This is a genomic window from Synechococcus sp. CCAP 1479/9 (assembly GCF_019038535.1).
Classification (GTDB): domain Bacteria; phylum Cyanobacteriota; class Cyanobacteriia; order PCC-6307; family Cyanobiaceae; genus Cyanobium.
In genome coordinates, this window is record NZ_JAFKRK010000026.1 from 1 (window position 1) to 50,837 (window position 50,837).

General features: G+C 69.9%; 51 protein-coding genes and 2 pseudogenes. 30 read left to right on the top strand and 23 right to left on the bottom strand.

Annotated features, from left to right (window positions below; genetic code table 11):
- The 6 genes and pseudogenes from KUG38_RS16960 to KUG38_RS11730 form a co-directional block, all read left to right on the top strand.
- A pseudogene (locus KUG38_RS16960) lies at positions 1-131 on the top strand (DUF4912 domain-containing protein); the annotation flags it as partial.
- Positions 131-340, top strand: a complete 210-nt coding sequence (locus KUG38_RS11710) for a DUF8677 family protein (protein ID WP_094586455.1) — start codon at positions 131-133, stop codon at positions 338-340. The pseudogene KUG38_RS16960 and the gene KUG38_RS11710, both read left to right, overlap by 1 nt.
- Before the next feature lie 97 nt (positions 341-437).
- A complete protein-coding gene (locus KUG38_RS11715; protein ID WP_353617796.1) occupies positions 438-1,859 on the top strand; it encodes a phospholipase D-like domain-containing protein in 1,422 nt (473 codons plus the stop codon).
- A 17-nt stretch (positions 1,860-1,876) separates the two neighbouring features.
- Positions 1,877-2,155, top strand: a complete 279-nt coding sequence (locus tag KUG38_RS11720) for a hypothetical protein (RefSeq protein ID WP_216921812.1) — start codon at positions 1,877-1,879, stop codon at positions 2,153-2,155.
- Positions 2,156-2,193: 38 nt separating this feature from the next.
- Positions 2,194-3,414, top strand: a complete 1,221-nt coding sequence (locus KUG38_RS11725; protein WP_353617797.1) for an FAD-dependent monooxygenase — start codon at positions 2,194-2,196, stop codon at positions 3,412-3,414.
- 14 nt (positions 3,415-3,428) lie between these two features.
- On the top strand, positions 3,429-3,893 hold the full coding sequence (locus KUG38_RS11730) for a hypothetical protein (protein WP_216921814.1): 465 nt from the start codon (positions 3,429-3,431) through the stop codon (positions 3,891-3,893).
- On the opposite strand, the gene KUG38_RS11735 is transcribed toward KUG38_RS11730, so the two are convergent.
- Positions 3,874-4,116: a hypothetical protein gene (locus KUG38_RS11735; RefSeq protein WP_216921816.1), complete on the bottom strand. Its 243-nt coding sequence runs from the start codon at positions 4,114-4,116 to the stop codon at positions 3,874-3,876. The two genes, KUG38_RS11730 and KUG38_RS11735, sit on opposite strands and share 20 nt — an antisense overlap.
- A 12-nt stretch (positions 4,117-4,128) precedes the next feature.
- Entirely contained in the window at positions 4,129-4,581 is a 453-nt protein-coding gene (locus tag KUG38_RS11740) for a hypothetical protein (protein ID WP_216921818.1), read from the bottom strand.
- Positions 4,582-4,716: 135 nt separating this feature from the next.
- Between KUG38_RS11740 and KUG38_RS11745 the strand changes: the two genes are divergently transcribed.
- Both KUG38_RS11745 and KUG38_RS11750 read left to right on the top strand, forming a co-directional pair.
- Positions 4,717-6,363 carry an alpha-D-glucose phosphate-specific phosphoglucomutase gene (locus KUG38_RS11745; RefSeq protein WP_502988697.1) on the top strand — a complete coding sequence of 549 codons (1,647 nt, stop codon included), beginning with the start codon at positions 4,717-4,719 and terminating at the stop codon, positions 6,361-6,363.
- 13 nt (positions 6,364-6,376) lie between these two features.
- Positions 6,377-7,735, top strand: a complete 1,359-nt coding sequence (locus tag KUG38_RS11750) for a carbohydrate porin (RefSeq protein ID WP_216921821.1) — start codon at positions 6,377-6,379, stop codon at positions 7,733-7,735.
- A 24-nt stretch (positions 7,736-7,759) separates the two neighbouring features.
- Here KUG38_RS11750 and gltS read toward each other — a convergent pair whose 3' ends face one another.
- The 12 genes from gltS to KUG38_RS11810 all read right to left on the bottom strand — a co-directional run bounded on the left by gltS (position 7,760) and on the right by KUG38_RS11810 (position 23,748).
- Positions 7,760-8,974 (bottom strand): sodium/glutamate symporter, encoded by a 1,215-nt coding sequence (gltS, locus tag KUG38_RS11755; protein ID WP_216921823.1) that lies wholly within the window; start codon positions 8,972-8,974, stop codon positions 7,760-7,762.
- A 26-nt stretch (positions 8,975-9,000) separates the two neighbouring features.
- Entirely contained in the window at positions 9,001-9,468 is a 468-nt protein-coding gene (locus KUG38_RS11760; protein ID WP_286195962.1) for a hypothetical protein, read from the bottom strand.
- 74 nt (positions 9,469-9,542) lie between these two features.
- Entirely contained in the window at positions 9,543-10,583 is a 1,041-nt protein-coding gene (locus KUG38_RS11765) for an AI-2E family transporter (RefSeq protein WP_216921827.1), read from the bottom strand.
- Between the two features lie 74 nt (positions 10,584-10,657).
- Positions 10,658-11,644, bottom strand: coding sequence for a glutaminase A (gene glsA, locus KUG38_RS11770; protein WP_216921829.1), 987 nt, complete (start codon positions 11,642-11,644; stop codon positions 10,658-10,660).
- Between the two features lie 50 nt (positions 11,645-11,694).
- A complete protein-coding gene (locus tag KUG38_RS11775; protein ID WP_216921830.1) occupies positions 11,695-12,456 on the bottom strand; it encodes a proteasome-type protease in 762 nt (253 codons plus the stop codon).
- Positions 12,457-12,599: 143 nt separating this feature from the next.
- The gene (locus KUG38_RS11780) at positions 12,600-13,520 is read right to left on the bottom strand and encodes a LysM peptidoglycan-binding domain-containing protein (protein WP_216921832.1); all 921 of its coding nucleotides are present in this window, start codon (positions 13,518-13,520) and stop codon (positions 12,600-12,602) included.
- A gap of 192 nt (positions 13,521-13,712) precedes the next feature.
- Positions 13,713-14,255, bottom strand: coding sequence for a hypothetical protein (locus KUG38_RS11785; RefSeq protein WP_216921834.1), 543 nt, complete (start codon positions 14,253-14,255; stop codon positions 13,713-13,715).
- Between the two features lie 84 nt (positions 14,256-14,339).
- Positions 14,340-17,645, bottom strand: coding sequence for an efflux RND transporter permease subunit (locus KUG38_RS11790; protein ID WP_216921836.1), 3,306 nt, complete (start codon positions 17,643-17,645; stop codon positions 14,340-14,342).
- A 6-nt stretch (positions 17,646-17,651) separates the two neighbouring features.
- Positions 17,652-18,803: an efflux RND transporter periplasmic adaptor subunit gene (locus KUG38_RS11795; RefSeq protein ID WP_353617798.1), complete on the bottom strand. Its 1,152-nt coding sequence runs from the start codon at positions 18,801-18,803 to the stop codon at positions 17,652-17,654.
- Positions 18,804-18,879: 76 nt separating this feature from the next.
- Entirely contained in the window at positions 18,880-19,164 is a 285-nt protein-coding gene (locus tag KUG38_RS11800; protein ID WP_216921841.1) for a hypothetical protein, read from the bottom strand.
- Positions 19,164-22,574, bottom strand: coding sequence for an efflux RND transporter permease subunit (locus tag KUG38_RS11805; RefSeq protein WP_216921844.1), 3,411 nt, complete (start codon positions 22,572-22,574; stop codon positions 19,164-19,166). Before KUG38_RS11805 ends, KUG38_RS11800 begins: the two co-directional genes overlap by 1 nt.
- A gap of 10 nt (positions 22,575-22,584) precedes the next feature.
- On the bottom strand, positions 22,585-23,748 hold the full coding sequence (locus KUG38_RS11810; protein WP_286195965.1) for an efflux RND transporter periplasmic adaptor subunit: 1,164 nt from the start codon (positions 23,746-23,748) through the stop codon (positions 22,585-22,587).
- Between the two features lie 54 nt (positions 23,749-23,802).
- Here KUG38_RS11810 and KUG38_RS11815 point away from each other — a divergent pair, with 54 nt between their 5' ends.
- Positions 23,803-26,037 (top strand): AAA family ATPase, encoded by a 2,235-nt coding sequence (locus KUG38_RS11815; protein WP_216921847.1) that lies wholly within the window; start codon positions 23,803-23,805, stop codon positions 26,035-26,037.
- A 75-nt stretch (positions 26,038-26,112) separates the two neighbouring features.
- On the opposite strand, the gene KUG38_RS11820 is transcribed toward KUG38_RS11815, so the two are convergent.
- A complete protein-coding gene (locus tag KUG38_RS11820) occupies positions 26,113-26,823 on the bottom strand; it encodes an alpha/beta hydrolase (RefSeq protein WP_216921850.1) in 711 nt (236 codons plus the stop codon).
- A gap of 199 nt (positions 26,824-27,022) precedes the next feature.
- On the opposite strand from KUG38_RS11820, the gene bcp reads away from it, so the two are divergent.
- Complete coding sequence (gene bcp, locus KUG38_RS11825) at positions 27,023-27,490, top strand: thioredoxin-dependent thiol peroxidase (protein ID WP_094586497.1); 468 nt, start codon at positions 27,023-27,025, stop codon at positions 27,488-27,490.
- 8 nt (positions 27,491-27,498) lie between these two features.
- Here the strand turns inward: bcp and KUG38_RS11830 are convergent, their stop codons facing one another.
- Together KUG38_RS11830 and KUG38_RS11835 are read right to left on the bottom strand one after the other, a co-directional pair.
- Entirely contained in the window at positions 27,499-28,224 is a 726-nt protein-coding gene (locus tag KUG38_RS11830) for a type III pantothenate kinase (protein WP_216921853.1), read from the bottom strand.
- A 1-nt stretch (position 28,225) separates the two neighbouring features.
- Positions 28,226-29,059, bottom strand: coding sequence for a phosphoadenylyl-sulfate reductase (locus tag KUG38_RS11835; protein ID WP_286195966.1), 834 nt, complete (start codon positions 29,057-29,059; stop codon positions 28,226-28,228).
- A 51-nt stretch (positions 29,060-29,110) separates the two neighbouring features.
- On the opposite strand from KUG38_RS11835, the gene KUG38_RS11840 reads away from it, so the two are divergent.
- From KUG38_RS11840 to KUG38_RS11865, 7 genes and pseudogenes are all read left to right on the top strand, one after another.
- The gene (locus KUG38_RS11840) at positions 29,111-30,334 is read left to right on the top strand and encodes an NAD(P)/FAD-dependent oxidoreductase (protein ID WP_216921856.1); all 1,224 of its coding nucleotides are present in this window, start codon (positions 29,111-29,113) and stop codon (positions 30,332-30,334) included.
- Complete coding sequence (locus KUG38_RS11845) at positions 30,331-30,981, top strand: HAD-IA family hydrolase (protein WP_216921858.1); 651 nt, start codon at positions 30,331-30,333, stop codon at positions 30,979-30,981. Before KUG38_RS11840 ends, KUG38_RS11845 begins: the two co-directional genes overlap by 4 nt.
- A gap of 347 nt (positions 30,982-31,328) precedes the next feature.
- Positions 31,329-32,594 (top strand): annotated as a pseudogene (gene hflX, locus KUG38_RS16965) (GTPase HflX); the annotation flags it as partial.
- Between the two features lie 81 nt (positions 32,595-32,675).
- Positions 32,676-33,311: a peroxiredoxin gene (locus KUG38_RS16970; protein WP_254949307.1), complete on the top strand. Its 636-nt coding sequence runs from the start codon at positions 32,676-32,678 to the stop codon at positions 33,309-33,311.
- Positions 33,308-34,687 (top strand): TrkH family potassium uptake protein, encoded by a 1,380-nt coding sequence (locus tag KUG38_RS11855; protein WP_216921864.1) that lies wholly within the window; start codon positions 33,308-33,310, stop codon positions 34,685-34,687. Before KUG38_RS16970 ends, KUG38_RS11855 begins: the two co-directional genes overlap by 4 nt.
- A 66-nt stretch (positions 34,688-34,753) precedes the next feature.
- A complete protein-coding gene (locus KUG38_RS11860; RefSeq protein ID WP_216921901.1) occupies positions 34,754-35,458 on the top strand; it encodes a potassium channel family protein in 705 nt (234 codons plus the stop codon).
- Between the two features lie 20 nt (positions 35,459-35,478).
- Positions 35,479-36,624 carry an anhydro-N-acetylmuramic acid kinase gene (locus tag KUG38_RS11865; RefSeq protein ID WP_216921904.1) on the top strand — a complete coding sequence of 382 codons (1,146 nt, stop codon included), beginning with the start codon at positions 35,479-35,481 and terminating at the stop codon, positions 36,622-36,624.
- Here KUG38_RS11865 and KUG38_RS11870 read toward each other — a convergent pair.
- The gene (locus KUG38_RS11870) at positions 36,613-36,945 is read right to left on the bottom strand and encodes a ribbon-helix-helix domain-containing protein (protein ID WP_094586515.1); all 333 of its coding nucleotides are present in this window, start codon (positions 36,943-36,945) and stop codon (positions 36,613-36,615) included. The two genes, KUG38_RS11865 and KUG38_RS11870, sit on opposite strands and share 12 nt — an antisense overlap.
- Before the next feature lie 241 nt (positions 36,946-37,186).
- On the opposite strand from KUG38_RS11870, the gene KUG38_RS11875 reads away from it, so the two are divergent.
- The 5 genes from KUG38_RS11875 to KUG38_RS11895 all read left to right on the top strand — a co-directional run bounded on the left by KUG38_RS11875 (position 37,187) and on the right by KUG38_RS11895 (position 40,658).
- On the top strand, positions 37,187-37,495 hold the full coding sequence (locus KUG38_RS11875; RefSeq protein ID WP_216921868.1) for a DUF8682 family protein: 309 nt from the start codon (positions 37,187-37,189) through the stop codon (positions 37,493-37,495).
- 89 nt (positions 37,496-37,584) lie between these two features.
- Positions 37,585-37,830, top strand: coding sequence for a DUF8665 family protein (locus KUG38_RS11880; protein ID WP_094586517.1), 246 nt, complete (start codon positions 37,585-37,587; stop codon positions 37,828-37,830).
- A 240-nt stretch (positions 37,831-38,070) separates the two neighbouring features.
- Positions 38,071-39,828: an ABC-F family ATP-binding cassette domain-containing protein gene (locus tag KUG38_RS11885; protein ID WP_216921870.1), complete on the top strand. Its 1,758-nt coding sequence runs from the start codon at positions 38,071-38,073 to the stop codon at positions 39,826-39,828.
- A gap of 125 nt (positions 39,829-39,953) precedes the next feature.
- On the top strand, positions 39,954-40,118 hold the full coding sequence (locus KUG38_RS11890) for a DUF8642 family protein (protein WP_216921873.1): 165 nt from the start codon (positions 39,954-39,956) through the stop codon (positions 40,116-40,118).
- 270 nt (positions 40,119-40,388) lie between these two features.
- Positions 40,389-40,658 (top strand): hypothetical protein, encoded by a 270-nt coding sequence (locus KUG38_RS11895; RefSeq protein WP_216921875.1) that lies wholly within the window; start codon positions 40,389-40,391, stop codon positions 40,656-40,658.
- Positions 40,659-40,704: 46 nt separating this feature from the next.
- Here KUG38_RS11895 and KUG38_RS11900 read toward each other — a convergent pair whose 3' ends face one another.
- Entirely contained in the window at positions 40,705-41,862 is a 1,158-nt protein-coding gene (locus KUG38_RS11900; RefSeq protein WP_216921877.1) for a trypsin-like peptidase domain-containing protein, read from the bottom strand.
- 252 nt (positions 41,863-42,114) lie between these two features.
- On the opposite strand from KUG38_RS11900, the gene KUG38_RS11905 reads away from it, so the two are divergent.
- The 3 genes from KUG38_RS11905 to hrpB all read left to right on the top strand — a co-directional run bounded on the left by KUG38_RS11905 (position 42,115) and on the right by hrpB (position 45,426).
- On the top strand, positions 42,115-42,405 hold the full coding sequence (locus KUG38_RS11905; protein ID WP_094586525.1) for a DUF2973 domain-containing protein: 291 nt from the start codon (positions 42,115-42,117) through the stop codon (positions 42,403-42,405).
- A gap of 64 nt (positions 42,406-42,469) precedes the next feature.
- Entirely contained in the window at positions 42,470-42,853 is a 384-nt protein-coding gene (locus KUG38_RS11910) for a DUF8663 family protein (RefSeq protein ID WP_094586552.1), read from the top strand.
- A gap of 14 nt (positions 42,854-42,867) precedes the next feature.
- Positions 42,868-45,426, top strand: a complete 2,559-nt coding sequence (hrpB, locus tag KUG38_RS11915; protein WP_353617800.1) for an ATP-dependent helicase HrpB — start codon at positions 42,868-42,870, stop codon at positions 45,424-45,426.
- 7 nt (positions 45,427-45,433) lie between these two features.
- Here hrpB and KUG38_RS11920 read toward each other — a convergent pair whose 3' ends face one another.
- A complete protein-coding gene (locus tag KUG38_RS11920; RefSeq protein ID WP_353617799.1) occupies positions 45,434-46,288 on the bottom strand; it encodes an HAD family hydrolase in 855 nt (284 codons plus the stop codon).
- A 132-nt stretch (positions 46,289-46,420) separates the two neighbouring features.
- Here KUG38_RS11920 and KUG38_RS11925 point away from each other — a divergent pair, with 132 nt between their 5' ends.
- The 5 genes from KUG38_RS11925 (at position 46,421) to KUG38_RS11945 (ending at position 48,980) form a co-directional block, all read left to right on the top strand.
- Positions 46,421-46,567, top strand: coding sequence for a CAB/ELIP/HLIP family chlorophyll-binding protein (locus tag KUG38_RS11925; RefSeq protein ID WP_015109196.1), 147 nt, complete (start codon positions 46,421-46,423; stop codon positions 46,565-46,567).
- A 141-nt stretch (positions 46,568-46,708) separates the two neighbouring features.
- Positions 46,709-46,903 carry a hypothetical protein gene (locus tag KUG38_RS11930; protein WP_216921878.1) on the top strand — a complete coding sequence of 65 codons (195 nt, stop codon included), beginning with the start codon at positions 46,709-46,711 and terminating at the stop codon, positions 46,901-46,903.
- Between the two features lie 4 nt (positions 46,904-46,907).
- A complete protein-coding gene (xseA, locus tag KUG38_RS11935) occupies positions 46,908-48,098 on the top strand; it encodes an exodeoxyribonuclease VII large subunit (RefSeq protein WP_216921879.1) in 1,191 nt (396 codons plus the stop codon).
- Between the two features lie 160 nt (positions 48,099-48,258).
- The gene (xseB, locus tag KUG38_RS11940) at positions 48,259-48,576 is read left to right on the top strand and encodes an exodeoxyribonuclease VII small subunit (protein WP_216921880.1); all 318 of its coding nucleotides are present in this window, start codon (positions 48,259-48,261) and stop codon (positions 48,574-48,576) included.
- Positions 48,573-48,980: a DUF2834 domain-containing protein gene (locus KUG38_RS11945; protein ID WP_216921881.1), complete on the top strand. Its 408-nt coding sequence runs from the start codon at positions 48,573-48,575 to the stop codon at positions 48,978-48,980. The genes xseB and KUG38_RS11945 overlap by 4 nt, the downstream gene beginning before the upstream one ends.
- 66 nt (positions 48,981-49,046) lie before the next feature.
- Here KUG38_RS11945 and KUG38_RS11950 read toward each other — a convergent pair whose 3' ends face one another.
- From KUG38_RS11950 to KUG38_RS11960, 3 genes are read right to left on the bottom strand one after another with little or no spacing between them, the layout of a single operon-like run.
- The gene (locus KUG38_RS11950; RefSeq protein ID WP_216921883.1) at positions 49,047-49,469 is read right to left on the bottom strand and encodes an FYDLN acid domain-containing protein; all 423 of its coding nucleotides are present in this window, start codon (positions 49,467-49,469) and stop codon (positions 49,047-49,049) included.
- Entirely contained in the window at positions 49,469-49,705 is a 237-nt protein-coding gene (locus KUG38_RS11955; protein ID WP_015109202.1) for a hypothetical protein, read from the bottom strand. The genes KUG38_RS11950 and KUG38_RS11955 overlap by 1 nt, the downstream gene beginning before the upstream one ends.
- A gap of 49 nt (positions 49,706-49,754) precedes the next feature.
- Positions 49,755-50,660, bottom strand: coding sequence for a YihY/virulence factor BrkB family protein (locus KUG38_RS11960; protein WP_216921884.1), 906 nt, complete (start codon positions 50,658-50,660; stop codon positions 49,755-49,757).
- Between the last annotated feature and the right edge of the window lie 177 nt (positions 50,661-50,837).

Sequence of the window (50,837 nt, forward strand, 5' to 3'; positions counted from 1 at the left end):
AGCAGCTCTACCCGATCGAGGCCCTGGCGGCCGATGGCGAGCAGAAGCGCAGCATCACCATGGAGTTCCGCCGCTCCACGCCGGAAGACAACAGCAACCCCGCCAGCCAGGCCGTCGCCGAGTGGTTCTGATGGAGAACACCGCCACCGGCTCCAACCGCGGCCTGCTCAAGGCGGTCGTGGCCTTCACCCCCCTGGCCGGCTCAATCCTGTTCCCGCTGGTGGTGCCGATCCTGATGCTGCGGGTCAGCATCTCCGCCGGTGTGATCGCCGCGGTGGTGATCGGCAGCCTCTGGTTCGCCGTCATGCTGCGCACCTCGGAGATGCCCGGCCACCACTGAGGCCCACTGGGCACGCGGCGCGCCCCTGGCGAACCGTCAGAGCCCTGTCCCCCGCCGGGAAGGCTGAAGGAGCGGAACCCGCCGCCCCCTCCAGCCCGTGGACACCCTCACGCTCCTTTCCCGGCCCCTTCTCGCCCTGGCCTGCGCCGGCCTGCTCGGGGGCTGCGGCCCCGCACCGGCCGCCTTGAGCGGCGGCGGCGCCCGGGCCCTGCCCCTGCCGCCGGGCATCCGGGTGGCCTTCAACCACCGCGGCGACGGCCGCTACCGCAGCCCGGTCAGCGGCCAGTGGCGCCAGGGGGATGACCTGGAGGCCCTGCTGCTGGAGAGCATCCGCGGGGCCCGCGCGGAGATCCTGGTGGCGGTGCAGGAGCTCTCCCTGCCGGCGGTGGCCGAAGCCCTGGCGGAGCGCCACCGCCGGGGCGTGCGGGTGCGGGTGGTGCTGGAGAACCTCTACAGCACCCCCTGGAGCCAGCAGCATCCCGTGGATCTGCCACCCCACCAGCGCCACCGCCAGCAGCAGCTGGCCGCCCTCGGCCAGGGGGACGCCGTCGCCGTGCTGCAGCGGGCCGGTGTGCCCCTGCTCGATGACACCGCCGACGGCAGCCGCGGCAGCGGCCTGATGCACCACAAGTTCCTCGTGGTCGACAACCGGGTGGTGGTGACCGGCTCGGCCAACTTCAGCCCCTCCTGCATCCACGGCGATGCGGGCGCACCGAGCACCCGCGGCAACGTCAACCACCTGCTGCGCTTCGACAGCCCCGCCCTGGCCGGGGTGTTCGCCGCCGAATTCGCCCGGCTCTGGGGCGATGGCCCCGGCGGCCAGCCCGACAGCCGCTTCGGCATCGCCAAGGAGGGCGGCGGCGCCCAGGTGGTCGACGTGGCCGGCACGCCGGTGGAGGTGCTCTTCTCCCCCCACCGCCGCCGCGACCCCAACCACGGCCTGGCCTGGCTCGAAACCCAGCTGGCCGGTGCCGGCCGGCGCCTCGATCTGGCGCTGTTCGTCTTCTCGGGCCAGAACCTGGCCGACCGGCTCCAGGAGCTGCATGGGAGGGGCGTGAAGTTGCGCCTGCTGGCGGATCCGGGCTTCGCCAACCGGGCCTTCAGCGAAACCCTCGACCTGCTCGGGGTGACCCTGCCAGACCAGGACTGCCGCATCGAAGCGGACAACCGGGCCTGGAGCGCGCCCCTGGAAGGGGTGGGCACGCCGCGGCTGGCCTCCGGCGACAAGCTGCACCACAAGTTCGCCGTGATCGACGGCCGCGCCGTGATCACCGGCAGCTTCAACTGGAGCCCCTCGGCCGCGTTCCAGAACGACGAGACCCTGCTGCTGATCCGCTCCCCCCTGCTGGCGCGCCACTTCGAGGCGGAGATCGACCGCCTCTGGCGCGGGGCCGAACTGGGCGTCAGCGGCCGGCTGGCCCGCCGCATGGAGCAGCGGCGGCGCAGCTGCGGCAGCGGCCGTGAACGGCCCTCTGCCGCCGGTGGGGCGGCGATGGCGGCGCCGTCTACGATCCGATGACGCGTAGAAATCGATCCATGGACCCGGTGTCCGGCTCCGTCACCACCCCCAGCCCCGTCTCCACCGCCAGCTCCCGCGAGGTCACCCCGCGCCTGGACGCCATCAACCTGATGCTGCGGGACCTGCACACCCGCCACGACGAGATCCGTCACCGGGCCGCCTTCCGGGGCTGCACCAGTGAGCTGCTCACCCTGCAGCAGGAACTGGTCGACTACCTGCTCAGCAAGAAGAACGCCCTGCAGGGGGCGGAGAACGGCAGCCCCGAGGAAGGCCTCAACTACAACTCCTTCACCTGAGCGCCCCCTCCGGAGGCCCTGGCGCCCGGGTGCTGGTGGTGGGGGCCGGCCCCGCCGGCGCCAGCCTGGCCCTGCTCCTTGCCCGCCGCGGCCTGCCGGTCGACCTGATCGATGCCACCGGGCCCGGTGGTCGGCCGTTCCGCGGCGAAGGGCTGATGCCCAGTGGTCTGGCGGCCCTGGCGGCCATGGGCCTGGAGCCGCTGCCGGCGGCGGTGCGGCAGCGGCCCCTGACGGCCTGGAGCTTCTTCCTCAACGGTCAGGCCCTGTTCGAGGCGCCCGAGCCCATGGGCAGCGCCGCCCCCTGCACCCTGATCGACCAGGACACCCTGCTGAGCGAACTGCTCGCGCAGGCGGGCCGCCAGCCGGGCTTCCGCTTCCACCCGGGCCTGGCCGTCAGCGATCTGCTGCTGCGGGACGGCCGCGTCGCCGGCGTGCACCTGGCGGACGGCACCGCCCTGGAGGCGGCGTTGGTGGTGGCCTGCGACGGCCGGGATTCCCTGCTGCGCCGCAAGGGCGGCCTGGAGCTGGAGCGTGCCCCCAGCCCCCTCGACGTGCTCTGGTTCCGGCTGGAGTCCCCGGGGGCCGACGGGGTGCTGGAGTGGCTGGTCGGCCGCTTCGTCACGGTGGTGGGCGCCTCGGGCAGCTATGCCCTGTTCCCTTCCGCCCGCGGTGGTGTCCAGCTGGGCTGGGCGATCGCACCGGAGCCGCCGGCGGTGCCCACCCCGGCCGGCCCCGGCGCCTGGGCGGAGCTCTGGGCCGGCGATGCCCCTGAGCCCCTGGCCCGGCGGCTGCGGGAGCTGTCGGCGGCGGCTGTCCAGGGACCGGTGCGGCTGCCGGTGCGGGTGGGGTTCTGCCCCCGCTGGCAGCGGCCCGGCCTGCTGCTGCTCGGTGATGCCGCCCACCCGATGAGCCCGCTGCGGGCCCAGGGGATCAACATGGCCCTGCGCGATGCCGTGGTGGCCGCCAGGTTCCTGGGACCCGCCCTGCTGGACGGGGACCCCGGGGCCATCGATGCGGCGGCGGCGGCGGTCGTCGCCGAACGGCGACCGGAGATCCGGCGGATCCAGGCGCTGCAGGAGCAGGAGGCCCGGCGGGCCGAGCTGCTGCGGCGTCGGCACCGCCTGCGGGGCCTGCTGGCCCGCACCGCCCGCTGGAGCGGCCCGGTGCTGGCCCGCCGCTGGCTGGCCTCCCAGCGGCCGCTGCGTGACGGCACCGCGGCGATCACCAAAGACCCCGGGACGGCGGCCATGATTGGGTGACCTCCCCGCCCGCCATGGACCGGTCCCCTCGCGCCACCTCCCCGGCCCCGCGCCGCCTCGGAGCGGCCCTGCCGCACCTGGCCCTGCTGGCGAGCCTTCCCCTGGCGGGGGCGTCACCGCTGCGGGCCGCCCCGGAGCCGCCCCCCTTTCCCCCCTCCTCCGAGTTCCGCTCCCTGCAGCTGATCACCCTGGCCTGCAGCCGCGAGAACACCGCCGAACCCTGCGACCAGGCCCGCAGCCTGGCCAACCCCCTGCTCGACCATCCGCGCCTGCCCGCCAGCTGCAAGGACGTGCTCTGGACGATCCGTCAGCGGTCGGTGGTGGCGGCCAGCAACAGCTTCGAGCGGCGCGAACCGATCGACCGCGCCGCCCGCAGCCTCACGTCCGTCTGTCGCCTGCAGCTGCCGGTGGCCAAGCCGGCGGAGAATGCCGCCCCACGGCAGGGAGCCATCAACCTGATCAATCCCAATCAAAACTGAAGCGCTGACCGGGCAGCAGCCGCTGCAGCTCCTGGGCCAGCTCCCCCATCAGCTGGCGGCTCACATCGGGATGCTCGCGGAGCTCCTTCACCAGAGCCGCCACATCGTCGCTGGTGAGGCCGTGGCTGCTGATCCTCGCGTCCACGCGCTGGCGGAACTGTTCCAGCAGCAGCTCCTGCTGGGGAGACAGGGGGCCGTCATCCAAGGGGTGCTGAACGTCCATGGTGGGGCTGGGTCAGGGCTGGCTCAGGGACGGCTCCGGGCTGCCGGGGGCAGCCGCCCGGGGGGCGCCGCCGTCGATCAGGGTCAGCAGCCGGGTGGCCGTGTCCCGCATGAAGGCCAGGCTCATGGGGGTGACGACGGAGGCGCTGTCGGCCAGCTGGCAGAGGGGGTTGCGCTCACCCTTGGCCTCACAGCTGCTCGAGAGCCCCAGCAGGGCATTGGTGAGCTTGCCCCGCAGACAGGTTTCCTTACCCGCCCCGGCCAGCACCGCCTCGGCGGCGGTATGGGTGCGGCTCACCGCTTCGGGATAGGGGAGGGCCTTCGGGGCGCCCATGACCGCCCCCCGGACCGAGGTCTGGCTGACAACCACAGCCCCGGCGGTGGCGGCGACGACCGCGGAGGCGGCCACGGCGATGCGCAGGGCGTTGGCCCTGCGCAGGGCGGTGGGAAGCGACCGAAGCGCCATGGGGTGGGAGGCAGTTCCATCCACGCTAGCCAGAGCTGCCGCAGCCACCATCCAAGGCTGGAGCGCCAGCAACCGCAGGACTGCCCGAATCGGCGGAGGTAGCTTGGGGCTCCCCCGAGCACCAGGACGCCGGCCATGGCGATGACGACCGAGCTGCGTCAGGTGGCGCTGGAGCGACCCTTCGACGACCAGAAGCCCGGCACCTCCGGCCTGCGCAAGAGCACCCGCCAGTTCCAGACGCCCCACTACCTGGAAAGCTTCATCGAGGCCTCCCTGCGGGTGGTGCCCGGCATCGCCGGCGGCACCCTGGTGGTCGGCGGCGATGGCCGCTACGGCAACCTCGCGGCGATCAGCGTCATCGCCCGCATGGCCGCGGCCCATGGCGTCAGCCGCCTGATCACCACCACCGGCGGCATCCTCTCCACCCCGGCCGCCTCCCACCTGATCCGCAGCCACGGCGCCGTGGCCGGGGTCATCCTCTCGGCCAGCCACAACCCCGGCGGCCTCGACGGCGACTTCGGCGTCAAGATCAACGGCGCCAACGGCGGACCGGCACCGGAATCGGTCACCGATGCCATCCATGCCGCCACCCTCAGCCTGGAGGGCTACCGCATCCTCGACGCCGACCCCCTGAACCTGGAGGTCCCCGGGACGGCGACCATCGGCGCCATGGCGGTGGAGGTGATCGACGGCGTCGACGACTACGTGGCGCTGATGCAGAAGCTGTTCGACTTCGACCGCATCGCCGCCCTGCTGCGGGGCGACTTCCGCGTCGCCTTCGATGCCATGCATGCGGTCACCGGCCCCTATGCCAGCCGCCTGTTCGAGGGGCTGCTGGGGGCGCCGGCCGGCACGGTGCGCAACGGTGTGCCCCTGGCGGACTTCGGCGGCGGCCACCCCGACCCCAACCTCACCTACGCCCACGAGCTGGCCGACCTGCTGCTGGCCGGCAACGCCTACGACTTCGGCGCCGCCTGCGACGGCGACGGCGACCGCAACATGATCCTGGGGCGGAACTGCTTCGTGAATCCCAGCGACAGCCTGGCCGTGCTGACCGCCAACGCCACCCTGGCCCCCGGCTACGCGGACGGCCTGGCCGGCGTGGCCCGCTCGATGCCCACCAGCGCCGCCGCCGACGTGGTGGCCGCCGAGCTGGGCATCCCCTGCTTCGAGACCCCCACGGGCTGGAAGTTCTTCGGCAACCTGCTCGATGCCGGCCGGATCACCCTCTGCGGCGAGGAGAGCTTCGGCACCGGCAGCAACCACATCCGCGAGAAGGACGGCCTCTGGGCCGTGCTGTTCTGGCTGCAGATCCTGGCGGTGCGCGGCTGCTCGGTGGCGGAGGTGATGGCGGGCCACTGGGGCCGCTTCGGCCGCCACTACTACTCCCGCCACGACTATGAGGCCGTGGCCAGCGACGCCGCCCACGGCCTCTACGACCGGGTCTCGGGCATGCTCACCAGCCTGCCGGGCCAGGGTTTCGCCGGCCGCACGATCCGCGCCGCCGACGACTTCGGCTACACCGACCCGGTGGACGGCTCGATCAGCAAGGGCCAGGGCCTGCGGGTGCTGCTCGACGACGGCAGCCGGGTGGTGCTGCGGCTCTCGGGCACCGGCACCAAGGGCGCCACCCTGCGGGTGTACCTGGAGAGCTATGTGCCCTCCAGCGGCAACCTCGACCTGAACCCCCAGACGGCCCTGAAGGATCTGATCGACGCCATCGACGCCCTGGCCGAGATCCGGGTGCGCACCGGCATGGATCGCCCCACCGTGATCACCTGAACGGCCAGGCTCCATGAGGCCCCGCGGCGCCACCCTTCCCTGGCTGACGGCGGCCTGGGTCTGCGCTGCCGCCGGCCCCCTGCGGGCCCAGGCGCTGCCGGAGCCGGCGTCGCAGGCCGGCATTGAGGCGCAGGAGGCCACCCGCTTCGCCCCCACCACCACGGTCAACCTGCAGATCAACGCCGTTCTGGGCGCCCTGCAGTACGCCGGCAGTGAGGTGGACAGGGCAAGCAACAGCGCTGATGGGGCGCCGCTGCTGAACGGGGTCAGCCTCAACCATGAGGCCCGCCTCACCATCGACACCAGCTTCACCGGCCAGGACCTGTTCCGGATCCGCCTGCGCAGCGGCGACTTCGCCCCCTCCGGCTTCTTCTCCAACCCGCCCGCCCCCCTGAGCCGACTGGATGTGGCCTTCCAGGAGCCGGCCTGCGGCGCCGGGGAGGAGGGGTGCTCCGGCCGGTTGGTGAGCATCAACCGGGCCTATCTGCAGCTGCCCCTCAGCCCCGAGATCCGCGTCAGCGTCGGGCCCCGGATCATGCAGCTCGACATGCTCCCCGTCTGGCCGAGCGTCTACAACCAGTCCCCCATCCTCGATCTGTTCCAGTACGCCGGCTCACCGGGCACCTACAGCAAGCGGCTCGGGGGCGGCTTCGGGATCTGGTGGCAGCCCCGCGGCGACCTGCGGGGGCTCAGCCTGGGCTACGCCTACGTCGCCGGCCGGGCCGGGGGGTCCCCCCAGGGGGGCGGCCTGTTCGGCGGGACCTCCTCCCAGACCAGCACCGTGCAGCTGGCCCTGACCCGGCCCCAGTGGAACATCACCGGGGCCTGGACCCTCAGCGGGCCCCAGGTGCGGCTCAGGGGGACGCCCCTGGCCAGCCAGCTGGCGGGGGGCGCCGGCGAGGGCAGCCTGGGTTCCTGGTCGCTGGCGGGCTACTGGCAGCCGCGCCGCTCCGGCTGGCTGCCCTCGATCAGCGCCGGCTGGGGGCAGGACACCTTCCGCTTCGGCTCCTACCCGGTGGCTGGCCTTTCGGGGGTGCGCAGCCGCTCCTGGTACACCGGGCTGGTCTGGAGCGATGTGCTGGGGGTGGGCAACAGCCTGGGCTTTGCCGTCGGCTCGCCGGCCCACGTGAGCGCGATCCAGACACCAGCCCAGAGCGACCTCGACGACCGGGGCCTGGCCATGGAGCTCTTCTACCGGATCCAGCTCAGCGACGATCTCTCAGTGACCCCGGCGGTGTTCTGGCTGAGCCGGCCACGCGGGGCCCTCACCGGCAGCGCCACGCTCTCCGAGGCCCTGCTGTTTTCCCCGGCCACGGGGGAGGCCAGCCTGGGGGTGTGGGCCGGGCTGATCCGCACGACGCTGCGCTTCTGAGGCCAGCCCGGCTGGGTGCCCGGATCAGCCGAACCAGTTGAGGAAGCGCTGGATCACCACGGCGTTGCTGATGTCCACGAAGAAGCCCGACACCAGCGGCACGATGATGAAGGCCCGGCGGGCGGGACCATAGGTCTGGGACACCGCCGACATGTTGGCCATCGCCGTGGGCGTGGCCCCCAGGGAGATACCCCCGAAGCCGGCGCAGATCACGGCGGCCTCGTAATCGCGCCCCATCACCTTGAACACCACGAACAGGGCGAACAGGAAGGACACCACGAACTGGGCGGCGAGGATGGCCAGGATGGGGCCCGCCAGGGAGGCGATGGTCCAGAGCTGCAGGCTCATCAGGGACATCGTCAGGAAGATGCCCAGGGCGATGTCCGAGACGATGGCCAGGGAGCGGGGGGCGGCCAGGCAGCGGATCGGCAGCAGCCGCGGCACCGTGTTGGTGAGGAAGATCGCCGCGAACAGGCAGCAGACGAACAGGGGCAGGTTGCTGCCGGCCGCCTTCAGCACCTCATGCAGCACCTCGCCCAGGCCCAGGCTGACGTTGAGCCAGAAAAGGGTGCCCAGCAGGGTGAAGTAGGTCACCGGCTCCAGGCCCGCGTCCGGGGTGGCGCCCCCCACGGCAGCGGAGGAGGCCGAAGAGGAGGAGGCGGCCTGCGGCGTCTTGAGCCGGTGGCGGCGGATAAGGATCCGGGCGATCGGCCCGCCCATCAGCGAGGCCAGCACCAGCCCGAAGGTGGCGCAGGCGATGCCGATCTCGAGGGCATTGCTGATGCCGTGGCTCTCAGCGAAGCGTGGTGCCCAGGCGATGGCCGTGCCGTGGCCCCCCAGCAGGGACACCGATCCCCCCAGCAGGCCCACCAGGGGATTCAGCCCCAGCAGCGCCGCCATGCCGATCCCGGTGAGGTTCTGCAGGAGCATGTAACCCACCGTGGTCCCCACCAGGATCAGCAGGGGCCAACCACCCGAGAGCAGGGTCTTGATGTCGGCGTTGAGGCCGATGGCCGCAAAGAAATAGAGCAGCAGAAAATCCCGCGTCTGCAGATTGAAGCCGATCTCCGTGCCGTTGATGGCATGGATCAGAGCCAGCAGCAGGCAGACCAGCAGCCCGCTGGTGACCGGCTCAGGAATGTTGAAGTCCCGCAGAAAGCCAACCTTGCGATTCAGCCAGCGACCGATCGCCAGCACCACGATGGCGATGTTGAAGGTCGCGAAGCTCTCGAACTGCATGGGTTGGGGGAATCAGTGGAAGGGCTTCAGGTACAACCCTGAACGGAGATCCGATAGCTGAATCCAAGGGCCGCCGGTGTGGTGGAGGAGCCCACCCGGAAATTCATCAACCGGGTGCGCTTGCCGGGAACGGCCTGGAAGGGACCGAACATCCGGCCCGTACCGGGTTCAAACGTCGGGGTTTCGTTGACCACCTGCAGGCTGCTGCCATCGGTGAAGACCATGAAGCCCGACACCGGGAAGGTGGCGCGCTCGGTGGAGGCCGATGTGAAGAAGAAGCGATAACTGCGGAAATCGCGATCCACAACGAAGTCGGTGTTCCAGTTGGTGCGACCCACGAGCCGGTCCGGCCCGATCCGCTTCGACACTACCGGGTTGCCGCCGCCCCCCAGGGGCATCAGAAAGCGGCAGCTGGCCTGGGCGGCAGGAACGCCGGTGGCCGCCGTCGCGACCAGGGCCGTGAGGGTGGCAATGATCGCACGTTTCAAAGTCAAGGGCGTACCCAGGAGATCAGCAAAGAGCAGCATGACAGCCGGGTGGACTGGGAATAGATGGGAATTTCCCCATGTCAGCGTGCTGCGGTGGAAGGGCCCTGCTCCCCTGTGCCATCACCGACGGCCGGGGTGAGGAGACTGGATTCCCGCCGCTGACGTTCGGAATGGAACCAGAGCGCCAGCATGCCCGCCAGAGGGATCGAAAGGAACACCCCCAGCAGGCCAGCGACCCGCTGTCCGATGAAGAGGGCCAGAAAGAGGAGGACCGGATTGAGCTCCATCGCCTGGCCCATCACCTTGGGCCGGACAATATTGTCCTGAATCTGACCGAGCAGCACCGAAGCGATCAAGGCCCGCAAGCCAATGTCTCCCCCCTGGGAGGCGAAGACCATCAGAGAGATCAACATGATGCCGAGGGTGGCTCCGATCCCTGGGATCGCATCAAGAACGCCCACAATCACCGCCAGAATCAGGCTGTATTTCACACCCAGCAGCGGGAAGATCACGGCCGTTGAGACGGTCAGAAACACCATCAACAGCAGCTGTCCGCGGATGAATCCCAGCACACTCTGCAGAAAGATCACGGCGAAACGATCACGGTGATGCTCCGGAATCAGCCCCAGAAAGCCTTTCCATAGCTTCTCGCCGTCGATCAGCATATAGAGACTGATCACCGCACCGAAAATGCCCGTGAAGACCCCGGAAAAGACGGTTTGCAACAGCCCCAGTCCCGTCAGCAGACCCTCCTGAAGCAGGGTTGTGATTCTGTCGAATCCATAGGTTTTGAGGTATTGATGCAGGGGCGTGAGGTCCTGCTGTTTCAAGGTGCCTTGCAGATCCAGCAACAGACCCTGGCCCTGGTTCAGCACCTGCAGGCCAATCCCGGTGACGAATCCGATCAGCAGGATCAGGGCGCCGAAGGTCACGGCGGCAATCGACCATCCCCGCGGCAGATAGCGGCTCAGCCACTTCACCGGGACGTTCAGCAGGGCCGCGACGATGGCGGCGGCCGTGAACACCGCAATCGTACCGGAAAAGTAATTGAAGATGACCACTGTGACCCCGATGCAGGCCAGCAGCAGGAGATAGCGCACGAGGTTGGTGGTGCTGAACATTGCGGCAGAAGGCACCACGCTGAAGCTGGATCGTAGACAGGCGAGCCCCCCATCTCCCCCTGCGGGGCGATGGTTCAGCGGCTCCCCTCGGGCCTGGAGGCGAACAGGTTGAGACCCAGCCGCTCGGAGAGAAAGCGTGCCGTGAGCTGGCCGCGCACACTGTTGCCCGCCTCATCCAGGGGCGGTGAATAGGTGGCCAGCCCCCCCTTCCCGGGCGCCACCGTGATCATGCCGCCGGCCACGCCGCTCTTACCCGGCAGGCCGGTGGCGTAGAGCCAGTCGCCGGAGGTCTCGTACAAGCCCGCCGTCACCATCACCGCCAGCACGTGCTGGCAGTGGATGGCATCGATCACCTGCTCCCCGGTGACGGGCTGGCGGCCACCGTTGGCCAGGGTGGCGGCCATCACCGCCAGGTCGGCGGCGGTGACGCTCAGGGAACACTGGCGGGTGTAGAGCTCGGTGGCCTCGTCGGGATCCCACCAGATGCGGTCGTGGTCGCTGAGGAGCGTGGCCAGGCCGGCGTTGCGCCGATTGGTGGCCAGCTCCGAGGCGCAGACCTCAGCATCGATCTCCAGCCGCCGACCGGCGAAGCGGGAGAAGCCGTCCTGGATGAAGGCCCACTTCGCCTCGCTGCTGGAACCCGGCGCCAGGCTAGTGGCGGCGATCGCCCCGGCATTCACCATCGGATTGGAGAGGCCGTCGCCGCTGCGCTCCACCGCCAGCACGGAATTGAAGGGCAGGCCGGTGCTGTTGACCCCGAGTTTCTCGCGGACTTCCTCCTCACCGATGGCCTGGCAGATGAGGGCGAACAGGAACGGCTTGGAAATGCTCTGGATGCTGAAGGCCACCCGGGCCTCACCCGCCTCGAACAGGGCCCCGCCGCTGCTGGAGACGCAGAGGCCGAAATGGTCGGGAGCCGCCGCCGCCAGGGCCGGGATGTAGTCGGCCACCTGGCCCTCGCGGACCGGAGCGAAGCGGCGATGGGCCTCTGCCACCAGCTCCTGCACCACCTCGGCGGTGGGCAGGTGGCCGTTGGACACCCATTCGGAGACGGACCACATGGCGGGAGGTGGGGCTGGTGGGGCTCAGGCTGGCAGCGGTCTCGGCAAGGTCAGGCCGGCGACACCCGCTCCCAGGGGAAGCTCGGCAGGCGATGCAGCGCCTCCCGCTGGGCGTCGCTCCAGGTCTCGACCATGGCAGCCAGTTCCGGCGCGTCGGCAGCGAAGGTCAACCGGTGGGCGATCGTCAGGGCATCGGCGGGAAGGATGGCCAGCTCGAACGGGGGACCGACCGTGAGGTTGGAGCGCTGGGTCAGCACCTCCGAGATCAGGCAGAGCCGGGCCGCATCCTCCAGGGAGAGGTTGGTGTGGCCGACGTTATCGAGGGGTGGTTTGCCGTATTTCGTCTCGCCAATCTGCAGGTAAGGAGTTTCGCGGGTGGCCATGATGGCGTTGCCCTGGGGATACACCAGATACAGGCCGTGGGGCTCCCCGGCGATCTGGCCGCCCAGCAGGAACGAGGCTCCGGCACTGGCCCCGGCCTGCTGCAGGGCCGGGCCGTTTTCCTCCTGCACCGCCACGCTCACCCGGCCGATGTAGGCGGCGGCTTCGAACAGGTAATCGCAGGAGCGCAGATCCCCGGCCCCGCTGGCGGAGTCCTCGGCGGGCCGGTCCAGATCCCGCCGGATCCAGCTGACCACGGCCTGGGTGGTGGCCAGATTGCCGGCGGCAAGCAGCACGAACAGCCGGTCGGAGGCCGGCTGGAAGACGTACATCTTGCTGTAGCTCGAGATATAATCAACTCCCGCATTCGTGCGGGAATCTGAAGCCATGACCAGGCCCTTCTCCAGCCAGTAGCCGATGCAGTACGTCACCCTGTTTGGCCGCTGATGCAGGCCGCTGAGGCTAGCCCACAGGTCCTGAGTGAGGGCGGGGCAAACACCGGAACCCGGCAGCTCCCCGCCTTGCCTTCGGCACGTCCCCACCGCCGGACCCCTGGCACCGAGGGGGCCCGCGTTCAGGGGGCCAAGGGGGCGGAAGGCGGCGCCACCGTCGGGCCGGTCGGGTCGGTGACGTTGGCGCAGAGATCCAGCACGATCTGCTGACCCAGCGACCGCCCCAGCGGCACGGTCCAGGGCTCCCAGGCGCCGTTGACCAACCAGGCCTGGCGGAGGCTGCTGCAGTGCACCGCCACCGCCGTCGCCTGGGCCCGCATCGGCCCCACATCCGCCTGGGTGGGTTGCACCAGCGTCACCCGCACGCCGCCGGGATGGAGCTTCCAGCCGCCCCAGTCGACGAGGGTGTTGCCGTAGAAGCGCCAGCGCACCGCCTCACCCGGCTTCGGCGGCAGGGGCGAAGGGGGTGCGGTGGGGGCCGGAGCCGTCACGGCCGGGGGAGTGGTCGGGGCCGGGGAGGCGGTGGCCGTGGGCGTCGGCGTGGCGGGGGCGGCCGGCTTCGCGGTGGCCGAGGGCTTGGTCGTGGTGGTGGGCTTGGCGGTTGACGAGGGCTTCGCGGTGGGCTTGGCCGTGGCCGCCGCAGAGGCTGGGGGCAGCTTCAGCCAGGCGCCCAGCTTGAGCTGGTCGGGCTTGAGCCCGGGGTTGGCCTTCTGAAGGGCCGCCACGGTCGTGCCATGGCGCGCCGCCAGCAGAGCCAGGGTGTCTCCGGCGCGCACCTGCACGAGCCCCTTCGATGGCGGCAGTTTGAGCTGCTGGCCGATCTGCAGCTCCTCGGGCTTGGTGATCCTGTTGAGGCGCATCAACTCCTGCACGCTCACCCCGTACCGGGCGGCGATGGCCTCCAGCGTGTCTCCCTGGACAACCTTCACGCTGCGGGCGGGCGGAGCCCCCTGGCTGAAGGCCACGGGGCTGAAGCCGAGCCCGCTGAAGGAGAGAAAAAGGGCGGCAAGAACAGCCCCGGACGCCGATGCATGTCGACCCATGATTCCCTCACTTCCTGCACAAGAAAGCTACCAGAACCGGACACCATCCCAGAATCAGCACATTCCAGACCCTGCAGATCGTGGCCCTGACCGTTGAACGCAACGTCGCAACATGTCATCAAACAGGCATAGAAATGCCCGACGACGACCCTCTGATCGGCCTCTGATCGTCAGCCCCTCAGCCGCAGGGCTTCAAGGCGCCGACGCCGCCATCAGGAAGGGCGGCGCCGCCGACGGCGGGGTGTCCGCCGCGCCCGCCTGCGGGCCCCCTTGCCGGCCAGCGGCGCCATCGATCAGGGAGGCCAGGGCCAGGGCACCATCGATCACCACCAGCACGGCCCAGACCAGCACCAACAACAGCTCCGCCAAACCTGTCCGCTCCGGGACCTTGAAGGGTGGGACTGGCACCGAGGGCACCACAGACACGGCCGGCTCCGGGGGAAGCGTTGCCGCCAGCGCAGGCTCCGTGAGCTCCGGCAACGCGATCTGAGGCTCCGAGACCTCCGGCTCCAGGGGCTCCGGCGTGGCGATCTCCGTGATGACGACCGCACTCAACCGGGGCAACGGCTCGGGTGGGGACCCGGCAGGCACGGCGGGGCTGGCCAGCTCAGGACGGGCCTGAAACAGCAGGGCCGTGGGCGGCTCGCCCGGCACCGGCCAGGGCGGGCGGGCGGGGCGCCGGCCCCTGGTCTTGGCGTGCTGCTCCCGCAGCCGTTCGGCAAGCGTGGGCAGCATGGGATCGATCCTCCATCTCCTGTAACGATCCTCACGGCCTGGCCCGGCCGCCGCAATGGAGCCGGCGGGGCACTCCATGTTTCGTCACAACGAACCGCTGGGCTGGTCCGGGGCGGCGGCCAGATCCTCCCCCTCTGGGTCGGACTCGCCGAACCAGCGGGCCTCCAGGGCCTTGACCACCACATAGAAGGGGGGCACCACCCCCAGCGACAGCACGGTGGCCACCAGCAGGCCGCCGAAGATCACCGTGCCCAGGGACTGCTGGCTGTTGGCCCCGGCCGTGGTGGCCACCACCAGGGGCAGGAAGCCGGCCAGGGCGGCGATGGCCGTCATCAGGATCGGCCGCAGCCGGGACTCGGCCGAGGCGATGGCGGCCTCGGCGGCGGTCATGCCCTCCTTCATGTGCTGCTCGGCCACCTCGACGATCAGGATGCCGTTCTTGGCCGCCAGCCCGATCAGGGTCACCAGACCCACCTGGGCATAGATGTTGAGGTCGATCGAGCGCAGCGCCAGAAACACCAGGGCGCCGAGCATGGCCAGGGGCACGGTCATCAGGATGATCACCGGCGTCACGTAGCTCTCGTACTGGGCCGAGAGCACCAGATAGACCACCAGGATCCCCAGGCCGAACACCAGGACACTGGCGTTGCCCGCCGACAGCTGCAGGGCGGCCAGACCGGTGAAGGCGTAGCCGATGTTGTTGAAGTCCTGGGCGTGGAACAGGTCCTGGATCAGCGTCAGGGCCTGCCCGGAACTCTTGCCGACCGCCTCAGCCCCCTGGATCAGGATGGTGCGATAGAGGTTGAAGTGGCTGATCACCGGCGGCGCGCTGGTGAGCTCGGCGGTGGCGAACTCCGACACCTGGACCAGCTTGTCATCCCTGCTGCGCACGTAGAAACTGAGAACATCCTCCAGGGATTTGCGGTTGGCGGCCGCCGCCTGCACATAGATATTCCTCACCTGGCCGCTCTCGTAGGTGAGGCCCGAGTAGTTGCTGCCCGCCAGCACGGCGATGGTCTGCATCGCCTGCTGGAAGTCGATGTTGAGGGCCCCCACGATCGAACGGTCGATCTTCAGCCCGAAGGCCGGCGCACTCGGGATGAACTGGGTGTAGAGGGTGGAGAAGCCGCCGCTGGCCGTGCCGGCCTGGATCAGCTGCTTGGCCTGGTCATCGAGCTGGTTGAAGGTGAAGGCCCCGTTGCTGAGGTCGTTGAACTGGAAGTAGAAGCCCCCCTGGGCCGAGAAGCCAGGAATCGCCGGAGGCTGGGCCGCCACCGCCATGCCGGAGCTGATCTGGCTGAGTTTGGCGTTGAGCCGGTTGATGATCGCCGGGGCCTTCTGGTCGGTGCCGCTGCGCTCCTCGAGGGGCTTGAAGCCGAAGAAGAACACCCCCTGATCGGGGCTGGCGCCGTTGAAGCCATAGCCGCTGACCACCGAGCCGGCGATGATCTCCTCCTCGGCATTGAGCACCTTGGCCACCTCCAGGGCGGTGCCCTGGGTCTGGCTGAGGGAGGCACCGTTCTGGAGCTGGAAGATGCCCATGCCGTAGCCCTGGTCCTCCTCGGGGATGAAGGCGGAGGGGAGGGCGGTGAAGGCGAAAAGGGTGAGGGCGATGCCGGCGCCCAGTCCCACCAGAATCCAGCGGCGCCGGGCGATCAGGCCCCCCACCATTGCGGCGTAGCCACGCTCCAGGCGCGTGAAGAAGGCGTTGAAGCGGCTGAAGATCCAGACCAGATTGGCGCCGGCGAGCACACCGCCAACCACGCCGATCACGTAGGTGATGCTGCCGAAGGAGGCGGCACTGAAGCGGCCGAAGGCCAGACCCACCACCACCCCGCCGATGATCCCCACCACCCGACCGGGAGGTGCTGATTTCTGGCTCCTCAGCAGCAGGGCCGAGAGCATGGGAGAGAAGGTGAGGGCGTTGAAGGCGGAGATCGCGATCGAGAAGGCGATGGTGAGGGCGAACTGGCGGTAGATGATGCCGATGCCGCCGGGATAGAACGCCACCGGCACGAACACCGCCATCAGCACCAGGGCGGTGGCCACCAGGGCGCCGAACAGCTCGCCCATGCATTCCATGGCGGCCTGACGGGGACGCATCCCCTTCTCCAGGTTCTTCTCCACCGCCTCGATCACCACGATGGCGTCATCCACCACCAGGCCAGTGGCCAGCACCAGGCCCAGCAGGGTGAGCTGGTTGATCGAGAAACCGAAGATCTTGACGAAGGCGAAGGTGCCGATCAGGGAGATCGGAATCGCCAGGCTGGGCACCACGGTGGCCCTCCAGTCCTGCAGGAACAGGAACAGGATCAGCAGCACCAGCACGATGGCCAGGCCGAGGGCATCCACCACCCCCTCCACGGCCGACTCGATGAACTGGCCGATGTTGTAGATCTCGAACACCTTGACGCCCGGGGGGACGCTCTGGGTGAACTGGTTCATCACCTGCACCACCTGGTTCGAGACATCGAGGGCGTTGCTCTCGGGGGTCTGGAAGACGGCGACGGTGATCGAGGGGTGGCCTTCGATGCTCACCGCCTGCTGGGCGAAGGTGTTGGTGCCGTAGGTGGCTTCGCCGACATCCTTGAGACGCAGCAGGTTGCCGGTGGAGGTGCGGCCGACGATCAGGTTGTTGAGCTCCTCGACGGACACCAGGTTGCCGTTGTTCTCCACCAGGATCGGGTAGGCGAACTTCTGGCTGCCCGCGGCCGGCGGTCCGCCCACCAGACCACCGATCGCCACGGTGTTCTGGCTGGCCACCGCATTCACCACCTGATCGGCGGTGAGGTTGTTGGCGGAGAGCTTGTTGGCATCGACAAACAGCCAGAAAGCCGGATTGCTGCCCCCCAGCAGGTTGACGGTGGCCACCCCGGGCACCCGCTCCAGCTGGAAGTACAGGTTCTGATAGATGAGGCCGTTCAGATAGGAGGCGTCGAACTGGCCTTCCGTCGAGGAGACCTGATAGGCCAGCAGGATCGACGGGGTGCTCTGCATCACCGACACCCCGGTGGCCTGCACCTGCTGGGGCAGCTGGGGCATCGCCAGGGAAACGCGGTTCTGCACGTTCACCTGGTCGATGTTGATATCGGTGCCTTCGTTGAAATAGACCTGAATCGTGCTCGTCCCAGACATATTGCTGGTGGAGGAGATATAATTCGCGCCCGGAACGCCGTTGATCTGCTGCTCGATCGGGTTGGTCACCGCCTGCTCGGTGACCAGGGAATTGGCCCCTCCATAGTTGGAGGTCACCTGGATCAGGGGTGGGGCAATGTTGGGGAGGTTCTCGATCGACAGCGTGGGGATGGCGATCAGGCCCACCAGCACGATCAGGATGCTGCAGACGGTGGTCAGAACCGGCCGCTTGATGAAGTTATCGGAGAACGACATCGGAGTTCAGCTCGCCGCAGGGGCCGGGGCCGTAGCCGTAGCCCGCCGCACTGGCATGCCGGAGCGCAACAGGGCCGTGTTGCTCACCACCACCTCATCGCCTTTGGTCAGGCCGGAGAGCACCGGATAGGCATTGTTCTGCAGCTTGCCCAGCTTCACCGCCGTCTGGACCACCACCGGCGTGGTGCCAGGGAGCTTTTCCAGCTTCTGCTTCTGGGCGGGCAGCAGCTGATCGGAGGCCTTGATCTGGGGCAGGACCGTGGAGAGGGGCAACACCCGATACACGAACGGCTGCTGGGCCTGCATCATCACCGCCTCCACCGGCACCGCCAGCTGGTCGCTGGTGCCGGTGATGATGCGGTTGCGCACGTACTGGCCCGTCTTCAGCACCCCCGTGAGATTGGGGAATTCCGCCTTCACCAGCACCGTGTTCGGCTGGCCCGAGGACTGGGTGGCATTGGCGAAGTAGGGGGAGACGAACACCACCCGGCCCACGCCCCGCACCGGAGGATTGCCCTGGCTCTCCACCTGGACCGGCTGGCCGATCTTCACCTGGCTGGACTGGGTGGCCGGCACATCCATCAGGGTCCAGAGGGAGGAGTTGTTGACGATTCCCGTGATCGCCTGGCCCTGGCGCACGTAATCCCCCAGCTTGACTGAATCAAGGTTGCCGATCTGACCGTCGATCGGCGCGGTGACGAACTTGTACCCCAGGGTGGCGGCACTGGAGCGGGCCTGGTCGCGGCTCTGGATCGCCTGGGTGATGTAGTAATCCCGGTCCTTGGTCGAGACGGCCCCCTGCTCGTTCAGGAAGACATAGCGCTCGGCGTTGACGCGATCCTTGATCGCCTCGGCCCGGTCGGAATCAAGGGTGGCCGACTCCTGCACGTTGTCGAGCACAAGAATCGGCTGACCCGCCTTCACCTGCTGGCCCTCCCTGGCCAGGATCCGCACCACCCGGCCATCCGACTGGGGCCGCATCACCACGTTGGACGTGGACTCAATGGTGCTGATCGTCTCGATGCCCGGCGTGAAGCGGAACTCCCCCACCGTCACCGTCTGCACCACCAGGGGCGGCCTGGCCTCAGGGGCGGCGGAGCCGCAGGCGGCCAGCAGCCACGTCAGGGGGAGGAGAGAAGGGAGAGCCTGCCAGCGCACCGGACCGGGTTCATACCTCCGCAAGGTACCGGAAAAGGCCCGACCGCCCCACTGGGCCGGAGCGCCATGCGGCCCCTCAGCGGCGCGGTCCGGGTCCACCGCCCCGGCCATGGTGCCGGTGGTAGTCGGGCTCCGGGTTGGATTCCTGCAGCTGGCGCACCGCCTCCACCGCCATACCGGCCACCGCACCGAAGCCACCGAGCACCACCGTGCTCCAGAAGAGGGCCTGGGGGGTGACCCGCAGGGGGGTGTGCTCGACGATGGAACGCAGGAACAGGGCGATGGCCAGGCCCACCACACCGGTGAGCATGCCGGCGCAGAGCACCCGGCGGCCGCTCAGCGGTGGGCAGGGGGCCGGCATCAGGACCCCAGGCCGGGGGAGGCTTCGGCCTCGGCGGGCGGGGATCCGGCGGTGAGCTGCTTCATGACGACGTAGAACACCGGCACCACGAACAGGGACAGCACGGTGGCCACGGCCAGACCCCCGAAGACCACCGTACCCAGGGAAGCCTGACTGCGGGCACCGGCACCGCTGGCAAACACCAGGGGCAGGAAGCCGAACAGGGAGGAGATGGCGGTCATCAGGATCGGCCGGAAGCGGGACTGGGCCGAGGCCCGCGCAGCTTCCAGGGCGGATTCACCCTCCTGCATGCGCTGGTTGGCGAGATCGACGATGAGGATGCCGTTCTTGGCCGCCAGACCGATCAGCATCACCAGGCCCACCTGGGCATAGATGTTGAGAACTTCACCCCTCAGGTAAAGGAAGGCCAGGGCCCCGAGCATGGCCGTCGGCACGGTCATCAGGATGATCAGGGGATCGCTGTAGCTCTCGTACTGGGCCGAGAGCACCAGGTAGACGGTGAGGATGCCGAGGGCGAAGATCACGATCGCCAGGGCCCCTGCCGCCACCTCCTCCCGGGAGATGCCGGTCCAGTCGAAACCGACCCCGGAGGTGGAGAGGTTGTTGAAGAGGTCCTGGATGTCCTTGATCGCCTGGCCGGAGCTGCGGCCCGGCAGGGCGGACCCCTCCACCTTGATGGAACGGAACAGGTTGAAGCGGGGAATCACCGACGGCCCCGTGGTCGATTCGACCGTGATGAACTCCGACAGGGGGATCTGGTCGCCGCTGGCATTGGGCACATACAGGGACTTCAGCTGCTCCGGATTGGCTCGGTAGCGCTCATCGGCCTGGACGAAGATGCGGCGAACCCTGCCGGCATCGAAGGTGTCGTTGACATAGAAGGAGCCGATGTTGAAGCTGAACGTCTGCATCGCCGTGCCGTAGTCGACCCCGAGGGCCGCCATGCGGTCCCGGTCGACGAGGATCTGCAGCTGGGGGGCCTCGGGGGAGAACTGGGTGAACACCCGATCGAACAGACCGCTCTGGTTGGCCTTGCTGACCAGCTGGGTGGCCGCCGCGAAGAAATCGGCCGAGGAAAGCGCACCCCCACTGCGGTTAAGCATCTGCATCTCGAAGCCCGCACCGGTGCCGTAGCCGGGGATCGCGGGGGGTTCGACGACGATGATGCGGGCCTCCTGGATCACCGAGAGCTTGCGGTTCAGCCGCTGGGTGATCGCCGCCACCGACTGCTCATCGGAGGTCCGATCATTCCAGTTGCGGGTGCCGAAGAAGAACAGGCCCCGGTTAGGGGCGTTGCCATCGAGGCTGGCGCCGCTGAACACCGCCGCCGTGGTGATGTCCTTCTCGCTGCGCAGGATTTCCGCCACCCGCTGGTTGATGCGGCGCGTCGTCTCCAGTGAGGCGCCGTCAGGGCCCTGGACGATACCGATGGCGTAGCCCTGGTCTTCGACGGGAACAAAGCCTGTCGGGATCGAGGTGAAGGCGAAACCGGTGAGCACAATGCCGCCGGCCAGCAGGGCCATGATCAGCCGGCGCTTGCCCAGCACCCAGGCCAGACCGGCTTGGTAACGCCGCTCGATGCCGGCATAGATGACGTTGAAGCGGCGGAAGATGAACGGGGCACCCCAGCCGAGCAACCCGCCGATCAGCGTGTAGATCAGCACCTCCAGCGGGCTGTTCAGCTGTCCCAGCATCACGGCCGCGACGGCACCGCCGATGGCGAAGGGCAGCCGCAGCGGCAGCCGGGTGAGCAGGTGCAGGCCGAAGCCGATCGCCGCGGCCAGGGCCAGAACGCCGAGGGCCACCAGGATGCCGCCGCCGCTGGCCAGAAGCCCGTAGACGAAACCGATGAACACACCGGAAATCGCGTAGGTGCGGCGGCTGGGCGGCTCACTCTCCCGGGCCAGCAACAGGGCCGAGAGCATCGGCGAGAAGGTGAGGGCGTTGAAGGTGGAGATCAGGATCGAGAAGATGATCGTGGCGGCGAACTGCTTGTAGATCGTCCCGGTGGCTCCGGGGAAGAACAGCACCGGCACGAACACGGCGAACAGCACCAGGGAGGTGGCGATGACGGCGCCGAACAGTTCATCCATGGTGGCCTTGGCACTCTCCAGGGCGCTGAGGCCGGAGCCCTTCTTGGTGGAGGTGTCCTCGATCACGGTGATGGCGTCATCCACCACCAGGCCCGTCGCCAGCACCAGGCCGAACAGGGTGAGCTGGTTGAGGGTGAAGCCGAAGGCCTTCACGAACAGGAAGGTGCCCACCAGGGCCACAGGAATGGCGATGGCCGGCACCAGGGTGGCCTTCCAGTTCTGCAGAAACAGGAACAGGATCAGCACCACCAGCACCACCGCTTCCCGCAGGGCGGTGGTGACCCCTTCGATCGAAGCCTCGACGAATTCGGTGTTGTCGTAGATCTTCTGGATCGTCATGCCCACCGGCAAGGTCTCGGCAAACTCCTTGATCACCTCCTCCACCCCGTTGGAGACATCGAGGGCGTTGCTGCCGGTGAGCTGATAGACCGCCATGCCCACCGAAGGGACACCGCGCAGATCGGTGGCCTCGATGTCGAAGGATTCACCCCCGAGGGTCACCCGCCCCACGTCCCGCAGACGCACCAGGCCACCGTCGGCGGTGGAGCGCAGGATCATCGAGCCGAATTCCTCCGTGGTCCGCAGCCGGCCCTGCAGCTGCACGGTGAGGGTGAACTGCTGGCCCTCGGGGGAGGGGGCACCGCCGATGCGGCCCACGGGCACCAGCCGGTTCTGGCTGCGCAGGGCCGCCACCACGTCAGCGGCGGAGAGCTTGTTGGCGGCCAGACGGTCCGGATCCAGCCAGAGGCGGAAGGCCAGCTGGCGGTTGCCGAAATAGGTGAGCTCGCCGACACCGGGCACCCGCCGCACCGCATCGGTGAGGTTCTGATCCAGCAGGCCGCTGATGGTCTCGAGGCTGTACTGGTTCTTGGGATCTTCGCTGGTGAAGTTGTAGACAAGCAGGATCGAGTTCGAAGCCTTGTTCACCGTGATGCCGGACTGGCGCACCTCCTCCGGCAGGCTCGGCTGGGCCAGGGACACCCGGTTCTGGACGTTCACCTGGTTGATGTCACCGTCGCTGCCGCTGGCGAAGGTGACGGAGATGGAGCTGGAGCCATCGGCCGCACTGGTGGAGGTGATGAACTCCATGTTCTGCACCCCGTTGATCTGCTGCTCGAGCACGCTGGTGACGCCCTGCTCGACGCTGACCGCGTCAGCCCCCACGTAGCGGGAGGTCACCCGCACCGTGGGCGGGGCGATGTCCGGCAGGCTCTCGATCGGCAGCAGCGGAATCGCGATCAGGCCGGCGATCACGATCAACAGGCTGCACACCGTGGTGAGCACCGGCCTGAGGATGAACGTGTTCGAAGGAGACATCAGGCTGGGCTCAGTTGACCTTGACGGGCGCGCCGTTGCGGAGGTTGATCAGGTTCGTGGTGATCACGCGGGTGCCGGGCTGGAGGCCCCTGAGCACCGGATAGCGGTTGTTCTGCAGGGGGCCCAGCTGCACCGGCGTCTGCAGGGCGAAGCTGGTGCCGGCGGGGAGTTTGCGGGCCACCGCAAGGTCGGTGCGGCCGGGGCGCCGCTCCAGATCGGCCAGGCTGCCCACCTCGTAGACGAAGCTCTGGCCGGAGACCTGGGTGACGGCGGCGAAGGGAACCGAGAGCTCCTGGCGGCTGTCGAGGATCAGCCGGGTGCGGGTGCGCAACCCGGTGCGCAGGACCCCGCCCGGATTGGCGAACTCGGCCTTGGCCAGCAGGGACTGGGTGCCGGCCACCACACCCGGATCGAGGGAGCCCACCACCCCCTGGGCCATCGGCTTGTTGGTGGCCGGATCCATGAGGATCACCGTCTGCCCCACCCGCAGCCGATTGGAGAACACCGCCGGCACATCCACCCGGGCCATCAGCCGGTCGTTGCGGATGATCGTGGTGAAGGGGTCGCCGGCGGCGATCACATCCCCCAGCTTCACCTGCACGTCGCCGACGGTCCCGGCGATGGGCGCCTTGAGATCGCGGAAGGCCAAATCGGCCCGGCGCGCCACCAGGTCCTGCCGTGAGGAGAGGTAGCGCTGGCGGAACTCGTCCCGCTGGAAGGCGCTGGCGGCCCCCTGCCGCACCAGGTATTCGTAGCGCTCGTAGTTGAGCTTGTTGGTCTGGACCTCCGCCTCCAGGCGGGCCACATCGGCGCGGGCCTGGGCCTGGTCGAGCACCAGCAGGATCTGGCCGGCGGACACCTTGTCGCCCTGGCCCACCAGGAGCCGCTCGATCCGTCCGCCGGCCTGGGCCGCCAGCCGCACCTCCTCGATGGCTTCAAGGGTGCTAACGGTGTCGACGTTGTCGGTGAAGGGGGCCAGGGTGGCCGGCTCGGCACGCACCGACAGCGGTGGCCGGCCCGGGGGAGCCTCCGCCTGGCAGGCCCCCAGCAGGGCCGCGGCGAGAAGGGCGGCGGCGGCGGGGAGGGGGTTGGGGGAGCGTCGCAGGCGCCCCGTGGGTGCCCCGGGAAGAGGCGGCCTGCTCGGATGGCCGATCACGGGTTCAGCGACGATCAAGGCTTCCGCCAGACCGTACCGCTCCAGAGGCTCTGTCGGCGAGATGATGGGGCGGTGAGTGATCTGTTCTGGCATCAGGGCGAGCAGGCCAGGCGCAGGATCGCCCCGCTGGCGGATCGGCTGCGGCCGCGCAGCCTCGACGACTTCGTGGGCCAGGCGGCGATCCTGGGCCCGGGGCGGCTGCTGCGTCGCGCCATCGCCGCCGACCGGGTCGGCAACCTGATCCTGCACGGCCCCCCCGGCACCGGCAAGACGACGCTGGCGCGGATCATCGCCGGCAGCACCCGGGCCCACTTCAGCAGCCTCAACGCCGTGCTGGCGGGGGTGAAGGACCTGCGCGCCGAGGTGGACGCCGCCAAGCAGCGGCTGGAACACCACGGCCTGCGCACGATCCTGTTCATCGATGAGGTGCACCGCTTCAACAGCGCCCAGCAGGACGCCCTGCTGCCCTGGGTGGAGAACGGCACCGTGACCCTGATCGGTGCCACCACCGAAAACCCCTACTTCGAAGTCAACAAGGCCCTGGTCAGCCGCTCCCGCCTGTTCCGCCTCCAGCCCCTGGAGCCGGAAGACCTGCGCCTGCTGCTGCAGCGGGCCCTGGCCGATCCCGAACACGGTTACGGCCAGCGCCACGTCGAGCTCTCCGAGGAGGCGGGTGCCCACCTGCTGGACGTGGCGGGGGGCGATGCCCGCAGCCTGCTCAACGCCCTCGAGCTGGCGGTGGAGACCACCGAAGCCGATGCAGGCGGCGTGATCCGCATCGACCTGGCCATCGCCGAGGAGTCGATCCAGCAGCGGGCGGTGCTCTACGACAAGCAGGGGGATGCCCACTTCGACACCATCAGCGCCTTCATCAAGTCGATCCGGGGCTCCGACCCCGATGCGGCCCTGTTCTGGCTGGCGCGGATGGTGGAGGCCGGCGAGAACCCGCGCTTCATCCTGCGGCGCCTGCTGATCTCCGCCGGTGAGGACATTGGCCTGGCCGATCCCCAGGCGATGGTGGTGGTGGAGGCCTGCGCCGCGGCCTTCGACCGGGTGGGGCTGCCGGAGGGGCTCTACCCCCTGGCCCACGCCACCCTCTATCTGGCCGGCACCGAGAAGAGCAACAGCAGCCTCGGCTTCTTCGATGCGGTGAAGGCGGTGCGCGAAGCCCGGCGCCAGCAGGTGCCCGCCCATCTGCGCGATGCCAACCGGGACGGCGAGGCCTTCGGCGATGGGGTGGGCTACCGCTACCCCCACGCCTATGCCGACCACTGGGTGGCGCAGCAGTACCTGCCCCAGTCCCTGCAGGGGGAGGTGTTCTGGCAGCCGGGGGCCCTGGGCTGGGAAGGGGGACTGCGGAAACGGCTGCAGCAGCGCCGGGCCGCCCAGCTGGCCGCCGCGGCCGAAACGGCCGCCGACGACCGCGGCGACCTGCTCAGCAGCAGCCCGGACGACCCCCTGCTCAACCGCTGGCTGCAGCGCCAGGCCGGGGCGGAGGGCGAACGGCTCGACCGCCTGCGGCGGCGGTTCTGGGAGGACGCCGCCATCGGCCGCCTCGACCGGGTGCTGGTGCTGGAGGCCCACTCCCTGCTCTGGGCCCTCGATCCGCTGGAGGCGGCCAGCGAGGGGGAGGTGGTGCTGGCCACGCCATCGGCGGCCGTGCTCGATCGCCTCCAGGCCCAGCTGCAGTTGCTGGATCAGTTGCGGCGCCCCCGCCTGCTGGCCGCGGCCCCGGAGACGCCCGACCCCCTCCGGGCCCAGCTGGAACCATGGCCCCAGGCGGAGGGGCGCTTCGAATGGATCGCGGCGCGCCAGCCCTGGCGCGGCTGCTCGCCGGAGCAACGGCGGACCTGGCTGGAACTGCTCACGGACCTGGCGGCCCCCGGCGCCCGGGCCCAGTTGCTGTTCACCCATCCCCTGCTGGGGCCGGCGGGCAGCCTGCGCGCCCTCGTGGGCCGCAGCGCCAGCGGCGCGACGCCGGCTGTGCTCGAGACGGCGGCCGAGCTGGAACGGGAGTGGCTGGCGGCCGTCGCCGATCAGGCCGATCACGTGCAGGAGGGCCTGGAATCCCTCGGCTGGAGCGTGCAGCGACGCGTCTGGGAGGAGGCCCTCGAGCTTCCCCTCGGCGACGCCCTGCTGGAGCGCTGGTTCGGCAAGGGGGCCAGCTACCGGAAGCAGCTGACCCCGGCGCTGGCTGCCGCCGGCCGTAAGACCCTCGAAGCCCTGTTCCGGGAGCGGCGTGGGACCGCGCTGCCCCAGCCCCTGGGGCACACCCTGCTGCTGGCCCGGCGCGGCGCCGGGCCATGAAGAGGGGGCCATGAAAAAAGCCCCGGCGAAGCCGGGGCTGCAAGGCGTTGGGGGAGAAAAGTCTCCCCCGGTGGCTCACCAGAGGCCGCGGACGGGCTGATCCATCACGGGAGCGGGAGCAGCGGGGGTTTCCCGGACCATGGCGACGGGGTCGGCCATCTGGTTGGCCTGGATGCAGGCGGGCAGGAAGACGTACCAGGAGAGCAGCGAGGTGCACTGGGCGGTACCGGGTGCGCAACGACCTTCTGCACAGATGTTCTGCGCACCGGTGTAGGTGTTGCAGAAATCAGCAAGGCGGAAGTCGGTGGGCAGGGCCTTCATGATGCCGGCCGAGGAGATCGAGCCGTCCTTGGCATCGGAGATGATCGCCGACCGCAGAGCCTGAACCGCATAGGTGTTCATGCTGTAGTACGGGAAGTAGCTGTTGGTGGCGTTCTTCAGGAACTTCACACCCGCATCGGAGTAGAGGAAGCGGGACACCCCCACCAGATTGACCGAGTAGGTCTTGGTCATGCCGGACTTGACCTCGTCGGAGGTCCAGCCGGAGCGGGCCAGACCGCCCTCCAGGCCTCGGTCCGTGATGTCACCGGAACCCAGGAAGGTGTCGAAGGCCGCCTGGTTGGTGGACCACACGGCGCCGCCGGTGTTCCAGCGGACGGGCAGATCGTTGTCCACGGCCGCGGAGGCGGGAAGCACGGAGGCGGTGATGGCCGTTCCCACAAAGAGACCGGCGAGAATTCTCTTGAACACGGGAGGTGATGTTGACTTCGCTATCAACCTAAGCATTGAAGGTGATTCTGCCTACATCATGTGGGCAGTTTCTTTGCCTCCCCACACACAACGGAATGAGACTCCCCCCGCCGGGGCCCTGGGATGTGGGACCAGGCGCACCGGACTGGACCCGGGGGCGGGACCCGGTGGGAGGCCCCATCCAGGAGCTTGCCCCTAGGGTGAAGTGGTTGTCATTCGCTCCAAGGTTCAACCCATGGCCCTGCAGGTGGGAGATCCAGCCCCCGACTTCACCCTCCCCGATCAGACCGGTGAGGCCGTCTCCCTCGCCGGGCTGAGGGGCCAGCGGGTGGTGATCTACTTCTACCCAAAGGACGACACGCCGGGCTGCACCAAGGAGGCCTGCAACTTCCGCGACCGCTGGAGTGCCTTCGAAACCCACGGCATCCGGGTGCTGGGGATCAGCAAGGACGGCGCGACCAGCCACGGCAAGTTCGTCGCCAAGTACGACCTGCCCTTCACCCTGCTGACCGACGCCGAGCCCTGTCCCGTGGCCGAGGCCTACGGCAGCTACGGGCTCAAGAAGTTCATGGGCAAGGAGTACATGGGCATGATGCGGCACACCTTCGTCGTCGACGCCGAGGGCAAGCTGGAGCGCATCTATCTCAAGGTGAAGGCCGAGGAGATGGCCGATCAGATCCTCGAGGACCTGGGCCTGGCCTGAGCCGAGCCTTACGGCGCAGCGGGACGCAAAGCCATCAGCGCCTCCAGACAGAGCTCGGGGTGGTGCGTCAGGGCGTCCTCCCCCAGCTCCGGCCACCGCCGCAGCAGCGGCAGCAGGGCGGGCCCGTCACCGCCGGTGAGCACGATCCGGCAACGCGGCTCCTGCACCCGGGCCTGGCGCCCAGCCTCCCGCACCGCGGCGGCCAGACCCTCCACCACCCCCCGTCGCATCGCCGCCGCCGTGGCCAGCGGCCAGTCCTCCTCGCCGGCCGCCAGGTCCCCCACCAGGCTGGGCAGTGCCGCGGTGCCCGAGCCCATCGCCCCCAGCTGCAGCGCGGCCCCCGCCATCAGCCGGCCGCCGCTGAAGCGGCCCTGCCCGTCCACCCGGGTGAGGCTCAGCACCGTGCCCGCATCGGCCACCAGCACCGGGCCGCCGCACAGCCGGGCCGCCCACCAGCCCGCCAGGGCCCGGTCGATGCCGAGCCAGGGGGGTGATCCGGGCAGGGGCACGTCATCCAGCTGCAGTCGTGACGCGGCTGGCAGGGCGGCCTCCGGGGGCACCGGACCCACCGCCGCCCAGGCCAGGGGCGGTTCCACGGCCGAGGTCGGCGTCGGCAGATGCACGAACCGCAGACCGGCCTCGGTCAGACCGCCCTCGCCGCCGTCCCCGTCGGCCAGGGCCCAGTGCCAGCGGCTGTTGCCGATCAGCAGCCAGCGGGGCTGGCGCCCCGGCACCTCAGATGCCCTCGCCCATCAGGCCCGGGAGGTGAATGCCGCACTCCTGCTGCAGCCCGCCGAACCGGGTGGCCCGGCCGTTCGTGGTGCCGTCGTCGGGGGCGCTGGTGTGCCAGTCGCCGACGGTCGAATAGCCCTGCTCGAACAGCGGGTGCTGGGGCAGGTCGTGCTCCTGCATGTAGTAGTAGACGTCGCGACGGCTCCAGGTGAGCAGGGGCCGCAGCGACCAGCGCTGCCGCACCGGATCCAGGCAGTTCATGCCCCCGCGGTGGTCGGTCTGGCCGGACCGCACCCCGCTGGCCCAGCAATGCACCTGCAGCCGCTCCAGCCCCCGGTCGAGGGGTTCGACCTTGCGGATGCGGTTGTAGGTGCGCATGTCTTCGGGGGCCTCCGTCTCCCACAGCCGGCCATGCAGAGCCTCCATCCGGGCCGGGCTCATGTCGGCCTGAAGCACGTGCAGATCCAGCTTGAGGCGATCGCAGAGCTGGTCGGCGTAGCGATAGGTCTCGGGGGGCAGGTAGCCGGTGTCGACCCAGAGCACCGGGATGGCGGGCCAGGCACCGGAGCCGTCAAGGGCACTGACCATGTGCAGCATCACGGCCGACTGGATGCCGAAGCTGGTGGTGACGGCGAAGTGGCCGGCGAACGCCTCCTGGGCCCAGCGCATCCGCCCGATCGCATCGAGGGGATCAAGGCCCGCCCGGGCAGCATCGAGATCGATGGCGGCGCCATGGCGATCGCGGGGCAGTGCCTGCAGAGCCGCATTCAGGTGCGCCGCACCGCCCTCGGGGCTGGTGGACGCCGTGGTGGACGTCGTGACGGGAAAGGACACCATGGAGCCATCATCGCCCTTCGGCCGTCCGGTCGATGTGGTTAGGGTGACGCCATGCAAGGGCACCCGAATCCGGCCCGGAATCCGGCCCAGAACAACGTTGTCATCGTCGGGGGTGGCTTCGGCGGCCTGTACACCGCCCTGGCTCTGGCCCAGCGGAAGCACCACCCCCCCGTCCTGCTGATCGAGCCGAACGACCGTTTCCTGTTCCTGCCGCTTCTCTACGAGCTGCTGAGCGGCGAGCTGCGCGGCTGGGAGATCGCCCCCCGCTACGACGGCCTGCTGGCCGGCCGCGGCCTGGCCTGGCTGCAGGACCGGGTGGAGCGGATCGACGCCGATGGCCATCGTCTCCACACCGCCGGGGGCCGCACCATCCCCTACGGCCGCCTCGTCATCGCCACGGGGGCCGAGAGCAACACCTTCGCGGTACCTGGGGCCGATCGCCACAGCCTGGGCTTCCGCAGCCTGGCCGATGTGGAGCGGCTCCAGCGCCTGCTGGCCGACCTCAGACAGCAGCGCAGACCCCTGCAGCGCATCGCCGTGGTCGGAGCCGGTCCGACCGGGGTGGAGCTGGCCTGCAAGCTCGCCGACATGGCCGAGGGCAGCGCCGTGATCGAACTGATCGAGCAGGGTCCGCAGCTGCTGCCCCAGGCCAGGGCCTTCAACCGGGAACAGGCCGCCCTGGCCCTGCGGCACCGTGATGTGCGGCTGCGTACCCGCACCCAGGTGGAGGCGGTCGAGGCCGAGGCGATCACACTCCGGTGCCAACCGGACGGGGACAGCCCCGCCCACGCCGAAACCCTCGCCGTGCGGGCGGTGGTCTGGACGGCCGGGCTCAGCTTCCGTGCCCCCCGGATCGACCCCGCTCCCGCCTGCGACAGCCGCGGCCGCCTGCTCTGCGGGCCCGATCTGCGCCTGCAGGAGCACGCCGATCTCTTCGTGGCCGGCGATCTGGCCGCCCCGGTCGACCCGGAGGAAGCCGCCGTCCCTGCCACGGCCACGCCTGCCACAGCCCAGGTGGCCTTCCAGCAGGCCCCGGTGCTGGCCGCCAACCTGATCCGCTCCCTGGCGGGGGAACCGCTGGAACCCTTCCACTGGAAGGATCTGGGCGAGATGATGAGCCTCGGCGTCGGCGAAGCCAGCCTCACCGGCTCCGGCGTCACCCTGGCCGGGCCGGCCGCCTACCAGCTACGGCGCCTGGCCTACCTGACCCGCCTGCCTGGCCGGTCCCATCAGCTGCGGGTGGCCGCCGGCTGGCTGGCCGACTGGACACCATGACGGCGACGCCCGCTGCGACACCCCCCTGGCCCCGGCCCCGCGGTCTGCTGCTCGATGCCATGGGCACCCTGATCGGCCTGCGCTCGCCGGTCGGGGCCACCTATGCCGCGGTGGCCGCCGAGCACGGCATCGATGTGGCCCCCGCGGCCATCGACCGGGCCTTCCCGGGCGTGCTGCGGCAGGCCCCTCCCCTGGCCTTCCCGGGCCTCGAGGGCGACCGCCTGCTGGAGGCTGAGCGCCGCTGGTGGGGGGAGCGCATCGACGCCGTGCTGGGCAGCGCTGCACCCACGGCCCTGCACCACGCCCTGTTCGATCGCTTCGCCGACCCCTCCCTCTGGCGCGTCTACCCCGATGTGCCGGCGGTGCTGCGCCGCTGGCACGCCGCGGGGCTGCGCCTGGCCGTGGTCAGCAACTTCGACCGTCGCCTGCAGCCGTTGCTGGAGGCCCTGGGCCTGGCCGATCTGTTCGAGACGGTGGTGGTCTCCAGCAGCGCCGGGGCCGCCAAGCCGTCGCCCCTGCCGTTCCGGATCGCGCTGGAGTCCCTGGGGCTGAGCGCCGCCCAGGTCTGGCACGTGGGCGACAGCCCGGAGGATGGGGCCGGGGCCCACGCCGCCGGGGTGCGCTGTCTGCTGGTGCGGCGTCCTTGAGACAGGGGGTGCTGGCCGGCAGGACGGCGGGCCTGCGGCCCGCCGAGCGCCGGCGGCTGGAGCAGATCTGTCACCGGCGCCACCCCGCCGATGCGATCGCCGACCTGCTCACCCTGCAGCGTCTGGCGGTCGAGGGTCGGGGCCTGGAGCTACTCCTGACCCTGGTGGTGGATGGGCGGGGGCTCTGCCGGCTGCTGTGGGTGGGGGAGCTGGACCACGCCGCTCGCCTGCTGGAGAAACTGCCCGGCCCCTCCCGGCGCCAGGGCCACAACCTGCGCCTGCTCACCTGCGCCGGGGCCGGACGCCAGGCCCAGCTGCAGCCCTCCCCCCAGGAGGCCGTGGTGGGCATGGACCTGGCCCCGGACCTGTGGCTGCGCTTCGGCCAGCAACCGGAGGCCGGCGGACGCTGGCCGGCGGCCATCCACACCCCCGCCGCCAGCGGCGACCGCGCCTGGCAGGGCGTTCTGGAGGGGGATCTGGCCGACCTCTGCGACCAGGATCCCGCCGCCCTCGTCAGCGAGGAAGCGCCGGCCGCCGCGGCCCCGGCCCCGACCCCGGAGGGCCCCGAGCGGGTGCTGCTGCTGGTGCAGACCAGCGGCGACCGGGCCCTGAGCGACCGTCGCATCGCCGAACTGGAGGGTCTGGTGCGCAGCGCCGGCGCCGTGCCGGCGGGGCGGGTGGAGCAGCGACGCCAGGGCCCCGCCACCCGGAACCCCTGGGGGGAGGGCAAGCTGCGGGAGGCGGCCCTGGAGGCCCGCCGCGTCGGCGCCAGCCTGGTGGTGGCCGACCGGGAACTGACGCCGGCCCAGGCCCGGGACATGGAGAACCTGCTCGATCTGTCGGTGAGCGACCGCAGCGAACTGATTCTCGACATCTTTGCCCAGCGGGCCGCCAGCGGGGCCGGACGGCTGCAGGTGGAGCTGGCCCAGCTGCGCTACCGCCTGCCGCGGCTCACGGGCCGCGGCCTGAGCCTGTCGCGGCAGGGGGGCGGCATCGGCACCCGGGGCCCGGGCGAGACCCAGCTGGAGAAGGACCGGCGCGCCATCGCCCGCCGCATCGAACGGCTGCAGCGGGAGGTGCAGCGGCTGGGGGACCACCGGGCCCGGCTGCGCCAGGGCCGGCGCGACCTGCCGAAGGTGGCCCTGGTGGGCTACACCAATGCGGGCAAGAGCTCCCTGCTCAACGCCCTCACCGGGGCCAGCGGCCAGCAGGCGGTGCTGGCCGAGGACAAGCTCTTTGCCACCCTCGATCCCACCACCCGCCGGATCGGGCGGGGGGCGGCCGACGGCGGCCCGCTGCTGGTCACCGACACGGTGGGATTCATCCGGGAACTGCCGCCCCAGCTGATGGAGGCGTTCCGTTCCACCTTCGAGGAGGCGCTCGACGCCGACGGGCTGCTGATCGTGGTGGACCTGGCGGATCCGGCCTGGCCCGAACAGCTCGCCACCGTCCAGACCATCCTCGATTCCCTCCACGCCACCATCCCCCGGCGGGTGATCGGCAACCAGATCGACCGCTGCGCCAGCGGCGAGCTGGAGCGGGCCAGGGCCCTGGAGCCGGGCATGCTGTTCGTCTCGGCCACGGCCGATCTGGGGCTGCAGCATCTGCTCCAGGAGCTCCAGTCCTGGACCGCCGCGGCCACGACCGACGGCCCCGCTGCTGTGCCAGCATCAGCCGGCGCCAATTTCTCTCCCATGACCCTGCAACTGGGCGACACCGTTCCCGATTTCACTCAGGAGTCCCAGCTCGGCCCGATCAACCTCTACGACTTTGCCGGCGACAGCTGGGTGGTGCTCTTCTCCCATCCCGCCGACTACACCCCCGTCTGCACGACCGAACTGGGCGAAGTCTCCCGGCTGCGGGCCGAATGGGAGAAGCGGAATGTCAAGACCATCGCCCTGAGCGTGGATTCCGCCGAGAGCCACAAGGGCTGGATAGGCGACATCAACGAGACCCAGAACACCACGGTCGACTACCCGATCCTCGCGGACAGCGACAAGAAGGTGAGCAGCCTCTACGGCATGATTCACCCCAATTCCCTCAGCAACCTCACGGTGCGCTCGGTGTTCATCATCGACCCCAAGAAGAAGCTGCGCCTGCAGATCACCTACCCCGCCAGCACGGGCCGGAACTTTGATGAGATCCTGCGGGTGATCGATTCCCTGCAGCTCACCGACCACCACCAGGTGGCCACCCCGGTGAACTGGAAGGAGGGCGAGGACTGCGTCGTGGTGCCCTCGATCCCCACCGACGAGGCCCGGGCGAAGTTTCCCAAGGGCGTCACCGAGATCCGTCCCTACCTGCGGATGACTCCCCAGCCCAACAAATGAATCGACGGCAGAGTTGGCGGCACCGGTTGTCGGTGCCGCAGTTCACGGTGGTCACCGGCCTGCTGGTGATCACCTTCGGCACTCTGCTGCTCGCCAGTCCGCTCTGCTCCAGCGATGAGGTGGGCCTCTGGGAGGCCCTCTTCACCGTCACCTCGGCCATCACCGTCACCGGCCTGTCGATCATCGACGTGGGGGCCGAGCTCACCTTTCCCGGACAGGTGGTCCTGGCCGGGCTGATCCTCACCGGTGGCCTGGGCCTGATGGCGATCACCACCTTCCTGCAGGGCTTCGTCCAGGGGCGTTCCGGCCTGCGCCAGCGCCTCGACAAGGGCCGTGCCCTGGATGAATTCGGCGTGGGCGGCATCGGGCCCACCCTCAACCAGATCCTCCTGATCGCCGGCATCGTCATCGGCATCGGCACGCTGACGCTCTACAACTTCGGCTTCACCGATATTCCAGACAAGGGTCAGCGGCTCTGGGCCTCCCTGTTCCACTGCATCAGCGCCTACAACAACGCCGGTTTCGGCCTGTGGCGCGACAATCTGGTGGGTTACCGCAGCCAACCCGTCGTCAATGCGGTAATCGGCCTGCTGATCGTCATGGGCGGCATCGGCTGGCGGGTCACCAATGACATCTGGGTCAACCGCTTCCGGCTGGCCCGCATCCGCCGCCTCAGCCTGCACACCCGCCTGGTCATCCGCACCACGATCGTGCTGATCGTGGTGGGGGCGCTGGGTCTGCTGTTCACCGAGCACTTCGCCACCGAAGGGATGGTGGAGCAGCTCAGTCTCTTGGACAAGCTTCAGGTGACGATCTTCCAGTCGATCACCACCCGCACCGCCGGTTTCAACACCGTGCCGCTGACCCTGGAGACGATCTCCGACGCCGGCATCCTGCTGATGATCATCCTGATGTTCATCGGTGCCAGCCCCGGCGGCACGGGAGGCGGCATCAAGACCACCACCTTTGCCGCCCTGCTCGCCGCCACCCGCTCCACCCTGCGCGGCCACGACGAGGTGGTGGTGCGCAACCGCGAGATTCCCGCCAAGGTGATTCTCAAGGCGGTGGGTGTCACCGTCGGTTCGGGCCTGTTCATCCTGCTGATGGCCCTGGTGCTGGGGCTCGGCAACACCACCGCCGGAACTCCGGGAAGCGAGGCCTTCACCTTCCTGGAGAAGCTGTTCACCTGCGTCTCCGCCTTCGGCACCGTGGGCCTGGATGTCGGGGTCACCAGTCAGCTCAACCGCTGGGGGCAGCTGGTGCTGATGGTGGGGATGTTCGTGGGCCGGATCGGTATTCTCCTTCTGCTTTCTGCCGTCTATGGCAGCCGGCCCCAGAATCGGGTGGGTTTTCCCCGCGAGGAGCTCTACATCTGAGCCCGGTTCCCTTTGATCAGCGCCCCATGCTCCTTGCAACGTCGTCCTCATGAAAACGTCGTCCTCATGAACCAGTGGTGGCAGTGGCAGGGCAGCGAGACCGACACCTCCAACAGCTACGCCGTGATCGGCGTTGGCCGCTTCGGCAGTGCCGTGTGCAAGGAGCTCCTGCGCCACGGGGCCGAGGTGCTGGCGGTCGACCTCAACCAGCGGGCCATCGATGAGCTGCGCCAGATGGATCCGGCCATTGAGGCCCGCGTGGTGGACTGCACCGACGAGGAGGCCCTGAGGGCCGCCGGCGCCCTCGACGTGGGCACGGTGGTGGTGGCGATCAGCGAACCGATCGAAGCCAGCATCACGGCCACCCTGATCGTCAAGGACGGCGTAGGCAGCCGGGTCCGGCAGGTGATCGCCAGGGCCACCAGCGATCTGCACGAGAAGATGCTGCGGCGCGTCGGCGCCGACAAGGTGGTCTTCCCCTCGAAGATGCAGGGGACCCGCCTGGGCATGGAGCTGGTCCGGCCCAACCTGCTGGAGCGCCTCCGCCTCGACGACCGCAACAGCATCGAGGAGATCAAGGTGCCCGGCTCCTTCGTCGGCCAATCGCTGCGGGACCTGAACCTGCGCAAGAACTACAACGTCAGCGTGCTGGCGGCGGGCCCCGCCAACCAGCTCACGGTCAACCCGCCCGCCTCCCATGTGCTGAATGCCTCCGAGCTGCTGGTGGTGATGGGCAGCAGCGAAGCCCTCGAGGCCCTGCCTTCCCACTGATTCCCTTGCGAAGCACAGCCATGCGGGTGCTGGGGCTGATGAGCGGCACCAGCGCCGACGGCATCGATGCGGTGCTGGTGAGCCTGGAGGGTCGCCTGGCCCGGCCGCGCTGGCGCATCCTCGCCAGTGCCCACACCCCCTACCCGGCGGACCTGCGCGAGCGGCTCGTGGCCGTCGGTCAGGGGATTCCCCAGGACGCCGCCGCCCTGCTGAGCCTGGCCGAGGAGCTCACCGAGCAGCAGGCCCTGGCCGCCCGCGCCTGCGATCCGGACGGCCGGGCCGAGCTGGTGGGTTGCCACGGCCAGACCCTCTGGCACCGACCGCCGGAGGGGGAGCGCCGCGGGGCCAGCTGGCAACTGCTGCAGGGGCCCCTGCTGGCGGAGCTGCTGGGGAGGCCGGTGGTGTTCGACTTCCGCAGCATCGATCTGGCCCTCGGCGGCCATGGCGCCCCCCTGGTGCCGGCGACCGACGCCGCCCTGCTGGGCAGGATCGGCGGCTGGCGGGCCCTGCTCAACCTGGGGGGGATCGCCAATCTCACCCTGCTGCCTCCCCCCGCCGGTCCCGACTGGAAGGCGCCGGTGCTGGGCTGGGACTGCGGCCCGGCCAACACGCTCCTGGATCTGGCGGTGGCGCGCTTCAGCGGCGGTCGGCTGAGCTTCGATGCCGACGGGGCCTGGGCGCGGCAGGGCCGCATCGACGAGGAACGGCTGCAGCAGTGGCTCAGGGAGCCCTACCTCCAGGCCGCGCCGCCCAAGTCCACGGGCCGGGAGCTGTTCGGGGCCGCCGATCTCGATCGGCGCCTGGCGGAGCTCGGCGCCGCTGTGGAGCCGGCCGATGCCCTGGCCACCCTGACGGCCTTCAGTGCGGCGGTGGTGGGCCAGGACCTGGCCAGGCCCCAACGCCCCCGGCCGCTGGAGCTGCTGGTGGCCGGCGGTGGCACCCGCAACGGCTTCCTGATGGAGCAGCTGCGGCGGCGCTGCCACGGCACGGCGGTGCTGCCGCTGGCCAGCCAGGGCATCGCCGATGACCAGCGGGAGGCCCTGGCCTTCGCCCTGCTGGCCTGGTGGCGGCACCGCGGCCATCCGGGCTCTCTGCCCTCGGTCACCGGGGCCCGGCGGGCCGCGGTGCTGGGCGTGATGGCCCTGCCGCCGCCGTCAGGGGGCTGAGGGGGGCTGGCGCAGGCGCAGCCGGCGGGGCGCACCCCGCAGCCGACGGGTGCCGGCCTGCTCCTGCTGCTCGAGCTCGCGGCGGAAGCGATCGGCGGCGACGGCGGGCCCGAGTGGGTAGGGGGCCGCGGCCGGCTCGGGGGGACGCTGCCGCTCCAGCCGTTCCACCCCCTGCTGGATGAGCACCTTGGCCATGTTGCTGACCGTGCGCGACTCGCTCTCCGCCAGGGCGGCCAGACGGGCGCAGAGCTCCTCCGGCAGGACGACCTGGATCCGCGGCGACTTGGGCTTGCCGCTGGAGGAGGTCTGACGGGTGGGCACGGTGCCTCTGGGTGGGGGCCGAAGAGAGGGTGCCGCTGGGATCCGGCGGGATAGGAAAAAGTGTACAGTGACCGTCATGGGTAGTATCCAAAAGTAGGGTTGTGGACCATCCCGCCCCTCGGGAACCCCTTCTCCAGCTCCAGACCGGCCCAGACCCAGTCCAAAACCAGGCCCAAGCCCACCTGCTCCACGCCCCCGTCCCCAACCCGTCCTCTCCGACGGCCCACCGGCCGCTTCCGCCATGGCCCGCACCACCCAGCCCCGTCCGACCGCTTCCGAGACCCCCCTGCAGCCCAAGACCCGCCAGAGCCGGCGGCGCAGCACGGCGGAACGCAGCGATGTGCTGGTGTCGGCCGTGATCAGCACCTACCTGCTCACCCATCTGCACCATGTGCTGCAGCGGGCCGAGTTCGGCGCCCAGCAGGAGGGGCGCCAGTCCCTGGCCGCCAACTACGCCCAGCTGCGCAAGGTGCTCTGCCTGGATGCCCGCAGCATGGAGGACGCCTCCGCCAGCGGGGCCGAGGAGGACACCAGTCCGCGTGCCGCCTGATCCGGCGCGCCCCCTCCCTCACGAACCATTCGCAGGGGCTGCGCCCACGGCACCCCAGCCCATAAGGTCAGGAAAGAATCCCGGCCAGGATGACCACCAGCAACGCCACCGGCAACGCCGCTGAGCTCTACGGACGCATCAGCAACGATGTGGAGCTCACCCAGTCACTGTTCCGCCAGGCCCTTCAGGACCCCAGTGGCGCCCTGCGCAGGATCGTCGCCCTCGGCGAGCAGGAGGGCCTGCCGGTCAGCGCGGAGGAGGTGAAGGCCCATCTGGCCGGCCTCGATGACGGCGCCACCAAGCAATGGCTGATCAAGGCCCGGGGCGGACTCTGAGGCCGGCGACCGGAGGCCCTCCTGCTGGGGCCGGCGGGGTTGTTCCCGACGCTGGGATCCCCCTCCCTGGGCCCAGCTGAAGAACAGCCAGTAGCTCGTCAGCGCCAGGCCCGCCGCCACCACCAGGGCCGCGATCTGCTCGAGGCGCTTGATCATCCTGACGACGCGACCGGACCCGTTCGACAGTCTGCAGGACGCCCCGCAGGGGATGATGCGCACACCGCGACCGCCTTCCGCTCCGTGCTGCGCCTCGAACGCATCGGCAAGATCTATCCCACCGGTGAGGTGCTCAAGGACATCACCTGGGAGGTGAAAGCGGGGGACCGGATCGGCCTGGTGGGGGTCAACGGGGCCGGCAAATCCACCCAGATGCGCATCATCGCCGGGCTGGAGGAGCCGACCAGCGGCCAGGTGGTGCGGCAGGGGGATCCCCGCATCGCCTACCTGCAGCAGGAGTTCGATGTCGACCTCGCCCGCAGCGTCCGCCAGGAGCTGTTCCAGGCCTTTGGTGAGGCGGCCGAGGTGCTCAACCGCCAGCGGCAGGTGGAGGAGGCGATGGCCAGCGAGGAGGCCGCCGCCGATCCGGACCTGCTCGACCGGCTGATCGACGAGCTCGGCCAGCTGCAGAGCCGCTTCGAGGCCCTGCATGGGTACGAGCTGGATGCCCGCATCGACAAGCTGCTGCCCAGCATCGGCTTCACCCAGGAGACCGCCGAGCGGGTCGTGGGGGACTACTCCGGCGGCTGGCAGATGCGCATCGCCCTGGGCAAGATCCTGCTGCAGGAGCCGGATCTGCTGCTGCTCGACGAACCGACCAACCACCTCGACGTCGAGACGATCCAGTGGCTGGAGAGCTACCTGGTGGATCAGACGGTTCCCCTGGTGGTGATCAGCCACGACCGGGCCTTCCTCGACCGGGTCTGCAACCAGATCGTCGAGACCGAACGCGGCGTCTCGCGCACCTACCTGGGCAACTACAGCCAGCACCTCGAGCAGAAGGCCCTGGAGCGGGAGGCCGGCCAGGCGGCCTTCGAGCGCCAGCAGAAGGAACTGAGCAGCCAGCAGGCCTACATCGACCGCTTCCGGGCCAGTGCGACCCGCAGCACCCAGGCCAAGAGCCGCGAGAAGCTGCTGGAGAAGGTGGAGCGGATCGAGGCGCCGCTGGAATCGGTGAGCGGGCCGCGCTTCGCCTTCCCCCCCGCCCCGCGCTCGGGTCGGGTGGTGGCGGCGATCGAGAACCTCACCCACGGCTACGACGACCAGATCCTGTTCCTGGGGGCGAACCTGGAGGTGGAGCGGGGCGACCGGATCGCCTTCGTCGGCCCGAACGGCGCGGGCAAGTCCACCCTGCTGCGGCTGGTGATGGGCTACGAGATCCCCCTCGAGGGCCAGGCGGGCCTGGGGGAGCACCACGTGGTGGCCGGTTACTTCGAGCAGAACCAGGCCGAAGCCCTGGATCTGGCCAAGACGGTGATCGACACCCTGTTCGAGGCCGTTCCCGACTGGACCCAGACCCAGGTCCGCTCCCTGCTGGGCAGCTTCGGCTTCAGCAACGACACGGTGTTCAAGCCGGTGGCCAAACTCAGCGGTGGCGAGAAGGCGCGGCTGGCCCTGGCCCTGATGCTGCTCACCCCCTGCAATCTGCTGGTGCTCGACGAGCCCACCAACCACCTCGACATCCCGGCCAAGCAGATGCTCGAGGAGGCCCTGATGGCCTACGAGGGTGCCGCCCTGCTCGTCTCCCACGACCGCTTCTTCATCGGCCGGGTGGCCAACCGGATCGTCGAGGTGCGTGACGGAGAACTGGTGCTCTACCGCGGCGACTACGCCTACTACCAGGAGAAGAAACGGGAGGAGGCCGAAGAGAGCGAGCGGCTGGAGCAGGAGCGCCGCCTCGCCGCCAGACGCGAGGAACAGCGGCAGAAGCAGAAGGCCAAAGCCGCCCAGAAGGGCGGCGGCACGTCCAAGGGGAAAGCCGCGGGCACGGCCGACAGCTGACGCGGTCCCGTCAGGGACGCGGCGCAAAATACAACTTCATCGTTGCCTAGGCAGGAAGACTCATTTCTCTGGTGTGGGCGGTTCTGTGTGCATAGGCTGACAGGGTCACCCATCCAGGAGCAGCGATGACCATCCAGAACGTCGTCACCGACGGTTGGACTGCGGACCGCGAGGACACCGCCGGCACCAGCGATGCCATGGAGGTGTACTTCGAATGCATCACCACCTGTTCCCTGGAGGACGGAGAGTGCGTCACCCGCTGCGTGGACGAGCTGCGCGAGCGCCACTGAGTTCACGCGGGCGCTGCGGACTGAGACGGGGCCACTGACTGAGACGGGGCCGGGGACGGGGGCTTGGCCGTGACGGGACAGGGCCGGGCCGCCGGGACAGGCCCCTTCCCGTACCGCCGCTCAGGGCCGGTGGCAAGGGGAAACGGGCCAGAGGGAAGGGTTGAGCGGATTTCCTGACCGGGGCTTAGGCCCTGTAACAGCCGCTACGTGGCATCTTGAAACAGTTCGTAGCTTTGGGCCGGTCAGAAACGCCCCATCGCACAGCCCACCATGTCCGAACCTCTCGCCCTCAGCCTCGGTCAGAAATTCGAACTGGAGCGTATGACCCGGGCGATCGACGCCACGGGGGATCCGCAGGTCCTGCGGGGTCTGGCCAAACAACTGCTGCAGGCCTGGCAAAGCCAGAAGGCCGCCACCCAGTGGGTCATGCGCCAGCAGCTGGGCGCTCCCGCCCGTTTCGGCGCCGAACTCACCATGGACGCCGGCCTGCTGGACGCCCTTCGCCCCGACAACAGCAAGGGGGGCATGGACGTCCTCTGAGAGCCGAGCTCAAGCCTCCTCTAGGCCATGAGCTCGGGCAACCTCCTCATCCCTGACGCAGCAGGGCCATGTCGCCAGGGATGAGCCGCAGGTTCACCATCGCCCCCTGACGGTTCACCGTCAGGTTGAGGGTTCCCCCCACCCCCGCCCGCTCGACGGCGTTGATCACCTGGGAGGGATCCTTCACCACGGCCCCCTGGGCCGCGACGATCACATCACCGGTCCTGAGACCGCCCCGAGCCGCCGGTCCGTTGGGCTGAACCGAAACCACGACCGCACCCTGGGAAACCCCGGAGCCGCTTCCCGCCCGGACCTCATCCAACCCCACGCCGATCATGGGGTGGGTGGCCCGTCCGGTCGCCACCAGTTGACTGACGATGCCGCGGGCGCGGTTGATCGGAATGGCGAAGCCCAGTCCGGCCCCCGGCCCCGAACGCACCAGGGTGTTGATTCCCACCACTTCGCCGTCGGCGTTCAGCAGCGGTCCACCGGAGTTGCCCGGGTTGATGGCGGCGTCGGTCTGGATCAGATCCAGCCGCTTGTCGGTGATGCCGAGCTTGCTGGCGTTGCGGTTGAGGCTGCTGATGATCCCCAGGGTGACGGTGTTGTCGAGGCCGAAGGGGTTCCCCACCGCGATCGCCCAGTCGCCCACCTGGAGGGCATCGGAATTGCCCAGGGGCGCCACGGGCCAGGGGCCCGCCCCCACCAGCCGCACCACCGCCAGGTCGGTGAGCTTGTCGAGGCCCACGACCCGCCCCTCGACGCGCTGGCCGTTCTCGAGACCCACGGTCACCCGGTCGATCTGGTCCACCACGTGGGCGTTGGTGAGCACCAGCCCATCGGCCTGGAGGATCACCCCGCTTCCCTGGCCCCGTTCGGTGCGCCGCGAGGGGGCACCCTGCTGGGGAATGCCGAAGAACTGGCGGAACAGGGGGTCGTTCAGCAGACCCCGGGGCAGGCCGCCGGTGGCGGCCGACTGGACGGTGCGTTCCGTGTCGATGGTGACCACGGCCGGGCCCGCCCGACGGATCGCCGCCGCCACGAAGGATTGCCGCCCGAGCACGGCCGCGGCCGGCTGGGCCAGAGCGGGGGAGGTGAGGGTCGGGCTGACGAGGGCCGTGGTGGCCGTGACCGTGGCGGTGGCCGCCGCCGTGACCGTGGCCAGCCCGGCGGCGGCCGCGGCAAGAACGCGGGAGGAACGCATCGTGAAGAAGCTCAGATGGAAAAACCGTAGGGAAGTCCCCGGGAAGGAGAAAGGGGAGGCAAACCGGCCTGACCGGCTATGCTTTGTAAAGTTTCTTATCGGGTCATGGACACAAGCCGCCTGCTACTGGCCTTTCTCGCCTTCGGAGCCGCCTGCACCTCCCTCTGGGCCTGGATGCTGGCCACCACCACCGCTCCGTCGGACGGGTGATGATGGGGGAGAGTCCGCGGACTGCGGGGTTCCCATCGCGCCATGACCTCCCTCCTCTCGCAGATCTTCCCGATCGTCTACGGGGCCTGTTTCATCGTTCTGCTGTGGCAGGCGTTCCGGGTCATGGGCCAGGGCTTCCGTGCGATTCCCCGTCCCGGTGATGCCGGAGCCGCCGCCACCGATCCAGCCGGCCCCGCCGGTGATCGCACCGGCCGTCTCACCATCCACCCGGAGCTGCTGGACGCGGACGGCCAGCTCACCCAGGAGGACCTGCTGACGGTCCGTTTCAGTGGCGACAACGAGCAGCCCGCCTTCCCCGCCGATCCGACCTGAGCGCGGCCGGCCGGCCGCTGAATAGGCTCCCTGTGGTGAATGCGCCAACCGGCGGAGATCGATGGTGGATCAGAGAACGCGAATCGTGGCGGCCGTGCTCGGAGCACTGAAGCTGCCGCCACGGTTTCGACTCAAGATGGTGAAGGACGACCCGATCCGGCTCGAGCTCAGCCTGACGCCGTCCTACGGCAAGGATCCGATCCTGGTCGGCATCGTCGAATCCCAGGATCTGGTGGCCCGGCGCGACCGGGAGGGCCGCATCCCCCGTGACCTCCAGGGCACCTGGGACTGGACCGTGCGCCACGGCAAGGTGACCACCGGCGGCTGGAACCCCTACCTGAAGGAGGCGCTCCAGACCATGTTCGAGACCGGCCTTCCCGCCATCGTCTACGAGGAAACCACCGGAGAGGCCTACCACCCGGTGGATGGCCTCCGCCACGTGCGCTGAACCAGCCCCTGCCCATCGACGGCCGCCTCGCGGCCATCACCGCCGCCCTCGGGCCCGGATCCACCCTCCTGCTCCAGGCCGAACCCGGCGCCGGCAAGACCACCCGGGTTCCCCTCGCCCTGCTCGAGAGCCTCGGCGCCGAGGGCCGCCTGCTGCTGCTGGAACCGAGGCGGCTGGCGGCCCGGAATGCTGCCCAGCGCCTCGCCGCCGGCCTCGGTGAACCCGTCGGCGAGCGCGTGGGGTACAGCGTGCGCCTGGAGTCCCGCACCTCGGCGGCCACCCGGCTGGAGGTGGTGACCGCGGGCCTGTTCCTGCGCCGGCTCCAGGCCGATCCCGCCCTGGACGGGGTGGCCTGCGTGATCTTCGACGAATTCCATGAGCGCCAGGCCGAGGCGGATCTGGCCCTGGCCCTGGTGCGCCAGGCCCGCAGCCTGCTGCGTCCCGAACTGCGCCTGCTGGTGATGTCCGCCACCCTCGATCTGGCGCCCCTGGCGAGCGAGCTGGATGGGGCCGCCATGATCAGCTGCGAAGGCCGCAGCCATCCGGTGGCGGTGACTTACCAGCCGCCGCGGCCGGACGAGCGACTGGAGCGCCAGGTGCTGCGGGCCCTCGAAGGCCACTGGCTGGCCGAACCCGAACCCCGGGGCACCGCCCTGGTGTTCCTGCCGGGCCTTGGGGAGCTGGAGACGGCGCGGCGGGCCATCGAGGACACCGCCTGGGGCCGGGAGCTGGAGGTGGCCCTCCTGCACGGCCAGCTGCCGCTGGCGGCCCAGGGACGGGCCATTGCGGCTCCCCAGGGGGCGGGGGGGAAGGTGGTGCTGGCCACGTCGGTGGCGGAGAGCTCGCTCACGATCGCGGCGGTGACCCTGGTGATCGACAGCGGCCTGAGCCGACGCAGCCGCTTCGACCCGGCCACGGGCATGGACGGGCTGGTCACCCAGCCCGCCAGCCAGGCCAGCGCCGAGCAGCGAAGCGGCCGAGCCGGGCGCCTGGGTCCGGGGCGATGCCTGCGGCTCTGGTCGCCGGCGGAGCAGCAGCGCCGACCCGCCTTCGATCCCCCGGAGCTGCTCGAGGTGGATCCCCTGCCCATCGCCCTGCAGTTGGCGGAATGGGGCGAAACGGAGGACGACAGCCTGCCCTGGCTCACCGCACCCCCCCGCCGGCCCCTGGCGGAGGCCCGTGGCCTGCTGCTGCAGCTGGGGGCCGTCGATGACCAGGGGCGCATCACCGGCCACGGGCGGGCCATGGCCCGGCTGGGCCTGCATCCGCGCCTGGCCCACATGCTGCTGCGGGCCAGGGAAAGGGGCTGGGAGTCCCTCGCCACGGCCGTGGCCGTGCTGCTGAGCGAGCGCGATCCCCTCGATCGCCGCGAGGCCGGCAGCGATCTGATGCGGCGCCTCGACTGGCTGCGGCGCAGCCCGGGCCCGGAGGGGAGTGGGCGCGGCTCTGGCCGGGCCCCCTGGACCAACCTCCAGACCCAGCTGCTGCGCCAGCTCCGGGAGGGGCGGACGGCGGCGGCCACGGTGGCGGCCCCGGTGGCGGCCCCCGCAGCGAGCGCCGCCGGCGGTGACTCTGACGACGTCCGTGCCGCCCAGCTGCTGGCCTGGGCCTATCCGGAACGGCTGGCCCTGGGGCGGGGCCGGGGCGACGGGCGCTTCCTGATGCGCGGCGGTCGCGGCGCCGTGCTGCCCCCGGGGGATCCCCTGGCCACCGCCGAAGCCCTGGCGATCGCCAGCGTCGACGGCCAGGGCCAGGAGGCCCGGGTGCGGCTGGCGGTGGCCCTCTCCCGCAGCGGCCTGGAGGAGCTGCTGGCGGGGGAGGTCGAGGAGGAGACCGAAGCCCGCTGGGACGGCACCGACCAGCGGGTGCGGTGCGAGCGGCTGCGGCGGAGCGGGGCCCTGGTGCTGGAGCGCCGCCCCTGGCCGGACGCCAGCGGGGAGCTGGTGGAGCGGGCCCTGCTGGAGGGTCTCGAACGGCTCGGACTGGAGGTGCTCCCCTGGTGCCGCACCAGCCGCCAGCTGCAGCAGCGCCTGATGCTGGCCCACCGGCACCTGGGGGCGCCCTGGCCCGACCGCTCACCGGAGCGGCTACAGCAGGACCCGGGGGCCTGGCTGGCCCCCCACATCGGCGGCCTGCGCAGCCTCCAGGACCTGCAGCAGCTCGACCTCTCGGAAATCCTCTGGGGGGACCTGGACTGGGCCCTGCGCAGGGAGCTGGATCGGCTGCTGCCCCTCAGCCAGCCGGTGCCGTCCGGCCGCCGGGTGCCCCTGGACTACGGCAGCGGCACGCCCGTGCTGGCCGTGAAGCTGCAGGAGATGTTCGGCTGCCTGGAAGGGCCGACGGTGCTGGACGGCCGACTGGCGGTGCGGGTGGAGCTGCTGTCTCCGGCAGGACACCCGGCGGCGGTGACCAGCGACCTGGCCGGCTTCTGGAGCCAGGGCTACGCCGAGGTGCGCCGGGAGCTGCGCGGCCGCTACCCCCGCCACCCCTGGCCCGAGGATCCCCGCCAGGGCGTCGCCAGTGCCCGCACCAAGGCGGCCCTGGCCCGGGAGGCACGCGGGGAGAGTCGCTGAGCGTTGCCTAGGGCAGGCCCTCGAGCAGATGGCCGAAGCCGAAGTGGCGCAGTCCCTCCAGGATGCCCATGCAGCCATGGGCGCGGGCCCGGTAGGTGCGGGCCAGCCCCGGCAGGGCCCGCACCAGGGCGGGCTCGGCATTGCCCACCATGACGCTCTGCAGGCCGGTCTCGAACATGGCCAGGTCGTTGAGGGAATCCCCCGCGGTGACCACCCGGGCCGGTTCCAGCTCCAACCACTCCAGCAGGCCCAGCAGGGTGCTGCCCTTGTTGACGCCGGGCGGCAGCACGTCGAGGTACTTGTCGCCCGAGACCAGGCAATCCACCCCATGGGCCTCGATGGCCGCCAGCCGGCTGGTGTCGAGCCGGAGCGGGTCGATGCCGTAGGCCAGGCGCCGGTCGCTGCTGAGGGGCTTGGGGGACAGGCCCGGCACCAGGGCCAGCAGGGGCAGGACCTTTTCCGCCCGTCCCCGCCAGAGGGCCTCGATCGGCTCCAGGGCCAGGGCCAGGGGGGTGAGGCTGGCGCCGCAGGCGACGGTGCAGCCCACATCACCGATCACCAGATGGGGGGGATGGAGTCCCAGGGCGGCCTCCGAAGTCAGCAACCGGGCAACGGAGCGCAGATCCCTGCCGGTGCTGAACACCTGCAGGACCCGGTGGCGCTGGGAGGCCAGCCAGCGATAGACCCGGCGGCGCGTCTGGACGGACCCCTCCAGCAGGGTGCCGTCGAGGTCGGTGACCAGCACCAGATCGGTCTCGCTTGGAAGGGGCGCCGCCAGATGGCGCTCGAGGCGGGCCCGGGGCGCCCGCCGGCGGTCCTCCAACCCTGGTCCCCAGACGGAGCCGGCGCCGGGCCCGGACACCAGCGGAGGCCTCATTGCCATGGCCGGGCGCGGCTGTCAACCGTGCAACCCACACCCGCCTTTGTAGCCCCTGCCACTGTCAAGACCACTCCATGTTTCGTTACAGTCAGGTCTCCACCGAGGGTTCCTTCCATGTCTGACGCTTCCCAGCCCCGCTTCGGTTTCGTCAACTTCGCCGAAACCTGGAACGGCCGCCTGGCCATGATGGGCTTCGTGATCGGCCTGGCGACCGAAATTCTCACCGGCCAAGGCATTCTGGCCCAGGTCGGCCTCGGCTGAAGCCCGGCTCTCTGCCCCAGCACCAGCGTTCTTGAAGCCCGTTCAAGGCGTAGGCCGCCGGCCCAACCGGCGGCTTTTTCATGGCTCTGGCTGCTGTCCCAAGCGGTCCTAGGTTGAGGCCCTCCCCAGGCAGCGCCCCCGATGGCCCCGTCCGCCACCGCTCCCCGCTTCTATGTCGGCAACCGCCGCGACGGCGCCCGGCTGCTGAGCAGCGCGCTGGTGATTGCTGGAGCGGGCCTGGTCCGGATCGACCATCCGGTGGGCCGTGTGGTGGCCCTGGTGGCCGGTCTGCTGAGTCTCTACTGGTGGCTCTGCTACCGCCAGCTCAAGCACTGATTCCATGCTCACGGTCCCTGGCAGCAGCGCGTCCCCCCGCCAGCACGACGGCATCCCCCGGTACTCGGTCGCCGAGCTCAACCAGGCCATCGGTTCCCTGCTGGAGCGGGGCTTCGCCCCCCGCTTCCTGCTGGAGGCCACCGTGGGGCGCCCCCAGCAGAAGAAGGGCCATCTCTGGCTGACCCTCGTCGACGGCCAGGCCAGCATCCAGGGGGTGATCTGGGCGTCCCAGCTGCAGAAACTCAGCTTCGTGCCCCAGGAGGGGGATGGGGTGGTGGTGGTCGGCAAGCTCAACTTCTGGGCCGCGCGGGCCAGCCTCACGGTGCAGGTGCTGGATGTGCGCCCCAGCCTGACCACCGTCCTGCGCCAGTTCGAGCAGGTGCGCAGCCGGTTGGAGCCGGAGGGGCTCCTCGATCCAGAGCGGAAGCGACCGCTGCCCCGCTGGCCCCGTCGCATCGCCCTGCTCACCAGCGTGCCCAGCGCCGCCCTGGCCGACATGCTGCGCACAGCCCGGGAACGCTGGCCCGCCACCGACCTGCTGGTGGTGCCAATCCCCGTGCAGGGGAACGTGGAAGCCCAGATCGTGGCCGCCATCGAGAACCTCGGCGGCCAGGCCGACCGCCTCGGCCTCGAGGCCCTGGTGCTGGCCCGCGGCGGAGGCAGCCGGGAGGATCTGGCCGTGTTCGACGGGGAGTCCCTGGCCCGCTGCCTGGCGGCCTGCCGCTGGCCCGTCATCTGCGGGATCGGCCATGAGGATGACGTGACCATCGCCGATCTGGTGGCCGACTACCGGGCGGCCACGCCCACGGCCGCCCTGGTGGCCCTGCTGCCGGACCGCAGCCAGGTGATCCGGACCCTGGAGCAGGAGCGCGGCCATCTGCACCGCACGCTGATGCTGAGGATCGCCTCGGCCCGGCAACGGCTGGGCGCACGCCAGGACCAGCTGCGCCTGCTGCACCCTGCCCGGCTGCTCAGCCAGCGGCGCCAATGGCTGGCCCAGCGACGCCAGCTGCTGCAGGCGCTCTCGCCGCGGCACCTGCTCGCCCGGGGATTCAGCCTGCTCCGTGATGGTGACGGACGCCTGCTGCGTTCGGTGGCCGGGCTGCGGCCAGGGGCCGGGATCACCGCCGAGCTGGCGGATGGTCGGGTGGCCCTGCAGGTTCGGGCCGTCGAGCCGGACGGCCCGGGTCCCTGAGCACCATCACCGCGGACCGACCAGGGCCAGCGTCCAGCCTCCAGCTCCCAACGTCCAGCGACCAACGTCCCGCGACTGGCTCCCCACACCCCAGGTTCCCTCCATCGATTCCGCCAGGCCCGCCGCGGACTCCATGCCACCCCTGTCCCCCGTTGCTCCCATGGCCAAGCCCTCGCCCCGATCCAGAGCCTCTGCCCAGCCCGCCGGTGACGTCTCCAGCCAGGACGCCGCTGACGAGGGAAACGACGTGAACGACGTGGCCCAGGACCTGAGCTTCCGGGAGGCCCAGACGGCCCTCGAGCTCTGTCTGGCCCAGCTGCAGGACCAGGACCTGGACGTGGAGTCGATGGCCGACCTCTATCAGCGGGCGCTGGCCTATGCCGAACGCTGCGAGGCGGTGCTGTCCCGGGTGGAGCAGCAGGTGATGCAATGGGATCCCGGCCAGCCGGAGCTGGCGCCCACGCCCTACACCCCATGAGTGACGACGCCCTGTCGACCCGCAGCGGACCCGGCGGCATCAGCTGGATCGCCTGGATCTATCTGCTGCTGGCCGTGGCGGGTGCGGTGCTCACGTGGCTGGCCAATCTGGACTTCATCCGCAGCGAGGGGGCGGCCTTCGATCTGCGACTGTTCATCCGCCAGGCCAATGCCAATCCAGCCGCCCGCTCCCTCTCCAGAGATCTGGCGATCGGGGCGACCGCCGTCACGATCTGGATGGTGCGCGAGAGCCGCCGGCTCGGCATGCGCGGGCTCGTCTGGGTTCTGCTCAGCTGCGTGACGATCGCATTCGCCTTCGGGGCCCCCCTGTTCCTGCATCTGCGTGAACGCCGGCTGCTGGAGCTGGCCCGCCTCAGCCCGGAGGAGCCGGATCAGACCGGCTAGGGCTCAGAGCTGGAAGGGTTCCGGTCTTGGTGGCTCAGGGCGGATCAGACGCAGCGCTTGCCGGGTTCAGGAGCCATCGCCGCCGCGGCCGCCCGTTTCCCCACTGGCGCTGGCCTCCACATCGACGGCGTCGACGTTGATCGTCACGTCGCGGGCGTCGATCTCGCCGCCGGATGGGGTTCCCCAGAAGATTGAGCCGGGCGGTTCACTGGGCGTCGAGCCCGGAGCATCGCTGGATGTGAAGAGACTGCCGCAGGCCGGGCAGACGTCGGTGCCCAGGCTGGCGAAGCCACAGCTGGGGCAGGTGCGCAGGCGACGCCGCAGCAGTTGCCAGCCGATCAAGGCCACTCCGCCCGCCAACAGGGGCAGGAGGAGAAGGGTCAGGGTGAGTCCGCCGATGACATCGAGCAGCAGGCGACCGGCCGAGGTGGGCACCAGCAGCAGAGCCGCCGCCACACCGATCCACAACCAGGGAATGCGCCGTTCCATCAGCGCTGGAAACGTGGATCGTTCTCGATCCAGCGCTCCAGTGCCGCCAGGCCCTCGAGGCCGGCCCAGCCGAGCAGCAGGGCCGCCACCAGCCAGGCCGCCAGCAGGCCGAGGCCGACCAGCAGCGGAATCAGCGCCAGGGTGGTGAGACCGATCAGCACCACCGCGCCCACGGCCATGGACACCAGCGCCAGGCTGGCCGGCAGAGGCGGGATCCTGAGGGCAGGCTTGGCCAAGGGTCGATCCAATCAGATCCGTCCATCCTGACCCGAAACGGGCCGATCCTCAGCGTGGCAGAGGTGTCGATGGCCCCCCAGCGGCACCGCCGGAAAGCACCACACTGAAGCACTGGCCGAAATAGAGCACGGCACCCACCAGCCAGACCCAGAGCGTCAACAGCAGCACACCGCCCACCACCCCGTAGGCCTGAAAGCGCACCCCGAGGGCGAGCAGGCTCCTGCCCAGCAGCAGGTTGGAGAGGGTGAGGCTGCCGCTCACCAGCAGGGCCCCAGGAATCAGGGGGTGGAAGGGAATCCGCCGCGACGGCAGCATCCACAGGAACAGCAGGGTGGCGCCGAAACCGATCAGCAGGGAGACGACCAGATCCAGTCCGAAGGACAGGGAGCTGACCCACAGCAGGGGTTTGGGCAGGAAGGCCTGCAGCTGATCATGGAAGCCCCTGGAACCGAAGAGCCGCACCGTGCTGAAGAGCTGGTCGACAACGATCAACAGGCCGACAAACAGCAGCAGCACCAGAGCCTTCAGGCGCAGCGCCAGGAAGCGACGCACGTGCTCCTGCCAGCGCAGGTGATCGAAGCCGAAGGGCCGATTCCACCAGAGCCGATCGGCCCCGCGCTGCAGGGTGAGATAGATGTTGCTGGCACTCAGGGCCAGAAGCACCAGGCCGAGGATGCCGGCGCCGAATCCCTGGTTGGTGAAGCGCCTCAAGGTGGCCTCAAAGCCAGGCAGGGCGGAGGCGGGCAGCACCTGGCCGACCAGCACGATCAGCCGATCGAACCGTTCCACATCCCGACCGAGGAGCCGCGAGGCCACCGACAGTGCAATCAGCAGGGCCGGGAAGAACGACTGGAGCGTGTGATAGGCGAAAGCGGCACTCAGGTCCACGCAGTCCGCCCGCAGCCACAGCAGATAGGCCTTCCAGAAAGGACGAAAGCGACGACGCCATTTCACGACAGAACCATCGTCAGGGGTTGGGGCTGCAGCATGCCTGCATCCTGCCCTGTCCCCGGCACGGGGCCCATGCTCAGTAGAACCATCCTGAGGGGGTTGGGCTGCAGCCACAACACACGCCAACAGAAAAGCCACCCTCCTCGGGTGGCTTCTCCTCATGGCCCCCCAAAGGGGACG

Excerpts from the sequence above, each read along its gene's own strand:
- KUG38_RS11900 (WP_216921877.1), bottom strand. The coding sequence starts at position 41,862 with ATGCGTTCCTCCCGCGTTCTTGCCGCGGCCGCCGCCGGGCTGGCCACG.
- KUG38_RS11835 (WP_286195966.1), bottom strand. The coding sequence starts at position 29,059 with ATGGTGTCCTTTCCCGTCACGACGTCCACCACGGCGTCCACCAGCCCC.
- KUG38_RS11875 (WP_216921868.1), top strand. The coding sequence starts at position 37,187 with ATGGCCCGCACCACCCAGCCCCGTCCGACCGCTTCCGAGACCCCCCTG.
- bcp (WP_094586497.1), top strand. The coding sequence starts at position 27,023 with ATGGCCCTGCAGGTGGGAGATCCAGCCCCCGACTTCACCCTCCCCGAT.
- KUG38_RS11740 (WP_216921818.1), bottom strand. The coding sequence starts at position 4,581 with ATGGCGCTTCGGTCGCTTCCCACCGCCCTGCGCAGGGCCAACGCCCTG.
- KUG38_RS11765 (WP_216921827.1), bottom strand. The coding sequence starts at position 10,583 with ATGTTCAGCACCACCAACCTCGTGCGCTATCTCCTGCTGCTGGCCTGC.
- KUG38_RS11945 (WP_216921881.1), top strand. The coding sequence starts at position 48,573 with ATGAGTGACGACGCCCTGTCGACCCGCAGCGGACCCGGCGGCATCAGC.
- KUG38_RS16970 (WP_254949307.1), top strand. The coding sequence starts at position 32,676 with ATGACCCTGCAACTGGGCGACACCGTTCCCGATTTCACTCAGGAGTCC.
- KUG38_RS11930 (WP_216921878.1), top strand. The coding sequence starts at position 46,709 with ATGGCCCCGTCCGCCACCGCTCCCCGCTTCTATGTCGGCAACCGCCGC.
- KUG38_RS11780 (WP_216921832.1), bottom strand. The coding sequence starts at position 13,520 with ATGGGTCGACATGCATCGGCGTCCGGGGCTGTTCTTGCCGCCCTTTTT.
- KUG38_RS11880 (WP_094586517.1), top strand. The coding sequence starts at position 37,585 with ATGACCACCAGCAACGCCACCGGCAACGCCGCTGAGCTCTACGGACGC.
- KUG38_RS11860 (WP_216921901.1), top strand. The coding sequence starts at position 34,754 with ATGAACCAGTGGTGGCAGTGGCAGGGCAGCGAGACCGACACCTCCAAC.
- glsA (WP_216921829.1), bottom strand. The coding sequence starts at position 11,644 with ATGTGGTCCGTCTCCGAATGGGTGTCCAACGGCCACCTGCCCACCGCC.
- xseB (WP_216921880.1), top strand. The coding sequence starts at position 48,259 with ATGGCCAAGCCCTCGCCCCGATCCAGAGCCTCTGCCCAGCCCGCCGGT.
- KUG38_RS11750 (WP_216921821.1), top strand. The coding sequence starts at position 6,377 with ATGAGGCCCCGCGGCGCCACCCTTCCCTGGCTGACGGCGGCCTGGGTC.
- KUG38_RS11800 (WP_216921841.1), bottom strand. The coding sequence starts at position 19,164 with ATGCCGGCCCCCTGCCCACCGCTGAGCGGCCGCCGGGTGCTCTGCGCC.
- KUG38_RS11735 (WP_216921816.1), bottom strand. The coding sequence starts at position 4,116 with ATGGACGTTCAGCACCCCTTGGATGACGGCCCCCTGTCTCCCCAGCAG.
- xseA (WP_216921879.1), top strand. The coding sequence starts at position 46,908 with ATGCTCACGGTCCCTGGCAGCAGCGCGTCCCCCCGCCAGCACGACGGC.
- KUG38_RS11710 (WP_094586455.1), top strand. The coding sequence starts at position 131 with ATGGAGAACACCGCCACCGGCTCCAACCGCGGCCTGCTCAAGGCGGTC.
- KUG38_RS11840 (WP_216921856.1), top strand. The coding sequence starts at position 29,111 with ATGCAAGGGCACCCGAATCCGGCCCGGAATCCGGCCCAGAACAACGTT.
- KUG38_RS11890 (WP_216921873.1), top strand. The coding sequence starts at position 39,954 with ATGACCATCCAGAACGTCGTCACCGACGGTTGGACTGCGGACCGCGAG.
- KUG38_RS11790 (WP_216921836.1), bottom strand. The coding sequence starts at position 17,645 with ATGTCGTTCTCCGATAACTTCATCAAGCGGCCGGTTCTGACCACCGTC.
- KUG38_RS11865 (WP_216921904.1), top strand. The coding sequence starts at position 35,479 with ATGCGGGTGCTGGGGCTGATGAGCGGCACCAGCGCCGACGGCATCGAT.
- KUG38_RS11785 (WP_216921834.1), bottom strand. The coding sequence starts at position 14,255 with ATGCTGCCCACGCTTGCCGAACGGCTGCGGGAGCAGCACGCCAAGACC.
- KUG38_RS11905 (WP_094586525.1), top strand. The coding sequence starts at position 42,115 with ATGACCTCCCTCCTCTCGCAGATCTTCCCGATCGTCTACGGGGCCTGT.
- KUG38_RS11925 (WP_015109196.1), top strand. The coding sequence starts at position 46,421 with ATGTCTGACGCTTCCCAGCCCCGCTTCGGTTTCGTCAACTTCGCCGAA.
- KUG38_RS11720 (WP_216921812.1), top strand. The coding sequence starts at position 1,877 with ATGGACCCGGTGTCCGGCTCCGTCACCACCCCCAGCCCCGTCTCCACC.
- KUG38_RS11745 (WP_502988697.1), top strand. The coding sequence starts at position 4,717 with ATGGCGATGACGACCGAGCTGCGTCAGGTGGCGCTGGAGCGACCCTTC.
- gltS (WP_216921823.1), bottom strand. The coding sequence starts at position 8,974 with ATGCAGTTCGAGAGCTTCGCGACCTTCAACATCGCCATCGTGGTGCTG.
- KUG38_RS11805 (WP_216921844.1), bottom strand. The coding sequence starts at position 22,574 with ATGTCTCCTTCGAACACGTTCATCCTCAGGCCGGTGCTCACCACGGTG.
- KUG38_RS11895 (WP_216921875.1), top strand. The coding sequence starts at position 40,389 with ATGTCCGAACCTCTCGCCCTCAGCCTCGGTCAGAAATTCGAACTGGAG.
- KUG38_RS11845 (WP_216921858.1), top strand. The coding sequence starts at position 30,331 with ATGACGGCGACGCCCGCTGCGACACCCCCCTGGCCCCGGCCCCGCGGT.
- KUG38_RS11855 (WP_216921864.1), top strand. The coding sequence starts at position 33,308 with ATGAATCGACGGCAGAGTTGGCGGCACCGGTTGTCGGTGCCGCAGTTC.
- KUG38_RS11950 (WP_216921883.1), bottom strand. The coding sequence starts at position 49,469 with ATGGAACGGCGCATTCCCTGGTTGTGGATCGGTGTGGCGGCGGCTCTG.
- KUG38_RS11730 (WP_216921814.1), top strand. The coding sequence starts at position 3,429 with ATGGACCGGTCCCCTCGCGCCACCTCCCCGGCCCCGCGCCGCCTCGGA.
- KUG38_RS11820 (WP_216921850.1), bottom strand. The coding sequence starts at position 26,823 with ATGCTTAGGTTGATAGCGAAGTCAACATCACCTCCCGTGTTCAAGAGA.